Source organism: Vibrio sp. 811, assembly GCF_033339195.1.
The window spans coordinates 1-57,671 of the sequence record NZ_JAWOUB010000021.1 but is presented as its reverse complement, the minus strand read 5'-3'; the positions used below and the strand labels follow the sequence as shown (position 1 = coordinate 57,671).

The window sequence follows — 57,671 nt, the reverse complement described above, 5'->3', positions numbered from 1 at the left end:
ATACACGAATATCCATCGCCTGAGCGGCATCAAAAACTTTAGGTTTTGTACCTTCGACCAAGACAACGCTTCTGCCCTGCTTGGCAAATCCAACAGCGACGGCTGCCCCGACCATACCGCCACCGATCACGGCGATGTCATACTTGTTCATTTTTCACTCTTCATCGTGCTGATTAATTGGCGTTTTTTATTGTACTTTCCATGGCTACTTTTACAAAATTGTTTAACAAAAAACCTTGTTCAGCATAGGGCGAAAAACTAGATTTCATCAGGCTTTGCAGAGAATTAGCTAGATCACTAGTCAGGTGCTTTTTAAAGCAGTACAATACGCCGCTTACCGCCGTGATGGCGGCTATAATTTGAGCAATAGCTCTCCGATTTAAGTACAACTGAACGAGCGAAAGTGAGATGAGTAAGAAACTGCTAATTAAAACCTGGGGCTGCCAGATGAACGAATACGATTCATCAAAAATGGCCGACCTGCTTAATGCTGCAAACGGCTACGAGCTGACGGAAGAGCCAGAGGAAGCAGACGTACTTCTACTTAACACCTGTTCGATCCGTGAAAAAGCGCAAGAGAAAGTTTTCCACCAGCTAGGCCGCTGGAAAACACTAAAAGATAAAAAACCTGGCGTAGTTATCGGTGTAGGTGGTTGTGTAGCAACGCAAGAAGGTGACCATATTCGTGAACGTGCACCATACGTTGACGTTATTTTTGGCCCACAAACTTTGCACCGCCTACCTGAGATGATCAAACAATCTCAGTCCGATGATGCACCAGTTATGGACATTTCGTTCCCAGAGATCGAAAAATTCGACCGCCTACCTGAACCTCGCGCTGAAGGTGCGACAGCATTCGTTTCTATTATGGAAGGCTGCTCTAAGTACTGTACTTACTGTGTCGTACCGTACACTCGTGGTGAAGAAGTAAGCCGTCCAATGGATGACGTACTGTTCGAAATCGCCCAACTTGCTGAACAAGGCGTACGTGAAGTAAACCTTCTGGGTCAAAACGTAAACGCGTACCGTGGTCCTATGCACGATGGTGAGATCTGTTCATTTGCAGAACTGCTTCGTTTGGTTGCGTCTATCGATGGTATCGACCGTATTCGTTTCACGACGAGCCACCCGTTAGAATTCACAGACGACATCATCGCAGTATACGAAGATACGCCAGAACTTGTGAGCTTCCTGCACTTACCTGTGCAAAGTGGTAGTGACCGTATCCTAACGATGATGAAACGCCCTCACACCGCTATCGAATACAAATCGATCATCCGTAAACTGCGTAAAGCTCGTCCTGATATTCAAATCAGTTCAGACTTTATTGTTGGTTTCCCTGGTGAGACAGACAAAGACTTCCAAGACACCATGAAGCTAATCAAAGATGTAGACTTTGACATGAGCTTCAGCTTTATTTTCTCTCCACGTCCAGGTACGCCAGCAGCGGATTACCCTTGTGATGTGTCAGAACAAGTGAAGAAAGAGCGCCTTTACGAACTACAGCAAACTATCAATGCTCAAGCGATGCGTTACTCTCGCTTAATGCTTGGCACAGAACAACGTGTTCTAGTTGAAGGTCCTTCGAAGAAAAACCTAATGGAACTACGCGCTCGTACAGAAAACAACCGTGTAGTAAACTTTGAAGGTAGTGCAGACCTAATTGGTCAGTTCGTTGATGTGAAGATCGTAGACGTATTTGCAAACTCACTGCGTGGTGAGCTAGTACGTACTGAAAAAGACATGGATCTTCGTAGTGTGATTTCCCCAACGCAGATGATGGCGAAAACACGTCGCGAAGATGAGCTGGGTGTAGCTACTTTTACGCCGTAAGCTCGTATAAATAGCCATAGAGAGCCTGGTCGTTATCAGGCTCTCACTAAGTGGCAAAAAATGAGAGGCAACATTGAGCAATAAAATCGTAACTCTAGAAATTAACCTAGAACCTTCAGACAACCGCCGACTAGCTAGCCTGTGCGGTCCATTCGATGACAACATCAAGCATTTAGAACGTCGTCTAGGCGTTGAAATTAACCACCGTAGTGACCACTTTACGATTGTCGGTAAACCTCATACCGCATCAGCTGCGCTGGATATCCTGAAAACTCTATATGTTGATACCGCACCTGTACGAGGTGAGATCCCAGATATTGAGCCTGAGCAAATCCATCTAGCGATCAAAGAGTCTGGTGTTCTTGAGCAGAATACTGAGTCTAATATCGAGCATGGTAAAGAAGTCTTCGTCAAAACCAAGAAAGGTGTGATCAAACCACGTACGCCAAACCAAGCGCAGTACTTGGTTAACATGGTCACGCATGATATTTCTTTTGGTATTGGCCCGGCTGGTACAGGTAAAACCTACCTTGCTGTAGCAGCAGCTGTTGACGCACTAGAGCGCCAAGAGATCCGCCGTATTCTACTTACTCGTCCAGCGGTTGAAGCTGGTGAGAAGTTGGGCTTCCTACCTGGTGATTTAAGCCAGAAAGTCGACCCATACCTACGTCCGCTATACGACGCCCTATTTGAAATGCTGGGCTTTGAGCGCGTAGAGAAGCTGATTGAACGTAACGTGATTGAGGTTGCCCCTCTTGCTTACATGCGTGGTCGTACTCTAAACGACGCCTTTATCATTCTTGATGAGAGTCAGAACACCACAGTTGAACAGATGAAGATGTTCCTAACGCGTATTGGTTTTAACTCTCGCGCGGTTATCACTGGTGATGTCACGCAGATTGACTTACCTCGTGGTGCGAAATCGGGTCTTCGTCATGCTATTGAAGTACTAAGCGAAGTTGATGACATCAGCTTTAACTTCTTCTTAGCCGACGACGTTGTACGTCACCCTGTGGTTGCTCGTATCGTTAACGCGTACGAGAAGTGGGAAGCGCAAGACCAGAAAGAGCGTAAAGAGTTCGAGAAACGCCGTCGTGAAGAACGCGATGCGAAGTTACTAGAAGCAGCAAAAGCCGAACTGAATGCACAAGTTGCTTCAACTAAGGAATAATCATGGCGATTGAACTTGATCTGCAACTGGCAGTCGAAAATGAAGAAGGTCTGCCTTCGCAGCAAGATTTCCAATTGTGGCTAGATAAGACAATTCCTCTCTTCCAGCCACAAGCCGAAGTCACCATTCGTATTGTTGATGAACAAGAAAGTCATACGCTCAACCATGAGTATCGCGGCAAAGATAAACCAACTAATGTGTTGTCGTTTCCATTTGAAGCACCTCCTGGTATGGAAATAGATTTACTTGGTGATTTGATTATTTGCCGCCAAGTTGTTGAAAAAGAAGCGGTTGAACAGAGCAAGCCTCTGCTAGCACATTGGGCGCATATGGTTGTACATGGCAGCTTGCATCTGCTAGGTTATGATCATATAGAGGATGACGAAGCCGAAGAGATGGAGTCCCTCGAAACCGAAATCATGCAAGGTATGGGTTATGAAGATCCTTACATTGCTGAAAAAGAGTAGCTATTGGCCACTCGACAGGGAAAGGCGAACCACCTAAAAGACTCTCGTGTTCGCCTCTCTATGTGTGCTATCACACTTCTGATAGCGTTACTTAATTGAGAAACAATGAACGAAGATAATTCTCCCTCTTCTAACGAAGATAAGAAAGAAAAGGCAGAAGGTCCGAGTAGAAAGTCCTTCTTTGAACGTCTAGGTCAACTATTTCAGGGCGAACCAAAAGATCGCCAAGAGCTTGTGGATGTTATCCGCGACTCTGAAGTTAACGACCTGATTGACCATGACACTCGCGATATGCTTGAAGGTGTTATGGAAATCTCCGAAATGCGTGTGCGTGACATTATGATCCCGCGTTCGCAAATGGTTACCGTTGAGCGTACTCACGACCTTGATACCTTGGTTGCTTTGATTACCGATGCTCAACACTCTCGCTACCCTGTGATCAGCGAAGATAAAGACCATGTGGAAGGCATACTTCTAGCGAAGGACTTACTTAAATACTTAGGCTCAGGCAGTAATCCATTTGATATCGAAGAAGTCATTCGACCAGCGGTTGTGGTACCGGAAAGTAAACGCGTTGATCGACTGCTGAAAGAATTCCGTGAAGAACGTTATCATATGGCCATTGTTGTCGATGAATTCGGTGGTGTTTCTGGTCTTGTGACCATTGAAGATATCCTTGAGGAAATCGTCGGGGATATTGAAGATGAATTCGATGAAAGTGAAGAGACGGACATTCGTAAGCTGAGCAAGCATACGTTTGCTGTCAGAGCGCTGACAACCATCGAAGAGTTTAATGAGACATTCGGAACCAACTTCAGCGATGAGGAAGTTGATACCGTTGGTGGTATGGTCATGACTGCCTTTGGTCACTTACCTTCTCGTGGTGAACTGGTTGAAATTGAAGGCTACAACTTCAAAGTCACCGCTGCCGATAACCGTCGTGTCATTCAACTCCAAGTGACGATCCCAGACGAAGAAACCCTGGTTGAAGCCACTCAAGAGTAACGCGATACCCATTGGGAATCTCAGAAATTACAATGATGAATGAACTCTTTCATCGCCTTAAGCGGCCCTTAGTGGCCGCTTTTGTTGGCGCCTCTACTACACTCGCTTTCGCTCCTTACAAGCTGTGGCCTATTGCCATTCTTAGCCCAGCAATTCTACTGATTCTTCTTGCTAACCAAACTCCGAAACGCGCACTATGGATTGGTTATGCTTGGGGGTTAGGTCAATTTGCAACTGGCGTTAGCTGGGTTTACGTCAGTATCTCCGGTTTTGGCGGTATGCCGCTCATTGCCAATTTATTTTTAATGGGCTTGCTTGTTGCCTACTTGGCTGTTTATTCAGGCTTATTTGCTTGGCTCAACAACAAGCTGTTTCCTCAATTTACGCTCACAAAAGCACTTCTCGCTGCACCTGCTTTATGGCTGATCAGTGATTGGTTACGTGGTTGGGTGATGACTGGCTTCCCTTGGTTATGGCTAGGCTATAGCCAGATAGATGCTCCACTCGCAAGCTTTGCACCAATTGGCGGCGTAGAACTGCTTACTCTATTTATCCTTATCAGCGCAGGGGCGTTAGCCTACGCATGGATTCATAAGCAGTGGCTGATGGTGATTATCCCTGCGGTACTACTCAGTACTGGCTTTGGGATTCGCAACTACGATTGGGTAACACCCCGACCAGAAGACACGACTAAGCTCGCGCTGATTCAAGGTAACGTAGACCAGAACCTAAAGTGGCTACCAAGTCAACGCTGGCCAACCATCATGAAATACGCTGACTTAACTCGTGAAAACTGGGACGCTGACATTATCGTTTGGCCAGAAGCAGCAATTCCCGCTTTTGAAATTGAAGTGCCTTCATTTTTGAGCAATATCGACAGCGCTGCAAAAATGAATAACAGCGCAATCATCACCGGTGTCGTCAATCAAGCTGAAGATCGACAGTTCTACAACAGTATTCTGCCCCTCGGCATCACACCATACGGTGACTACAGCTTCGATTTAAGCGAACGTTACCATAAGCATCACCTACTACCGTTTGGTGAGTTTGTACCATTTGAAGATATTTTGCGCCCATTAGCGCCATTCTTTAACCTACCGATGTCATCGTTTAGCCGTGGGGCTTTTGTGCAGCCAAACATCGTTGCGAATGGCATGCACATGGCACCAGCGCTTTGCTATGAGATCATCTTTAATGAGCAAGTGCGTCAAAATGTGACTGACGAAACAGACTTCATTCTAACGCTTTCAAACGATGCATGGTTTGGTCACTCTATCGGCCCTCTTCAGCATATGGAGATCGCCCGTATGCGTGCCTTAGAGTTGGGCAAACCGCTCATCCGCTCGACTAACAATGGATTAACAGCGGTAACCGATCACAAGGGTAAAATCGTTGAGCAAGTTCCGCAGTTTGAAACTGCAGTACTGCGCGCAGAGCTCACCCCAACCGATGGGAAAACGCCATATCGAATCGTTGGTACTTGGCCATTGTATATTTGGGTAGGGTTAAGTTTAGCGCTGGCTTTCGGTTTAAGAAGAAAACAGAGCTGATAACAGCTTGAAAGTAGAAAAGACAAAAAAGAGGCAACTAAGCCTCTTTTTTATTCATTGCATTATACAGTCGTTACTCGCCATTTATGGCTTTAATGACTGACGAGTAAAGCCTTTGTGACCACACTTAATACACGGAATGATTACTGTTGGGTGGTTATACGTTGTCTTGTGACCACACTCATCACAGACTAAAGTTCCTAAGCCTATCACCTCTCCTGCTTCATATAGCCCTTGATGCTCTAAGTCATCGAACAACTCAACCCACTCAACTTTAGTTCGGTCTGTAATCTCTAACAGCCCTTGCCATATCGAATCCGCAATCGTTAAGTAAAACGGACCGCTTTTGCTATCCTCGTAACTCTCTGAAAACTCTTTTAAGTCGGCTTTAAGGTACGCTTTGATTAAAGCCAATTCATCTTTGGTCAAGTCATTAGCAGCATCCACCACTTTGCCCGACGTCTCAATCGCTTTGTTAACTTCTTCCGGACTGTGCTTCAAGGTTTCAATCACATCCTCGAGCATTTCCTCATAACCTGTTTTACGTTTAGGCATAACTGACCTCCATCTTTCTCCTACCTGCGTCACTTAAGGGCGCATGGGTACAGATTGGCTATTGTTGTGATCCCTAGCTTTAGGTATTCTATGACGATCTATTTAAGTCTGTTCTAACCGAACTCACAAATTCCAAGATAACGGATACCATCGATGCAAGAACAATACAACCCACAAGATATTGAACAAAAAGTTCAAAAGCACTGGGATGACAACAAAACCTTTGTTGTAAGTGAAGACCCAAATAAAGAAAAATTCTACTGTCTGTCCATGTTCCCATACCCAAGTGGTCGACTGCACATGGGTCACGTGCGCAACTACACTATCGGTGATGTAGTATCTCGTTTCCAACGCCTACAAGGCAAAAACGTGATGCAACCAATCGGTTGGGACGCATTCGGTCTACCTGCAGAAAACGCAGCAGTAAAAAACAAAACTGCGCCAGCACCTTGGACTTACGAAAACATCGAATACATGAAGAACCAACTTAAGCTTCTAGGCTTTGGTTACGATTGGAACCGTGAATTCGCAACATGTACACCGGAGTACTACCGCTGGGAACAAGAGTTCTTCACTAAACTTTACGAGAAAGGTTTAGTTTACAAAAAGACTTCTTCTGTTAACTGGTGTCCTAACGACCAAACTGTTCTTGCAAACGAGCAGGTTGAAGACGGTTGTTGCTGGCGTTGTGATACGCCTGTAGAGCAAAAAGAAATCCCTCAATGGTTCATCAAAATCACTGAGTACGCTCAAGAGCTACTAGACGACTTAGACAAGCTTGAAGGTTGGCCTGAAATGGTGAAGACCATGCAGCGCAACTGGATTGGTCGTTCTGAAGGTGTTGAACTGAAGTTTGAAGTTAAGGGTCAACAAGACCTAGAAGTTTACACAACACGTCCAGATACGCTAATGGGTGTGACTTACGTGGGTATCGCAGCCGGCCACCCTCTTGCAGCTCTTGCAGCAGAGAACAATCCAGAGCTTGCAGCGTTTATCGACGAATGTAAGAACAACAAGGTTGCAGAAGCTGAGCTAGCGACAATGGAGAAGAAAGGTATGGCAACTGGCCTTACTGCTATTCATCCATTGAACGGCTGCGAAGTACCAGTATACGTAGCAAACTTCGTACTGATGGACTACGGTACAGGCGCGGTAATGGCTGTACCTGCACACGACCAACGTGACTACGAGTTCGCAACGAAGTACGGTCTAGACATCGTGCCTGTTATCAAGCCTGCTGATGGCAGCGAGCTAGACATCTCTGAAGCGGCATACACAGAGAAAGGTGTACTGTTCGATTCAGGTGAATTCGACGGCCTAGAATTCCAAGCGGCGTTCGATGCAATTGCAGCAAAGCTAGAAGCAGAGGGCAAAGGCACTAAGACTGTAAACTTCCGTCTACGCGACTGGGGTGTATCTCGTCAACGTTACTGGGGCGCACCAATCCCAATGGTAACGACTGAAGACGGTGAAGTTCACCCAGTACCTGCTGACCAACTACCAGTGATTCTTCCAGAAGACGTGGTAATGGACGGCGTAACGAGCCCAATCAAAGCAGACAAAGAGTGGGCGAAGACAACCTTTAACGGCGAACCAGCTCTACGTGAGACAGATACGTTCGATACGTTCATGGAATCTTCTTGGTACTACGCGCGTTACTGTTCACCACAAGCGGACGACATCCTAGACCCAGAAAAAGCAAACTACTGGCTACCAGTAGATCAGTACATCGGTGGTATCGAGCACGCTTGTATGCACCTACTGTACTCACGCTTCTTCCACAAACTACTGCGCGATGCGGGTTACGTAACTTCTGACGAACCGTTCAAGCAACTACTGTGTCAAGGCATGGTACTAGCTGATGCGTTCTACTTCGAGAACGAGAAAGGCGGCAAAGAGTGGGTAGCTCCAACAGACGTAGCCGTTGAACGTGATGGTAAAGGCCGCATAACTTCTGCTAAAGACACTGAAGGTCGTGATGTAACGCACTCAGGCATGATCAAGATGTCTAAGTCTAAGAACAACGGTATCGACCCTCAAGAAATGGTAGACAAGTACGGCGCAGACACAGTACGTCTATTCATGATGTTCGCGTCTCCAGCGGACATGACACTTGAATGGCAAGAGTCTGGCGTAGAAGGTGCGAACCGCTTCCTAAAACGTGTTTGGAAACTAGTGAAAGAGCACACAGCGAAAGGCGCAGCAAAAGCAGTAGATACCTCAGCGCTTTCTGGTGATCAAAAAGCACTTCGCCGCGACGTTCACAAAACTATCGCGAAAGTGACGGACGATATCGCTCGTCGTCAAACATTCAACACCGCGATCGCAGCGATCATGGAGCTGATGAACAAACTAGCGAAAGCGCCTCAAGAATCTGCGCAAGATCGTGCAATCCTTGACGAAGCACTGAAAGCTATTGTTGTCATGCTTTACCCTATCACTCCGCATATCTCATACGAGCTATGGGCAGCACTAGGTGAAACAGACATTGATAACGCGGCATGGCCGACGTTTGACGAAAAAGCGCTAGTTGAAGACGAAAAAACTATCGTTGTTCAAGTTAACGGTAAGCTACGTGCGAAGCTAACAGTCCCAGCGGATATCTCTAAAGACGATATCGAACAGCTTGGTCTAAACGACGAAAACGTGGTTAAGTTCACTGATGGCCTGACTATTCGTAAAGTTATTTACGTTCCAGGTAAACTGCTGAACATTGTTGCAAACTAATCGCAGCTGTCAATTTGTCTCTGTTTAGCGAACTTATTTGTTAACCAAGAGTCATTAAACAGGGTAGTTTTCTACCCTGTTTATTTACCTCAAACCATTCACATGAGTGGTTTAAGGTAAATAACCCCTTCAATTTAGGATGAATACAATCAATGCGCTTTTTCTCTTTGATTAAACTACCAGTGGTATTGGTATTAGCGGGGCTTCTTTCTGCCTGTGGTTTTCACCTTCGCGGCGAGTATTCCGTACCGGAAGAGCTGCACACTATGTCTTTCTCCAGCTACGATGAATACAGTGAATTAACTCGCTATGTTCGCTCTCAACTCGAACTGAACAAAGTTGAACTTGTTCAACCATCATCGACGGTACCCAACCTTCATTTGACGGAAGCGACTATCGATGAGCGTACACTGTCTCTGTATCAAAATAGCCGTGCAGCAGAAAAAGAGCTGACATACGTAGTAAAATACCGTGTGACGATTCCTGGCTATGGTTCTAAAAACTTTACGACAACAGTAAACCGCAACTACCTAGACAACCCATTGACCGCACTTGCAAAATCTGTTGAGCGTGACGTAATTGAAGACGAGATGCGCTTGCAAGCTGCAAAACAGATGATGCGCCAGTTGGGCCGTATTCGTGCCGAATATGAAGCAGGACAAATCTCTGAGCCAGCGAACAAAAACTCTTAGTCACTATGCGAATTTATGCCGATAAGCTAACGGATCATTTAACTAAACAAGTTAAACAGGTTTACTTAATCTTTGGTAATGAGCCGTTACTGATTCAAGAAAGCCGCCAAGCCATCCAAAAGGCAGCGTTTCAACAAGGTTTTGAGGAAAAACACCGTTTTGCTGTGGATGCTAGCATCGACTGGAACCAAGTTTACGACTGTTTCCAAGCGATGAGTCTGTTTTCAAACCGTCAATTGATTGAGCTTGAAATTCCTGAAAGTGGCGTGACAACCGCCGTCAGCAAAGAGCTGCAAACACTGTGTGATATGCTTCATGATGACATAATGCTCGTCATTGTTGGTAGCAAACTGACCAAAGCCCAAGAAAATGCGAAATGGTTTAAAGCATTAAGCTCAAAAGGCGATTGGGTAAGCTGCTTGTCGCCAGACCTTCAACGCCTACCTATGTTCATTCAGACACGTTGCCGCACGTTGGGACTAAAACCCGATCAACAATCACTGCAAATGTTGGCTCAATGGCATGAAGGTAACCTATTTGCATTGACACAAAGCTTAGAGAAATTGGCCCTACTCTATCCGGATGGTGAGCTGACCATCATACGTTTAGAGGAAGCCCTAAGTCGCCATAATCACTTCACTACCTTTAACTGGATCGACGCCTTACTGGCAGGTAAAGCAAACCGTGCACAACGTATTCTTCGCCAACTTGAGGCGGAAGGGGTTGAGACCGTGATCTTGATTCGAAGTATACAAAAAGAGTTGAGCCAACTTTTAAATATGCATCAAGACTTAACTCAAATGGGAATGAACCAGGTATTTGAGAAATATCGAGTTTGGCAAAACAAGCGTCCACTCTATAACGCAGCACTGACCCGCTTATCAGCGAGTCGTATTTGTGCATTGCTCTCCTTGTTGGCTCAAGCCGAGATAAAAGCCAAAACTCAGTATGACGAGTCTGTATGGCCAACTATTCATCAGTTGAGCTTAGAAACCTGCTCTCCTGATATTAAGCTGGCAATTTAAAAATCAAAGCGTGATATAGTGCGCGACCTGTTTTGCAAGCAAGAATGTAAAACACTGTAGAGATAAGAGACAAACCGAGGAAAACCGAGTGCTTCGCGAAGAACTGAAAGACTTTTTAGCTGATAAAGCCGACGACATGAAAGCGGAAGACATTATCGTCCTAAATGTGGAAGATAAATCAAGCGTGACAGATTACATGATCATCTGTACTGGTACATCCAAACGCCACGTTTCATCCATCGCTGACCATGTTGCAACAGAAGTGAAAAAAGCCGGTCTTGAGCCACTAGGAATGGAAGGTGAAAACGAAGGTGAATGGGTAGTCCTAGATATGGGCGACGCCATGCTTCACGTGATGCAAGAAGAGCACCGCGAACTCTACCAGCTAGAAAAACTCTGGGGTTAATCTTTTGAAAATTCAACTAATTGCTGTTGGCACAAAAATGCCAAAATGGGTTGAGGAAGGCTTTCAAGAATATCGTCGCCGTTTCCCACATGATATGCCGTTGGAGTTGATTGAAATCTCTGCTGGTAAGCGTGGTAAGAATGCCGATATCGCTCGCATCCTGCAAAAAGAAGGGGAAGCGATGCTCGCTGCGGTACCAAAAGGCAACCGTATCGTCACGTTAGATATCCCAGGTAAAAAATGGGACACTCCTCAACTCGCTGAGCAGTTAGAAGCTTGGAAATTAGATGGCCGTGATGTATCAATATTAATCGGCGGTCCTGAAGGACTCGCTCCTGCATGCAAAGCTGCAGCAGACCAAAGCTGGTCATTGTCTGCCTTAACGCTACCCCACCCTCTAGTGCGTATCGTAATGGCAGAAAGCTTGTACCGAGCGTGGAGCATCACCGCTAACCACCCTTATCATCGCGAATAATCGTTGTTTAACTTTAGAGCCAAGCGTTAATGATTCGTAAACGCCGCAGTCAAATCCGAGATTATCAAGCCGAAGCGCGTCTGTTTGCCAGCCGCGCTATTGTTGCTTTTATCGGCATTGTTGTCTTGATGGGAGCTCTGGTTGCCAACATGTACAACATTCAGGTGAACCAGTTTCAAGACTATCAAACCCGCTCGAACGATAACCGTATCAAAGTAGTGCCTATCGCGCCTAACCGAGGTCTAATTTATGACCGAAATGGCGTTTTACTGGCAGAGAACCGTCCCGTCTTTAACTTAGAACTGACCCCAGAAAAAATTAAAGACATTGATGCAACCATCCAAGAATTACAAACTATTCTGGAAATTACACCAGACCAGATTGAACGTTTCCACCACGAGCGTAAACGGACTCGTCGATTTAAATCGGTCCCACTGCTTACCCAACTGAACGAAAAACAAGTAGCGGTATTCTCCGTCAATCAGTACCGCTTTCCGGGTGTGGAAATAAGTGCGACCTTAAAGCGCTACTACCCTTTCAGCGAAGTCTTAACCCACGTGATTGGTTACGTTTCTCGAATCAATGATCGCGACATGCAGCGCCTGATCCGAGAAGAAAAAGACGCAAACTATCAAGCCACTCGCGACATTGGTAAGCTGGGTATTGAAAAATACTACGAAGACCTCTTACACGGTACAGCCGGATATCAAGAAGTCGAGGTAAACAGCCGCGGCCGAGTAATTCGTACCTTAAAGTACGTTCCACCTGTACCCGGAAAAGACATCGTTTTAAACCTTGATATCAACTTGCAGTTGTACGTACACCAATTATTGGACGGCCGCCGAGGCAGTGCTGTAGTAATCGATCCTAGAGACAACGGCGTACTGGCTATGGTTTCAAGCCCTAGCTACGATCCTAACTCGTTCGTGCACGGAATCTCAGGTAAAGACTATCGCGCCCTTTTGAACGATAAAAACCGTCCTTTGGTCAACCGCACTACACTTGGCATTTACCCTCCTGCCTCTACCATCAAACCATTTATGGCGGTAGCCGCGTTGCAAGAAGGTGTCGTCACACCTAACACTACACGAAATGATCCTGGTTATTGGCGCATACCAAACTCTAACACACGTCCGTTCCGGGACTGGTTGCGTTGGGGACACGGACGCGTCGATATCATTAAGTCGATCGAAGAGTCTGTTGATACCTTCTACTATCAAATCGCTTATGACATGGGTATTGACCGTATTTCGAATTGGATGATGATGTTCGGTTTTGGTGATTACACTGGCATTGATATCTACGAAGAAAGTAAGGCGAACATGCCGACTCGTGACTGGAAAATGTCTCGCCATAAAACCCCATGGTATAAAGGTGATACGATCCCTGTGGGTATCGGCCAAGGATATTGGACAGCAACACCAATGCAAATCGCCAAAGCAACCTCCGTATTAGTAAACGAGGGAGAAGTGATCGCACCTCACTTGCTCAAAGCGACGATAGAAAATGGTAACGACTTCGAAAAGCAGCAAACAACAGAATACGTGACTTACCCACCAATCAAGAATGTGCCTAAAAAGTACTGGGATATGGCGAAAGAAGGCATGCGTCGGGTAAACCATGGCACGCGCGGAACAGCTCGTCGCTCATTCTACAAAATGAATTATGAAACAGCGGGTAAATCAGGTACTGCACAGGTCTTCGGTCTGGGTGAAAACGAAGAGTACAACGCCGATGAGATCGCCGAGCACTTACGTGACCATGCGTTATTTACTGGCTTTGCACCATTTGATGATCCTAAAGTGGTCGTCACTGTAGTACTAGAAAATGCCGGTGGTGGTTCTAGTAACGGTGCCCCAGTAGTAAGGAAAATTTTTGACCGAGTCGTTCTTGGTCCAGAAGAAATTGAGCCTGAAAACAATGCGAAGAAAGAGGTAAAACAGTAATGAAGATGGATCCCTCTACAGGTAAAAATCGCGCCCTGTTTGAACGCTTCCATATCGACTTACCACTCCTACTTGGCATACTGGCCCTGATGGGGTTTGGCCTGGTGATCATGTACAGCGCCAGTGGCCAAAGTTTACTGATGATGGATCGCCAAGCCATGCGAATGGTGCTTTCACTCGTTGTGATGCTCGTCCTTGCGCAGCTTTCTCCACGAACTTACGAAAGCTTGGCACCTTTGATGTTCGTTGGTGGCGTTATACTGCTTTTCGGCGTGCTGTTTTTCGGTGAAGCATCGAAAGGCGCGCAGCGTTGGCTTAACCTCGGTTTTGTGCGCTTTCAACCGTCAGAGCTATTGAAGCTCGCGGTGCCATTAATGGTGGCTCGCTATGTCGGTAGACAGCCCCTTCCACCAACGCTAAAAACACTCATTGTTGCACTGATTATGGTCTGCTTACCAACCATTCTCATTGCAAAGCAGCCTGACTTAGGTACCTCGATCCTGATCGCCGCTTCCGGTATTTTTGTTATCTTCCTCGCCGGCATTAGCTGGAAAATAATTGCTGGTGCTGCGATTGCATTAGGTGGTTTCATTCCAATTCTGTGGTTTTTCTTGATGCGAGAGTATCAAAAAGTGCGAGTTCGTACTCTATTTAACCCGGAATCTGATCCGCTAGGAGCGGGCTACCACATTATTCAGAGTAAAATTGCGATTGGCTCCGGCGGTATTTCCGGCAAAGGTTGGTTGCAAGGTACGCAGTCACAACTAGAATTTCTTCCTGAACGACACACTGACTTTATCTTTGCAGTAATTGCTGAAGAATGGGGTATGATTGGCTTCCTTTGCCTTTTAGCCATCTATCTATTTATTATTGGACGAGGTTTATATCTCGCCAGCCAAGCGCAAACCGCATTTGGACGAATGATGGCAGGCAGTATTGTACTCAGCTTCTTCGTGTATATTTTTGTAAATATTGGCATGGTAAGTGGCATCCTACCTGTAGTAGGTGTACCGTTGCCACTCATCAGTTATGGCGGCACATCAATGGTAACCTTGATGGCTGGTTTTGGTATTCTGATGTCGATTCATACGCACCGAAAAGCATTCTCTAAGGCGACCTAGACATGCAAAAACGCGCTTTATATTCCTTGGTTTTCTCTGCTCTTATTTTGGCAGGCTGTTCATCAACTAGCCAAAAAGAACAAGAAGGCCGTTACGAACTCGAATCCGATGTTGCACCGGATACACCGCTTTCAGTCGAACACATCGAGGATGCGCATCCTAAATATGAACCGTACAGCCTAGGTGGGAACAAAGATTACCACTTGCGTGGCAAAGACTACAAAATAGTTCGCAATGCGAAAGGCTTTAAAGAAAAAGGCCGCGCATCTTGGTATGGGAAAAAATTCCAAGGTCATTTGACTTCTAATGGCGAAATCTATGACATGTACTCAATGACGGCAGCGCATAAAACGCTACCGTTACCAAGTTACGTAAAAGTTACCAATACTGACAACGGCAAAACCACCATAGTACGAGTTAATGACCGAGGTCCTTTTCACGATGGCCGTATCATTGATTTAAGCTATGCCGCCGCGCACAAGTTAGATGTCATAAAAACAGGCACCGCGAACGTGGAAATTGAAGTGATCAGTATCAATCAGCCCACGGACAAAAAGTCATTAGAAGCACACCCTAGGTACGTTATTCAAGTGGCATCATCAAAAAATGAAGAACGCGCGCGAACTTTAGGTACCGAGCTTGGTCAAAAATTGGATACAGAAACTTTCCTAGAGAGTGCGAAAGAGTCTTATCGCTTGTTGTTAGGGCCATTTACTGACTATTCCCTGACGCAAGCCACATTAGATAAAGTAAAGTTGCTCGGCTATTCGTCTGCATTTATTAAAAAACACAACACTGCCAAATGACCTCGTGTCATGAATTTCTCTTTGATCCCCCTCTTACATAACTAGGGATTCTGATAAGATGTCTGCAGTTAACCCAAAAATTTGAATTACCATGAATAAAAATAAGTTTGTGAAATCTATTCTCGTTTCTTCGGTTGCCCTTTCTGCAACTTTCGCTCAATCTGCTCTTGCATCACCTATCGTTGTTCCAGATGCCCCTCAAATCGCGGCGAAGGGCTACGTGCTGATGGATTACCATTCAGGTAAAGTACTGGCAGAGAAAGAGATGAACACAAAATTGTCTCCAGCTAGTCTGACTAAGATGATGACCAGCTATGTAATCGGCCAAGAGCTAGCGCGTGGTAATATCTCAGAAGATGATGATGTCACCATCAGTAAAAATGCGTGGGCGAAAAACTTCCCTGATTCATCAAAGATGTTCATTGAAGTAGGCACAACAGTTAAAGTACGTGACCTGAACCGAGGTATCATCGTCCAGTCAGGTAACGATGCCTGTGTTGCGATGGCAGAACATATTGCAGGTTCAGAAGATGCATTTGTTGACCTAATGAACGCTTGGGCCAACACATTGGGTATGACTAACTCGCACTTTGCCAACGTTCATGGCTTAGATAACGCAGAATTGTACTCAACACCATACGACATGGCACTGCTAGGTAAAGCACTTATCCGTGACGTACCAAATGAGTACCGAGTGTATTCAGAGAAGAAATTTACTTACAACGGCATCACCCAATACAACCGTAACGGTCTACTTTGGGATAAGAGCATGAACGTTGACGGCATCAAAACGGGTCACACAAGTAATGCGGGTTACAGCCTAGTAAGTTCAGCAACTGAAGGTCAAATGCGCTTGGTTGCGGTCGTTATGGGTACTAAAGATGCCAATGCTCGTAAGTCAGAAAGCAAAAAGCTGCTAAGCTACGGCTTCCGTTTCTTCGAAACAGTAGCACCGCACAAAGCCGGTGAAACGTTCGTAGAAGAAAAAGTGTGGATGGGTAACAAAGACACCGTAGCACTGGGTCTTGACCAAGATACTTACGTAACACTACCGCGTGGTGAAGCGAAAAACCTAAAAGCAAGCTTCGTCCTTGAAAAAGAGCTAGAAGCCCCAATTAATAAAGGTGATGTAGTTGGTAAGCTATACTATCAGATCGATGGTGAAGATATTGCCGAATACCCACTAATGGCACTAGAAACCGTAGAGCAAGGTAGTCTATTTAGCCGCATGTGGGATTACATCGTATTGTTATTCAAGAGCTTCTTCTAAAAAGAACATTAGAGTAGCAAACTTATTCGCAAAGCCGCCTGAATGGGCGGCTTTTTAAGTTTGAGCTCCTCGTCTTGAGTTCCCCCTAATTTGACTGTACTATTTCGCACCGCAACGAATATCTACTGGAGTTATCGATATGCTAACCATCAACTCTGATGCAAAATTAAAAGACCTGCTTGAGTTCCCTTGTTCATTTACTTACAAGGTAATGGGTCATGCAAAGCCTGAACTTCCAGAGCTTGTTCTTGAAGTTATTCAGCGCCATGCTCCAGGTGACTACAGCCCGACCGTTAAACCAAGTGCTAAGGGCAACTACCACTCTGTGTCAATCAACATTACTGCAACCTCTATCGAGCAGGTTGAGACTCTGTACAAAGAGTTAGGTGAAATTGACATCGTACGCATGGTTCTATAATTTTTTGATATATTAAATTTTTTTTGAAAGCAGCCTTGGCTGCTTTCTTTTTATTTATCAAAGAGATAACGAGGCTTTACATCGCTTTCAGTTAAAAATCTGTTACGCAGCGGTAGAGCATCAGGGTTATCCGGTTTATAATCCAAAAACTTTATATATTAGCAACAGGAATTCCCATGCAACACCAACTTGTTGTAAAACGACTTGGCCGCCAAGACTATGAGCCTGTATGGAAGGCGATGCATGAGTTCACCGACCAACGCACAGAAGAAACCCGTGATGAAGTCTGGTTGGTAGAACATAACCCAGTATTTACGCAAGGACAGGCAGGTAAAGCTGAGCACTTGATTAACACTGGCGATATTCCTGTTGTACAAAGTGATCGCGGAGGCCAGGTTACGTATCATGGCCCTGGTCAGTTGGTCGCCTACTTCTTGATCAACCTACGCCGTAAAAAATTAGGTGTACGAGATCTCGTTACCACAATCGAGAACCTCGTGATCAACACGCTAAAAGCATACAATATTGACTCAGCCGCACGACCTGACGCACCAGGTGTCTACGTTGCCGGTAAGAAAATATGCTCTCTCGGTTTACGCATTCGTAAAGGATGCTCGTTTCATGGTTTAGCCTTGAACGTAAATATGGATTTAACACCGTTTCTGCGTATTAACCCTTGTGGTTATGAAGGTATGGAAATGGTTCAGGTCAGCCAATTTGGCGGCCCAGACAATGTAGAAGCCGTAGAAAAACAATTAATAGAAGAACTCGTTACTTTGCTCGATTATGAGCAAGTAGAATTCAGCACAGAAGCACCTTCTCAAGGTAATAAAGCATGAGCAAACCAATCCAGATGGAAAAAGGCGTTAAATATCGTGACGCCGATAAAATGGCATTGATTCCCGTAAAGAACATGCCTACAGAGCAGAAAGAAGTGCTACGTAAGCCTGATTGGATGAAGATCAAGCTACCAGCCGACAGCCAACGAATTCAAGACATCAAAGCGGCGATGCGTAAGAATAAACTTCACTCCGTATGTGAAGAAGCATCTTGCCCGAACCTAGCGGAATGTTTTAACCACGGTACAGCAACCTTCATGATCTTAGGTGCTATTTGTACTCGTCGTTGTCCTTTCTGTGACGTTGCTCATGGCCGCCCATTACCACCGGAAGCAGAAGAGCCTCAAAAACTGGCGAAAACCATTGCCGATATGAAGCTGAAATACGTAGTAATCACTTCTGTTGACCGTGACGATCTGCGTGACGGCGGTGCACAGCACTTTGCCGATTGTAACCGCGAGATCCGTGCGTTAAACCCGCATATTAAGATTGAAACACTGGTTCCTGACTTCCGTGGTCGCATGGATGTAGCGCTTGATCTAATGAAAGACAATCCGCCAGATGTCTTCAACCACAACTTAGAAACCGCGCCACGTCTTTACCGTAAAGCTCGCCCAGGTGCGAACTATAAATGGTCACTTGAGCTTCTTAAGAAGTTCAAAGAGCAGCATCCCGATGTACCGACCAAGTCTGGTTTGATGATGGGTCTTGGTGAAACCAAAGAAGAAATCATCGAAGTACTGAAAGATCTACGCGCACACGGCGTAACGATGCTGACTCTAGGCCAGTACCTAGCGCCAAGCCGTCACCACTTGCCAGTAGAACGTTACGTTCCACCATCAGAGTTTGACGAGCTAAAAGAAGTTGCACTAGAACTTGGCTTCACGCATGCAGCGTGTGGTCCATTTGTTCGCTCTTCTTACCATGCCGATATGCAGGCTCAAGGTATCGAGATTAAATAAGCTCTCGCTTGTTTTGAAGAGAAAAGGTTGGCTCAGTGCCAACCTTTTTTGTATCTGACAAATGATGATAAAAAGCCATTCTACCACTGTCATTCTGAACAGCGAGGAACGAGCGTGATTCAGAATCAGTTTTCAGAGTACTGATGATTTTTAGAGAAACTCTGAGTAAAAGAGTGCGCCTCAACAAGATTCCTGATCTCGCCTAGGCTCATCGGAATGACGTGGTTTGGATATATTGAAAAGGGACAGTGTTGGTAGCCATCCCCTTATCACACACTCTCGCTATATCTCATTCCAAACGCCAGACAAACAAAAAGGCCCTCAAATGAGAACCTTTAGTATATCAATGTTCAAAATAGATGAGTCGAGTTCTAGAAGAACACACGGAGTTTGCGCGAGCAAATGAGTATGTTCGACACCGAAATCGACTCACTCTATGAAAAGCAGTTAGGCGTAAACTGGTAGACGCTTACAAATTTCTAGCACTTTCTGTTTTGTCGCTTCGATAACTTCTTCGTTGCCGATGTTATCTAGAACGTCACACATCCAGTTTGCTAGCTCTTTTGCATCTTCTTCAGTGAAGCCACGGCGAGTGATCGCTGGCGTACCTACACGGATACCAGACGTTACGAATGGGCTGCGTGGGTCATTTGGTACTGAGTTCTTGTTTACAGTGATGTTTGCTGCACCTAGTGCCGCGTCTGCGTCTTTACCAGTGATATCTTTGTCGATTAGGTCAACAAGGAACAAGTGGTTTTCTGTACCATTAGATACGATTTTGTAGCCACGCTCTTGGAACTGACCAACCATTGCTTTTGCGTTTTTCACTACGCGAGCTTGATAAGCTTTGAACTCTGGCTCCATCGCTTCTTTGAACGCTACTGCTTTACCAGCGATAACGTGCATTAGAGGGCCACCTTGACCACCAGGGAACACTGCTGAGTTCAGTTTCTTGTACATATCTTCGCCAGCATTTGACAAGATAAGACCACCGCGAGGACCTGCTAGTGTTTTGTGCGTCGTTGTTGTTACCACGTGAGCATGCGGTACTGGTGTTGGGTATTCACCGGCAGCGATAAGACCAGCTACGTGCGCCATATCAACAAATAAGTAAGCACCTGCTTTGTCAGCGATTTCACGCATGCGTTTCCAATCAACGATTTGCGAGTAAGCAGAGAAACCACCGATGATCATCTTAGGTTTGTGTTCAAGTGCTAGCTGTTCCATCTCGTCGTAGTTGATTTGACCAGCTTCATCGATACCGTAAGGGATAACGTTGTAGTGCTTACCCGAGAAGTTTACTGGTGAACCGTGAGTTAGGTGACCACCGTGTGCTAGGCTCATGCCTAAAACTGTATCGCCAGGGTTAAGAAGCGCCATGTAAACTGCGCTGTTTGCTTGAGAACCTGAGTGAGGCTGTACGTTAGCGTACTCACAACCAAATAGTTGGCATGCACGCTCAATTGCTAGTGCTTCAGCTTTATCTACGTACTCACAACCGCCGTAGTAACGCTTACCTGGGTAGCCTTCAGCGTATTTGTTCGTTAGCTGAGAACCTTGCGCTTCCATTACACGTGGGCTTGTGTAGTTTTCAGAAGCGATAAGTTCAATGTGTTCTTCCTGGCGAAGAGTTTCTTCCTGGATAGCTGCGAACAGTTCCGCATCGTAATCTGCGATGTTCATATCACGCTTAAGCATCTGTATCTCCTGACTCAGATTAGTACTGAAAGTTGCAAAAAAACTGTTGAATGACCCGACGCAAACGTTTTCGTCACCCTAATGGCGCGCATTCTACATAATTTGATTTAGGTCATAAAGAGAAATTTACAATTTTTCTCATGCAGTTTTTTCATGATGACAAGCAATGTTTATCATGCCAGCATTGCAATCGCATAACGACAATCTATTGCCTGTCAAATTTGTGCTTTACACCCTGTAAAACAGCAATTACATAGGTTTACCGTAAATTTTACCCTCTAGCTACCGAAAAGATCATCTTTTTACTACTATGCACGCCTTATTTATCACTAATGACTGCAATATTGATGGAAAAACACTCATTAAAAGAAGACTGGATAGCGATTCTCACGGGTACCTTTTTAGTAGCTCAAGGCGTTTTCTTTCTCCAATCCGCGAACCTTCTAACGGGAGGCACGACTGGATTGGCTCTGCTTATTAGCCAATTTACACCTTTTACCTTTGGTGTGCTGTACTTTTTAGCAAACAGTCCTTTTTACTTACTAGCATGGAAACGCTTCGGCCGTCATTTCGCCATTAATAGTGCCATTTCTGGCGCGTTGGTTTCTATCTTTGCCGATCATCTTTATTTGCTAATCTCGCTCGAATCGGTAAATGAAGTTTATTGCGCCGTCGCAGGCGGGCTTTTAATGGGGCTCGGTATGCTGATCCTATTCCGACATCGCTCCAGCTTGGGTGGCTTTAACGTGCTGTGTTTGTTTATCCAAGACAAATTTGGCATTTCAGTTGGCAAAAGCCAAATGGCAATCGATGCATGTATCCTGTTTGCTTCATTCTTCTTTGTCACACCAGAAGTGATTGGCCTTTCAATTTTGGGGGCGTTTGCACTCAATCTCGTGTTAGCGATGAACCACAAACCGCACCGCTATTCCGTGACCTACGGTTCATAAATTTTTGATAATGATTGAAGCGCGATTTATAAGATTTCGCGCTCCAATCGCTATATAATACTTCGCGATTTCCAAATAGATCGGTACGGTATGCGCGACTTTCTGCAACAAGCTAAACAGACTCACAGTTGTATTGCGATTGGAGAGCTGATCTATAACCCGAAGACACAGACCCTTCATCAAGATGCTATCGCGATTGATCTCGAACCTCGTAGCATTGAGTTATTAGAGCTGCTGCTAACAAGCGTGGGACATCCGCTCTCTGCTGATACCATTATCGAAACCATTTGGCAGAGCAAGTTCATCTCTAAGAATGTGCTCACGAACCGCATTAGCACCTTACGTGCCCTGCTACAGCAGTACTTACCCGAATACGATGCCACTAAGCTTTTAGTCACTTACCCCCGAAAAGGCTACTTTCTTAACCCTGCCAATATTCGTTTAGTGCCACCAGCGAAAAACCATCGGCGCGTTATCTCAACCCAGGTTGCGAGGAATAAGAACTTCAAGCTGATTTTCGCTTACAGCTTATGTGCCATACTTGCGGTATGTAGCATGACGCTCGCAAGCTTGTTATGGCAACGCCAAGAAATCTCAACACAACAAACGCGTCATCAACTACTGATTCCCAAAGTCGAGCTACTACTCAACCGTGTCGATTCAATCGGCTCTCAGGCGCGAAAATACCGCATACTGGTCAAAGCCATCTTGCTGCAACAACAGGTCGAATATCCATACACCGACATCGCCAACCAAGATGCTCCCAGTTACTTTCTTGATCCTATCGGTCATACGCCATATTTCCCTGGCGCACGAAACATGCAGACCAGCGACTACGAGCTCAATATCGAGTTAAAAGACGGCACAAAACAGGGCATCTTGAAAGCGCAGATGAACCTTATTTATCCTGCGACGGGCAAGTTGGCGTTTCGCAATGAGTACACACTGCGTTTATCTGACTTACAATCGGATATTTTCCAAATGCATTCGGATGTCGCGCAATACTTCAATCTGCCTGCACCTTCGGCAAGTACGTGGCAGCTTTCGGATATTCACAAAAAAATGTTATTCGAGAATGCCTTTTCTAGCCAACCTCTCCGACAATCTGATGAGTTTGCGGCTATCACAACGGCAAGACATCTAGCCTTATACGAGCACGAACATCAAAAGCTGGAAGCGTATTTAACTCAAGTACAATCGTCGTTTGATGTTTTGCCAGATGAGCTGAGCCTCTGGTTAGGTCTATTGCATTTCAAATTAGGTAACTTAGACAGGGCAAAAGCTCTGTTAACGACACCAGATGGCGACTCACGTATCCAAAACGCACTGATTTATACCTTTGTGTCTCACATTGCTTATAAGCAGAACAAACTTGAACAGTTCCGTCTCAACTACATGGAATCACTGGTGGCGCTGCTGCGCGTTTTACCTTCCGAAACCTTGTTTGAGCGTCTTTCTCAATCTGAATCAAAAGAGACTTGCCTCCAACCGTGGAAAACGTTGCATGTTAGTGTGACCGATCAAGAAATCATAAGCCGATGGAAAGCGCTCATTAACGAGTATTGCACTAACGTAGCCAACGAAATAACCCCAAATAAAACAAAGACCTAAATATAAAATTAAGCTTTCATTAACCCCTGTTATCTTTTGTTTTTTGCCCTTTTTCTCTCACTGAACTTAGCATGCTCGCATTCAAGCAACGGCCCAACATGAAGCGCCCTTATCAATCAGGAATGTAAACCATGCTAAACAAAATGACGCTTATCGCAGCAGCAACTCTGGCTCTTTACGGCTGTGGCGGAGGTTCGTCTTCTGGCAGTGCGAATCCAAACAAAGTGCCTCAAGAAAGTTTCGACGTCTCGATTCACAACTCAATCTTCGCTCCCACGCCAAGCACACAGCTAAACTACGCATTTAGCTTGGATGGCCAACCAGAAGGCGACATGAAACTGAGCTTCCAAGCGATGGATCGCGAGCAAATATTGGCAGCATTGGCACAAATCCCAAACAGCGAGGCAATGGTCCAGTTGGTTAATGACTTGGTGAACTACGGCGCCGAACAGTTCTACTATTCAGACGAGCAGTACAACGACGACGAAGAGAGCAATACGCTTTACTTTGTAGGATCAGATGGTGCACTCCATGAAATCACTGACGCTTATTTCATTGGTCATCAGTTTATTGCCATGCTTATGCACAGCAGTCCGATTTTCCGCCTAAACGGTGACGACGTAAAAGAGAAAAGCCCGAATATTGACATCGGTGAAGAAACTATGTCTCTGCAAACCACTCTTACAGGCTACGCAGTTCACAACCTTCTAGACCGTTTTGAAGATCATGAGTGGGTACAAAACCTTCCTATGACAGCATCTTGCCAAGTGGTTTGGCAACAGCAAATCCGAGAGACTGGTGTGCGTAAAGCGTTCTCGATCTCAGGCAAGAAAATTGAAGCGGCATACCTGATGGAAGAGAACATCTACAACCTAAACTGTGATGATATGGACTCAATGGAGTTCGCCACTTCGGCAGAACGTTGGTTTAATCCGAGCTTAGGTCTGATTGAACAAATTGAACTGCTGAAAGTACAACAAGTACAAATCACCGAAGAGAAAGTGCAGCTAACAGCGATTGAAACAAAATAAGCTCGCATTTTTTAGAGATATCTCAATAAAAGAAGGCTTTGGGGAGCACACCAAAGCCTTCATCTCGAACATCAATCTTAGGGGTGATGACACCCGAGTTTATTCTTCTATCAATAAAATACGAGTTTCGTAAGGTCGTAACACTTGATGGTTTGATGCGACTGCGCTCGCTGAGTTTTGATAGTTAGATAGCAAGTTTTTCGCCTTACTCATATCAAAACGTTCTGGCAGAACGCATTCCACCTCTTCAGCATAGTAGTTATTGATACACAGCAGCGTTTGCTTATCGTTCTGACGAGCGTAAGCGAAAATACGTTTGTGCTCTGGCAGCAGGTCCTCGTAACGACCATCGGTGATCACTGGAACCTGTTTACGCAGTTCAATCAGACGCTTGTAAAAGTAGAACACCGAGTTTAAATCGGCAACCGCAGCTTCAGCATTGATTTCAGTGTAATTCTTCGCCACTTCAAGCCAAGGCGTGCCCTCAGTAAAGCCCGCGTGTTTTGCACTGTTCCATTGCATTGGTGTACGTGAGTTATCACGCGACTTCTGTGCCAAGATCGCCATCATATCGTCATGAGATACACCATCACGGTTGACCATGATGTCGTACATGTTAGTACTTTCAACATCACGATATTGGCTGATTTCGGTATAACCCGGGTTGGTCATGCCGATCTCTTCCCCCTGGTAAACATAAGGTGTGCCTTGCATCATGTGCACTGATGCCGCAAGCATCTTGGCAGATTCAACACGGTATTGCTCTTCGTTACCTAATCGGCTGACAACGCGTGGCTGGTCGTGGTTACACCAGAACAACGCCCCCCACCCTTTGCCATTTAAGCCCGTTTGCCAATGATTGAAGATCTGTTTTAACTGAATGAAATCAAACGGCGCTTTGGTCCATTTTTCACCATTTGGATAATCGACTTTCAGATGATGGAAGTTGAACACCATGGATAGCTCTTTGCCGTCTAGCGAAGAATATTGCTGGCAGTGCTCTAGCGTAGTGGAAGACATTTCACCCACCGTCACGCTGCCGTATTTTTGAAACACAGATTCGCTAATCTCTTGAAGGTATTCGTGCACACGTGGACCGTCAGTGTAAAAACGACGACCATCACCAATATCGTCACTTGGAAAATCTTGCTGCTTGGAAATCAGGTTGATAACGTCGAGACGGAAACCATCGACTCCCTTCTCTGCCCAGAAGCTGATGACTTCTTTCACTTCTTCACGCACTACTGGGTTTTCCCAGTTTAAGTCCGCTTGCTCTATAGCAAAAAGGTGCAAATAGTACTGACCTGTTTTTTCATCCAGCGCCCAAGCGTTGCCACCAAACTTTGATTGCCAGTTGTTTGGTTCAGCACCATCTACCGGATCTTTCCAGATGTAGTAATCACGGTATGGGCTGTTTTTATCACCCAGTGCGGATTGGAACCACTTGTGTTCTGTCGACGTGTGGTTCACTACAATGTCCATGATGATACGAATGCCCAACTGATGCGCTTCTGCTAGCAAAGTATCGAAATCTTGCATAGTGCCGAACTGTGGATTGATCGAGTAGTAATCGGAGATGTCATAACCGTTGTCGATCATTGGCGATTGGTAAACCGGCGTCAGCCAAATCGCATCCACACCAAGATGCTTAAGATAATCCAGCTTAGAAATGATCCCTTTGATGTCGCCCGAGCCTTTACTGCCACTGTCACAAAAGCTTTTTGGGTAAATTTGATAGATGGTTGCGGTTTTCCACCAGCTCTCATCATGCTTGGTCATAGCCATTTCTAACACTCACTTACCAGTAATCGGAAACTTAAAATTTGAAAAGAAAAATAGGCGGAGGCAGCCAAGTCACTGCCTCAAATAGAATTACGCGTTTGCAGGCTCAAGCTCACCTTTGGCTTGTGCACGCTTATAAAGAATTAACGTTAATGCAGCAGGTACCAGCATTGCGACTAACATAGCCAAAGCAAAAATGCCCCAGAACTGCGGTTGGATAGACAAGATGCCCGGCAAACCGCCCACACCGATACCGTTCGCCATTACGCCCGCACTACCACAAATAGCAGCAGCACACGCACTACCGATCATCGCGCTCAGCATTGGGAACTTGTATTTCAAGTTGATGCCGTACATCGCCGGCTCGGTCACACCAAGGTAAGCAGAGATAGCCGCAGGTACTGAGATATCACGCTCGCCATGTTTTTTACTGATGATAATGATGCCGACGACCGCAGACGCTTGAGCAATGTTTGAAAGTGCAATCAGAGGCCAAATTGGCGTGCCGCCTAGCTCTTGCATTAATTGAAGGTCAACCGCGTTGGTGGTGTGGTGAATACCAGTAATGACCAATGGCGCGTATAGGAAGCCGAAGATGGTTGAGCCAATCATTGCGAAGTCACCCGTCATGGCTGCTTTTGCTGCGAATGCCACGCCGTCACCCAACATACGACCGAATGGACCAATGATAGAGTGCGCAAGAATCACAGACACAATGATAGAGACAAACGGCACAACCACTAGGTAAAGGTAAGACGGAATGATGCGTTTTAAGTTGGTTTCAATAAACGCCAGTGCCATACCAGCGAGCATTGCCGGAATCACTTGCGCTTGGTAGCCCACTTTCTCGATGGCAAATAAGCCAAAGTCCCATACTTCAGGCACTTGCTTACCAATTAGGTAGGCGTTCATTAACTGTGGCGAAACCAGCGTGACACCAAGCGTGATACCCAAAATCGGAGTACCGCCGAGTTTTTTCACTGTCGACCAACACACGCCAACTGGTAGGAAGAAGAAGATTGCTTCACCAATTAGCCATAGGAAAGAGTGTACCGTTGCCCAAAACTGGCTGATTTCCGTTAGCGTTTGACCATCAAACATCTTGATGTCGCCAATCACGTTACGGAAGCCAAGAATCAGACCACCGGTAATGATCGCAGGTAGCAGTGGTACAAAGATTTCTGCAAGGTGGGAAATACCACGCTCAACGATATTCATGTTTTGACGAGCAGCGTTCTTCGCTTCGTCTTTGCTGGCTTCACTTTTACCCGTCAGTCCGATCAGTACCTTGTAAACTTCATCCACTTCAGTACCGATAACCACTTGGAACTGGCCTGCGTTGGTAAAACAGCCCTTCACCATCGGTAATGCTTCTAACTGTTTCGTATCTGCTTTGTCCGTATCATTTAGAACAAAACGCAAGCGAGTTAAACAGTGACTTACACTGGCAATATTGTCCGGCCCCCCGACCAGCTCAATAAGACGCTCCACGTCTTTACGCGCAATCTTACTCATAACTTTGTCCACCCTGTATTGGATACATTCGATTCATCATTTTGTTTTTATAAGTGGGAACATTCCCATTTCTTAATTTTAATATTGCCATCCGAAGGCAAAAAACAAAATGGGAACAGTCCCATTAATTGAGAGTGATCACAGTATAATTTTAGAGCAGATCGTTTTAGTGTGGGTCAATAAACGATAGGCTGTTGAGTAAAGTGAACCACTTCCTCATCGCCATTTAATTGATTGATCAGCATGTTAGCGGACTTCTCACCTGCAAGGGTATAACCTGGGTCGACACTAAATACTTTAGGGAAAAGGAAAGAGAGCAATTCATTACCACCAACACCTGTCACAACCACATCTTCACGGCCTAACTCTTGAAGACGCTTAATCACGCCCAACGCGATAGTGTCACTGGCGCACACGATGGCCTGAGTGTCAGATTGAAGGACTTTGTCTACCAACTGATAAGCACTTTCATGGCTCAACTTACCCGTCTGGAAACAAGGTGTAATTTGTTTGCGTTGACACCAAGCTTTATAAGCATTTAGACGAGCTAAGCCAGTGGTTTTGTCTTCAGGGTCAACACCAATATAAGCAATGCGAGATAAAGATTGCTGCTCAAGATGAGACAAAGCCATGTCTATCACACCTTGGTTATCGTAGTTGATCGAGGAAACCATTTGCGTGTCCATCGCGATCACGACGATACGATTCCCCCACTCCGCCAATGCTCGCTCATCACATCCAGTAAAGCCAAACACGATCACCCCATCGACGTTGCGACGTTTAAGCACATCCAAATGCTCATTGGTTTTATCGCGATCGAATTGGCTCTCCATGATCACCGCATCATAACCAGCGGAATACAAAGCATTGAGCATTGTACCAACGGCGCGATTTTCTGATGGTGAATCTAAACGGGAGATGATAACCCCAATAACTTTTTGGCTGCCGCCACGCATTGATTGCGCAGATTTGGACGGCACATAACCAGATTCACGAATGATTTGCTCAACCTTCTCTCGCGTTTGGGGTTTCACTTTTGGATCGTTAGTAAGCACACGGCTTACTGTCGATTTGCCCACGCCTGCCAATTTTGCGATATCAAGAATGGTGAGTTTTTTGCTCATAAGTGTTCAGATTAAAAGAAGGAATCAAACAAAAGGGAAGCAGTGGCTTCCCTTATCTCAGTCAGTAATGAAGATTACTTGTTTAAGTACGCTGGCACATCTGCAATGCTATCTAATACTACCGTTGCAATGGCTTCGCCCTGTTCCGTTACTGGCTTACCAGTGCGAACCAAAATCTTAGTGCCAACGCCTGCCGCTTCTGCTGCCATCATGTCTTCAGCTTTATCGCCGATCATCACAGATTTCTCCATGTCGATCTTCAAGAAGTCACGCGCAGAAATGAACATGCCTGGTTTTGGCTTACGGCACTCACAATCTTGCTTGTACTCGCCAATGCCATGTTCTGGATGATGTGGACAGTAATAGATACCATCGAACTCAACACCATTATCAGCAAAGTTCCAATCCATCCATTGAGTCAGAGACAAGAAACGGTCTTCACTGAATTTACCGCGTGCGATGCCCGATTGATTCGTCACTAACACTAGAAGGTAGCCTTTATCTTTTAGCGCTTTCGTCGCTTCAAATACACCATCAATGTACTCAAAATCATGTTCGTCATGAACGTAGCCGTGGTCAACGTTTATCACGCCATCACGATCGATAAAAACAGCAGGTTTTGCCAAAACGTATTTCTCTATTAACTCGGTTTAATCAGATTATTACATACCTTATAAACTTCAACACTATCTAATTCATTCTAGGCCTCGACAAAACGGTTGATTTGTTGGGCAAGAATCGGTAAATCTGAGGGTGCCCCGCCGTCTACCTCCTGCTTGTTATCTATACATCTTCGTTTCAAAACAGAACATCCATACATTTAGACGTCTAGACGTAAAAATATCTATTGACTTCATTCTGCTTAACCCATAGCATCAACTGAAAATTGAGATAAAGCTCAACATTAAGTTCTGTCAAAGGCCGTTTTTGACAGCGAAGTTCCCCGTATCTTTGGGCAGGTTGAAACATGATAGAAATAAAAAACGTCAATAAAGTGTTCTACCAAGGCAGTAAGGAAATCCTTGCCCTGAAAGACATTAACCTACACATCGACAAAGGCACTATCTTTGGTGTTATCGGTTCATCAGGTGCTGGTAAAAGTACGCTGATCCGCTGTGTCAACATGTTAGAAGCGCCGACCTCTGGTTCCATCATCGTTGATGGTGTGGATCTAACCAAACTCAGCAAAAAACAACTAGTCGAAACACGCCGTAACATTGGCATGATCTTCCAGCATTTTAACCTGCTTTCGTCTCGTACTGTGTTTGATAATGTAGCACTGCCACTAGAACTGGCAGGTAAAGACAAATCGCAAATCACAGCAAAAGTAACTGAGTTGCTAAAGCTTGTAGGCTTAGCCGACAAACACGAGAGCTACCCATCTAACTTAAGTGGCGGACAAAAACAGCGTGTGGCAATTGCTCGTGCATTGGCATCCGATCCTAGCGTGCTGCTTTGTGATGAGGCCACTAGTGCGCTAGACCCGGCAACGACTCAATCTATCCTTGAGTTATTGAAAGAGATCAACCGCAAACTCAACATCACGATTTTACTTATCACTCACGAAATGGAAGTCGTAAAAAGTATCTGTCACGAAGTAGCAATCATCGGTGGTGGTGAGCTGGTGGAAAAAGGCACCGTTGGCGATATTTTTGCGCACCCTAAGACAGAGCTAGCGCACCAATTCATTCGCTCAACGCTGGATCTTTCCATTCCTGAAGATTACCAAGCTCGTCTGCAAGCAGAGCGTGTTGATGGCAGCTACCCGTTGGTTCGCTTAGAGTTTACTGGCGCAACCGTCGATGCACCGTTAATGTCGCAAATTTCTCGTAAATACAATATTGATGTGAGTATTTTGAGTTCCGACCTTGATTACGCTGGTGGCGTGAAATTCGGCATGATGGTCGCAGAGCTATTTGGTAACGAAGAAGATGACAACGCAGCTCTTGAATACCTGCGTAAGCACAACGTAAAAGTAGAGGTACTTGGTTATGTCCTTTAATACGATTTCTGAATGGCTGAGTTTAAACAGCAAACTACTTTTAGGTGCAACGTGGGAAACGCTTTACATGGTTGCGGTTGCCGGATTAGTCGGCTTTGCTGTGGGTATTCCATTAGGCGTAATCCTCCATATTACTAAGAAAGGCGGCCTACTTGAAAACACCAAACTAAATAGCGGCTTAGGCGCTATCGTTAACATTGGTCGCTCAGTGCCATTCCTCGTACTGATGGTTGCGATTATTCCAGTGACAAAAATGCTAGTTGGAACCTTTATCGGCACAACCGCAGCAATCGTCCCACTGACTATTGGCGCCATTCCTTTTGTCGCTCGTCTTATTGAAGGTGCTTTATTAGAAGTACCGACAGGCTTGGTGGAAGCAGCGCAGTCAATGGGGGCGACACCAACACAGATCATCACAAAAGTTCTACTACCTGAAGCAATGCCGACTATTGTTAACTCAGTAACGATTACCTTGGTCACTCTCGTTAGCTACTCAGCTATGGCGGGTACGGTAGGCGGCGGCGGCCTAGGCGACGTAGCCATTCGTTACGGTTTCCACCGCTACGATGTAACTATCATGGCCGTGACTGTCGTGATGTTGATTGTTCTAGTACAGATTATTCAGTCTATCGGCGACGCAGTGGTGCGCCGTGTAGACCACAGATAAGCATCAAAAATACAAATTATAAGGAGATAAAGATGAAATTTAGCCTTAAAGGTCTTTTGACCGTAGCAACGGCCGCCTCTGCTCTTGTTCTAGCGGGTTGCGGCGACAAAGAAGTAGACGTAAACAAAGTAAAAGTTGGCGTTATTGCTGGTGCTGAAGCACAAGTAGCCGAAGTTGCCGCTAAAGTAGCAAAAGAGAAATACAACCTAGACGTTGAGCTAGTAACATTTACCGATTACGTAACACCAAACGCCGCTCTGGATGATGGTTCAGTAGACGCGAATGCGTTCCAGCACAAACCATACCTAGACCAACAAGTGAAAGACCGCGGCTACAAACTGGCTATCGCGGGTAACTCATTCGTTTACCCTATTGCTGGTTACTCAAAGCAAGTAAAATCAATTGATGAAATTCAAGATGGCGCACGCATCGCAGTACCAAACGACCCAACTAACCTAGGTCGCTCACTACTGCTTCTTGAGCAACAAGGTTTGATTACGCTACGTGATGGCGTTGGTCTACTCGCTACAGTACGTGACATCGTAGGCAACCCTAAAAATATCGAAATCATTGAACTAGAAGCCCCACAGCTTCCACGTTCACTGGATGACGTAACGCTATCTATCATCAACACCACTTACGCAAGCTCTATCGACCTATCGCCAGAGCGTGACGGCGTGTTCGTTGAAGATAAAGACTCACCATACGTAAACCTAATTGTCGCTCGCGAAGAAAATGTTAATGCGCAAAACGTACAAAACTTCGTAAAAGCTTACCAAACGGAAGAAGTTTACGAAGCGGCAAAAGAGCTGTTCAAAGGCGGTGTTGTGAAAGGTTGGTAATCCCACTTTTCAAAACATGACTGAAAACAACGTTCTAAACATAAACGTTCTAAACACAAAAGGGCTGATGTGAAAACATCAGCCCTTTCTATTTGTCTATCTACCCATTTAAGTAGCTTCAATTCGCTACTTAAGATGGTCCCAAGAGATATTCGACACGATTCGGCAGTCATCACACTTAAAATGAAATATGTCATGTAGTGGCTCATCGAGTAGCCACTCGCCATCGCATTTTGGACACTTGCGCGCTTTCTCGCTCTCCAGCGACTGACCACCGACACGATACTGGTAATAGTACGTAGGGATCTTCGTGATGTATTCGATACGGCCACGTAAGTCCCAACCTCGGCGAAACAGCACACTATCCACATCGCAAATTTCGTGCAGCGCCGCATGTTCCGCTCGGCAGCCCCCTGCCATTTGGATTTCATCACACGCTTGCCACTCAGTCTGCCACTTAATGACGGCTTTATGGTCTCCATTAAGTGTTGGCTCATTACGATACAAAGGAATTGGCAACAGGGTTTCACCACTTCGCAAAGGCGAACACGTATGAACATAAGTCGTGTACAACACTTGCCAGCTAGGTGTCTCTTCTTCGGCTGCTTGTTCTGAATTCAAATCACGCCCCAGCATACGCATTTTCGGTGCAAGCAAAGACGCATCCGACAAACGGTTCATGCAAACTTTGACGAAATCTGAGTGATAACGTGGATGCAAGCTGTCTTGTTCTGGGCAAACAACACGAACGAAAAATTCACCTTCTCCCATCACTATCGGAAATTCACGACCTAATACTTGGCCGTTGTAACGCAGAGCATCCATCAAGCCATTAATGGCTTTGTCTACCGCGCTGACGGTGGTGTTATCAAAACACTCAAACTGCAACTCAACAACATACATACTTAGACGGCAGCCTCTAACTTATTCAAGAACTCAACCAATGAATCTGCCAATACATCACGTTTAGAGGTGCCCAAACGCTCTAGAATCACATTGCCAGTGAGGTTACAAATAGAAATCACATCCATTTCCTCATCTGTCGCTGCGATAAATACTGTTGGTTTAAGTTTCAAGCGGCGCTGCGTCACCAAATGACCAAGAATATTTTCTTGTAGACGCACGAAATCGTCATCGCTCCAGACTTGCAGCAGCGTCAACGAATTACCTTGCCAAGTTGCCTCCATATCGGCGCAGTATTGAGAACCATAAAAGGCTTTAACATCATCTTGCAGTGACAACTCAATCGCATTTTCCACATTGGTGAAATCGGCCATGTCATCACGTGCGACCGCTTTCCAAAGCACCTTTCCATCACGCTTCTCTTCGACACAAGGAGAAACAAGCTCTGCAAGCTCTTCACTGCTTGGCAACTCATTGTGCTTAGCTTGCCAAGCTTGTTGGTAGCGCAGGCTGAACTCTTGTAGCGCCTGAGTAACGTTTGGGGTCATGAAGGTCTCCTCATTCCTTATTTATCAGATAGCCGTGCTTGCCGGATGGCAATTGACCAGCGGATTCAGTAAAATTCTCGCCATTCTAATCGAAAACGACCACAAAGTATGAGCAAATATTCTGACGCTAAAGAGCTTGCTGGCTTAACACTAGGTAAAACGACCGAGTATGCGAACCAGTATGACCCAAGCTTGCTGCAACCAGTCCCTCGCAGCCTGAACCGAGATGACCTCCAGTTAGGCGATACTCTGCCTTTCATGGGGCACGACATTTGGACGCTGTACGAACTGTCTTGGTTAAATAGTAAAGGTTTACCACAAGTGGCCGTTGGCGAAGTATACATTCCAGCCACCAGCGCAAACTTGATTGAATCGAAGTCTTTCAAACTGTACTTAAACAGCTATAACCAAACCCGCTTTGCAAGCTGGGAAGAAGTGACTGAGCGTTTAACACAAGACCTGTCTGAATGCGCAGGTGAAAAGGTGCTGGTTGAGGTGAATCCAGTGACCCACCATACCAATCAACCTATCGTAACAATGGACGGTGAATGTATTGATGACCAAGACATTAACATCACCAGTTACGATTTTGATGCCGATTTGCTTGAAGGTGCAGCAGGTGAAGTACAAGTTGAAGAGGTGCTACATAGCCACCTATTGAAATCAAACTGTTTGATCACTAACCAACCCGACTGGGGCAGTGTAGAAATTCGCTACCAAGGCGCAAAAATAGATCGTGAGAAGTTGTTACGTTACTTAGTGTCTTTCCGCGAGCACAATGAGTTCCACGAACAGTGTGTAGAGCGTATTTTTACGGATCTAATGAAATACTGCCAACCAAGCAAACTGACCGTATTTGCCCGCTATACGCGCCGTGGAGGCTTGGATATCAACCCTTACCGCTCAACGGAACAAGATAAGCCAGCTCACAACCACCGTATGGCTCGTCAGTAAGCGCATAGGCAACAGAAATAAGTTCGGCAATCTAAAGGGTTGCCGGACGTTTTTATTGTTCAGGCATGTTACTATATCAAATGGCTTCAACCCGCATTTAAACGGCTAATTGAGGCTTTTCGCCGTTATCGCCATATCTAAAAACAGTTCGAGGGAACGAAAGGATGTTTTGGGACAGTTCGCGTCTATTCAAGTTGATTGGCTTTCTTTGCTTGCTGTTTGTACAGCCACTTCATGCTACCATTTTATCGTCCGCGTTACTCAACGAAGCACAACAATTAGCGGAAATAGAGCCATCACAAGCAAAACAAGCGGCAACCAACTATTTGTCACAGCGTGAACTAACAGAACGCAAAGAAAGTGACAGCCCTTCAGCCATGTCTCGCGACGAAACAGATCGTAGCGTTCGCACACCAAGCAGCACCATCGAAGCGCACAAGATTATCGCTCAGGCAGATTACGCCATGGGTAATGTTCGTTCGGCTATCGAGCACCTAAATAAAGCGGAACGCTTAGCGCAAGAATATCAATTGCCGTACATGGACTTAGATCTCCAGCTAATGCGCAACCAAATGATTTGGATGTACGACGAAAACTACTCAAAAGCGGAAGACACGCTTAACCAAATTGAACAACAGCTCGATGAAGCCGATGCCGTATTACAACGCACCGACAGCGTTCGCTACCGACTAGTGATGCAAAGAGCACTCCTCGCTTCACATAGTGGCGATATCATTAAAGCGGAAAACTTGTACTCTGAAGCAAAGACCATGCTTGACGATAGCCGCTCTGAGTTAGCCTTGATCGACTACTACACTGCCGTCGGCGAGTTTTACCTCAATAGCAAGAAGTACAATTTGGCTTTGTCAGAACTGCTATACGGTTATTGGCAATCTATTGAAAGTAACAGTGGTGCAAGATTAGCAAAAGTGAATCGCCTTTTGGCTAGGCTCTTCCAGGAGCGACGAGTGTACGACAAAGCGATCGAATACTTATCTCAAGCCGCAGATTTTTATGACTCTTACCCTAGCTCTCCGATCCTAGCGGACGTCCTAGAGCAAATGGGCGACATCTACTTTTATCAGGGTAAGTTTAACCTTGCATTAGTGCATTACTTCAACGTGCTTGACCATGAAAGTACCAGTAAGAACATCAATAGAATCATTAAAATTCGCTTAAGCTTGGCGGCTACCTACCTACAACTCTATAACTACGCGCTAGCAGAGCAGTACTTAGACCGCTCTAAAGAGCTTTTAGAATACACCAATATTCCTAAGCTTGAAGCAAAGGCTGCCCTGCTTCAGTCAGGTCTGGCTTATCATCAAAATGACAGTAAAGACGTCATTACTAATGCAAAGCTGGCGTTAGCGCTTGCTGAAAAGTCACCTGAAAATAACAACTTCATTAAGCAGCAGTCATACCGTTTACTTGGGTTGGGTTACGAGCAGGCAGGCGAATACAAACTTTCTCTGCAAGCTTATAAAAAATACACCAACCTCGTTCGTCTAGAACAAAAGCAGCTTAACCAAATCAGTGAAGATGCGTTCCGTCAGCAAAAAGAATTTGCCGAACAAACCATCCATTACATCGGTCAATCAGAACGCTTAGAGCAAGTGGAAAGAGAGCATCGTAAATTCCAGAAAATCTCATTTGCATTGTTTATTACTGTATTGGTCATGTTTTTGTTCATTATGCGACGCGGTGTCATTATGCAGCGCCAAGCAAGTGAAATCGAAAAACTGCGTAACGACCTCTTCACCCACTCTCGCTCTCGTTTACGTAACTTGCGTATGCTGAACGTTAAGCTGTCTCGCTCATTGAAAAAGTCGAGCGAAACTTTCGAGCAATGGCAAATGGGTGAATTGATCCATGAACCACTTAATGATCGCCTACGCTTTGTTATGATCGATTTGCCATTCTTGCGAAGCATGTACGTCCATAACGGCTATAAGGCAGGTCTAGAACTAGAACGTGCATTTGGCGACTTCCTTGCGGAAAAAATAGAAAAACCGTCGCGTCTTTACCATTTCTCAGATGCCAACTTACTCTACATTGAACCGAACGCTGACCGTGATGCTTCTGCCGAAGTCATGTTCGAAAAATTCCAGACTTGGGTGGATGAGTTCGCTCAGCAGCACAACGTCAATCGTATTATTCGTATGGGCATCAGCGATTATCCGTTCTTACCCCGAGCCTACACTGCAATTAACGATGAGGAATTACTCGATCTGTTGTTGCTTGCGACTCACATCGCACGAGAAGTCAGCTTGAAGGATAAGCAAAGCCACTGGGTGTTCTTAAAAGCCATCGATAATGCGCCTGCTGCTAGCTTTGCAACAGGTAACATAAGAACTGCCTGTCAACATGCTATTAGCCAAGGCCTGATCAAGATCCATTCGTCCTACAAGAATGAGGACGACATCAAGAAAATATTAAAAAATGGATAATTAAACGCCTGTTGAACGTAATAACTAATGACGCTATAAAGTTTTTTGTTATTATCAGATAATTGTCAGTAGTACATGGACTTAACCGTAGTCACTTCATGGGAATCTTGGAATCCGATATTCAGTCGCAGCTGCATCAGCTGAGTTGTCAACTTGACCAACTCAGACTGACTCATCGTGATACTTCACTCAAATTCAAACGTGAACAACAAGTTCTTAAACGCGTTGTGGCATCATTGTCTTCAGCTTGCCAGGGTTCGAATACTCAGGTATCCAACTACCTATTTGAAATCCAACAAGAGCTGCAACATCAAAAAGATATCAGCACTCTTATCCCGCGTTTAGCGGTATTAGAGAGGATGCTCAAACAGCAGTCGAAGACGATGGATAAACAGAACGGTTACCTTGACGAACAAATCAAGCACAGTGGTGAAACACTGCAACGTGTCACGGGCTTACCTGCGCAGTTAAAACGTGAACTACGGAACCTGATGAGTTTCTCTGAAGTTCACGCCAGCAATAAAGCTGATCAAGCCACTAAGCTACTGAGTATTTACGAACGCGCTCTGAAAATCATCACGTCTAATTCACGTCTACATCTTAGTGAATTTGAAAACAATCCTGACAGATCTCAACTTGAATGCTTGGCCAGCGACCTTCAACATACTATTACAGAGCTGGATTTCGAGGGAGAATCAGGCGATAGATTGCTGGATATTCGCGCTAAGTTGCTCCTTGGCGTGAGTGCCGAGTCTCTCATTGAGCTTACGCTCTCAACGCTGAAACTGGTTGTCGAAGCAACAAAGTTCGAGCGCGAGGCGTCTAGCCAATTCCTTGATCAGCTGAACACTTCTCTCGCAAGTAACCTAAAAACCGTTCATCAGAACGTCGACCAGCATCATACCTACTTTGAACACCGCCAAGAGCTCAACACAGAAATGAACAGCTTGGTTGAATTAAGCCAAAAGTCACTTAATCAAGCTCAAGATATCGCGGTTGTGAAAAAAGAAATCACGCCTCTTCTCGAAAAAATGGCGTCGCTGACAGAGCGACTGAAAATGACGGAAGAGCGAGAGCAAGCGCTGCAAGAGCGGTTAAGTTACAGTAAGAACCAACTCGAAGCGGTATTTGAAACTACGCAAGATTATCGTCGACGCTTAGATGACCAAGCTCAGCGTATGTTGCTCGACCCGCTGACTAAAGTTTATAACCGCACTGCATTTAACGATCGACTAGAGCTAGAGTATCGCCGTTGGATTCGCTCTCAACAAAACCTTCGTGTTGTGCTGTTTGATGTAGACAACTTCAAAGCGGTGAATGATAGCTATGGTTATACGGCTGGCGATAAAGCGCTGAAGATCATCGCTCGTACTATTAATAAACGCGTATCAGAAACGGAAACAGTGGCTCGCTTTGGTGGCGAGGAGTTTATTCTACTTGTCCCGGAACAATCTGAAGAATACACACTGGATCTGATTAAGCATATCCAGCGTGATATTAGCCAATTACCCTTTAAGTTCCGTGAGCAAAATATCATGATTACCTTAGCTGCTGTATCGACGTCTTTCAAAGAGTCCGATACGCCAGAGTATGTGCTCGATCGTCTTGGCAAGATGCTTGCGGACGCTAAAAAACGTGGAACAAACCAGCTTAACTGGAGCTAGAATTCGTACAAAAAGCGAGCAAACAAACCAAATTTGGTGCAATCTACGCTTTATAACCACCCATTTTCAACGAGTTATCAAATTTCTTCCCTTTTAGTCTGCTAAGCTGTAAAAACCCAAGTCACTTCAAGATGATGTATTTATAAAAGGCAAATGTATCATCTTGAGGTTGCTTGGGAGTTGATAACCATAAAACCAAATCGGCCAACTACCTTTCATCAAACCATACGTATAACACCAAAAAGGTAAGTTGGTACTTTCCCTCAAATTAATGCAACACAAGGAGGCGTTATGATTACCCATATAAGCCCCGCTGGTAGCATGGACTTGCTATCTCAACTAGAAGTAGAGCGCTTAAAGAACACAGCCTCGAGTGAACTTTATCAGCTGTACCGTAATTGCACATTAGCGGTGTTGAACTCCGGTAGCCATACCGATAACTCGAAAGAACTGCTCGATAAATACCAATCGTTTGATGTCAACGTCGTGCGTCGTGAGCGTGGTATTAAGCTTGAGCTGACTAATCCGCCAGAGCACGCTTTTGTTGACGGCGAAATAATTAAAGGTATCCAAGAACATCTGTTCTCCGTATTGCGTGATATCGTTTACGTAAACATGCATTTGGCAGACGCCCAACGGCTCAACCTTACTAACCCAATTCACATTACGAACCTCGTGTTCGGCATTCTTCGTAATGCCAGAGCATTAACTCCAGGTATCGCACCGAATCTTGTCGTATGTTGGGGTGGTCACTCTATCAATGGAGTGGAGTATCAGTACACACGTGAAGTGGGTAACGAACTGGGTCTGCGTGAACTTAACATCTGTACAGGTTGCGGCCCTGGTGCAATGGAAGGGCCGATGAAAGGTGCAGCAATTGGGCACGCAAAGCAACGTTATACTCAGCAACGTTATCTTGGTTTAACCGAACCCTCGATTATTGCTGCCGAGCCACCAAACCCAATAGTAAATGAACTGGTCATCATGCCCGACATCGAAAAGCGCTTGGAAGCTTTCGTCCGTATGGCTCATGGTATCGTTATTTTCCCAGGAGGCCCGGGCACAGCGGAAGAGCTACTGTACATTCTTGGCATCATGATGCACCCGGATAACGCCGATCAACCAATGCCTATCGTATTAACAGGACCAAAAGAGAGTGAAGAGTACTTCCGCTCTATTGATGAGTTCATTCGCGACACACTTGGTGAGGAAGGGCAAAAGCACTACGAGATCATCATTGACGACCCGGCAGAAGTCGCTCGTATTATGAAACGCTCCATGGACTCGGTACGCCTTCACCGAAAAGAGAAAGGCGATGCGTACAGCTTTAACTGGTCATTGAAAATTGAGCCAAACTTCCAACTGCCATTCGAGCCTACTCATGAGTCGATGGAACAATTGGATTTAAGCCTAGATCAAGAACCGCAAGTTTTAGCGGCCAACTTGCGTCAAGCCTTCTCTGGCATAGTGGCAGGTAACGTAAAGGCTGAAGGCATTCGAGAAATAGAACGTAGAGGGCCTTTCACCATTCATGGCGACGCAGTCCTCATGAAAAAACTCGATAAGTTGCTAAAAGACTTTGTCGAACAGCACCGAATGAAATTACCTGGCGGTTCAGACTACGAACCGTGTTATCGAATCGCTCACCCGGAAATTGGTGGTCGATAGTCAGGCTAGCATTCGTTACACTAGGGGCATTACGCCCCTTTTTTATTGCTAAGTCATTATGTCTATTCATCTTGTTATCATTGATGCCCTAAACCTGATCCGCCGAGTGCACTCAGCACAACCAGATCCAACCGACATAGCAAGAACCATAACCACAACGCAAAGAACCCTCACTCGCATTCTGTCAGAGGCCAACCCGACACACATCATCGCAGTTTTTGATCACCACGAACAAGACAGAGGTTGGCGCGCTGAAATTCTCCCTGACTATAAGCAAAACCGAAAACCAATGCCTCTGCCACTACTGCAAGGGTTAGATGCGATTCAACAAGCGTGGTGGGAGCAAGGTATTGATTCATTGCTGTCTGAAGGCGATGAAGCAGATGATTTGGTTGCTACACTCGCAACGAAAGTGGCCAGCCATGGTGAAAAAGTCACCATCGTTTCGACTGACAAAGGTTACTGCCAGCTACTTTCCCCTACCCTACAAATCCGTGATTATTTCCAACATCGTTGGTTAGATGAACCATTTATCGAAAAAGAGTTCGGCGTAAAACCAAGTCAACTAGCGGATTACTGGGGATTGACAGGGATAAGCTCTAGCCAGGTTCCGGGCGTACCTGGAATTGGCCCGAAAGCAGCGAAAGAGATTCTCACTCAGTTTGAGAGTATTGAAGCTGCCTACGCTAGTGAAGATCTCGTACCGAAATACCGTAAAAAATTGGATGAGCACATTGAGTCTGCTCGTTTATGTAAACGCGTCGCCGCTTTAAAGTGCGATATAGAACTAGGCTTTAACTTGCAAGATATTCGCTTTTTAGGGCCAAACAAAGCGGAGTAGTGTCCGATGGTAGTTTCACACCATGAAATCCGGCAGATATTAAAAAAGCGTCTGTTCAGAGTATACAGTAAAAAATATGTCTATTTGCGTGTGAGTGAGTGACAGCCCTTTACTGGCAAGGCTTCTTTTGGATCTATAAAGCGTACATACTATGTATAATGGTGTGTACGCTTTTTATCCCTGAAGGCTTAGCAAGGCGATGGTCTCACTACGTGAAGACCATCACCCTGCCAAAAGGGTATTTATGGGAATGATGGTAAAGTAAAATAATAAAGCCACTCCTGACGCTCGCACAGCTCACTACTGGCTAGGCATTTATGATTTTTCTTGACCATCCGCTGAAACACGTTTCTGGACATAAATCATTTAGAGCAAGTAGACTAAATATCATTCACTGCATTAGTTTATCTATCTCAACTAGAACACCACGACATTACCTTGGGTGAATAAGCATGCAAAAGATAAGGATTCGACACATTTCCTTTTACTTCGCTAAGGCTGAAGTCTCACCCTTCAGGCAGCACTAAGTTGCCGTCAACTTACGTTTTTCAGGTAACTCCACAGCGAGTTTGTTCGCTTTCATATACTTAACGTCTTCAACGAACCCTTTGGAAAGTTAACTAATATTGGGTTTATCCTAGCTACCCGGAAAATCATGACAACAGATCAGGTATAGCATTATGAAGATGTTTAGTTACCCGCTATAGCTAAACTCGAAGATAACTCATCTGTATGCTCGTAATTCCATGAATAAAGATGAGTTTTCTGAATAGCATCCGTTGAAAACAATGCACTTATCACCATATGATGTCTAGAATATTGCTATTCTCGAGTGACCAAATCTAGAAGCGGATAACCATGACGGAAAAAGAACAAATAGATGTCCTTATTGTATGCGCATTAAAGGATGAATTTGAGCAAGTCTTACAAATCAAGGACGGCATCGATAGTACTGGTTGGGGAGAGAAAACTTTATCAAGCGGGAGGTTAGCTGCTGATGGTCGTTTTGCAGGTAAAGACAATACAGCAATATCTGTCCGAGTTACTTGGTCTTCATATATGGGGCGGGAAGAAGCGAGCGCTCTAGTTCATAGCATGCTTTCCGAGGCCGACTTTAAGTGCATTGCAATGACGGGTATATGCGCAGGCCGAAGAGGAAAAGTCTCCCTTGGCGATGTTATTTTTGCGGAAAGACTTTGGTCTTACGATGCAGGTAAGCTCATTAAAGAAGGTGATATCGAGGTTTTTCAAGGTGATATGCTTCAATACCGCCCTGACACAGAAATTGTTCAAAGAATGCAAAACCTCTCTGTAGATTTATCCGCTTGGCCGATATCTCGACCTAAGTACCCACTCGAAAATCAAGAGAATTGGGTAATACAGTGCTTAGCAAATCAAATTAAACCATTTGAACATGACGAATTTGATACCAAATGCGCAGATTGGCAATCTGTGTTAGCCCGATTATTAAAGAAAAAATTAGTGACTAAGGAGCTTACTTTAACTGACAGTGGGCTCGAGAAAGCCAATGAGTTGAATCTATGGCACCCGAAAGGGTTACCTGAGCCTGAGCCATTTAGAATTCATGTCGCTCCTATAGCAACTGGGGCTGCTGTTGTTGAGGATTCAGGCTTGTTTTCGAGGCTTTCTCATTCTATGCGCAAAGTTCTTGGTGTTGATATGGAAGCAAGTGCACTAGGTGCTTTAGGTAATATAAATCGAATTCCTGTACTCGTAGTAAAAGCAGTTTCTGATTTTGGTGACACATTTAAAGATGATCAATACAGGCATTTTGCTTCTCAAGCATCCGCTCAGTGCATGTTGAAGTTTCTTCGAGATAATGCAGATATGTTTACTCACCACCAGGAAGTCGAGTTGATGAATGTTTCAACTCATGACCTAATTGGCTTTTTAGCAGAAGAATACCCTGATATTTCAGATGCTAGGGCTCTTTGGAAGAGAGCTGGCGGGCGAAACAGTGAGATTGCGAGCAACTCGAGACCAAAAGATATGTGGTTGAACATTTGGCAAAAATCAGTCAATGGTGCAGCGGTGAAACCAACTGACCTGTTGAATACTGTTGCTCATGACTATCCTGAAAGCGATTTAATTAAAAGCTTTATAACTCACTTATCCGTCAACGAAAAACTGTACTAAGGAGCTAGTATGGATACAATTTTGGATTCATTTTTAGGTTTAGGACTTATTGAGAGCATCGACGGTAATGATGAACGCTATGCTAAAATCGAGCAAGCAGCTCAAAAGCTGGCTGAATACTATCGTGAAGAGCGTGACCAACTTATTCCAGCAATTCTATGTGGCTTAAACCCTAATGTTTCACTAGATGAGTTGCCTATAAACAAAGCAAAAGAGCTTCTTCAGAATGAGTGGAAAGCATTCTTGACCGCATATACTGATGAACCAGTTAATCTATATAGATCAATTATTCTCGAAGCGTGCTCTCTAGTATCAGAAGAAGATAACAATGCTGCAATAATGTGGCTCACCGCTTGTGACGTATTCCCTTTGTTAAGGTGTGGAAAAGAAGAAAATCTACTGCGAACCTTTCTGCAATCATTAGGACGTACTTCTGAGCAGAATGCAATCGTTAGTGCGCCAGATTTGTCATTTAGCAAAGCGAAAACAATTAAGCTAGATGAGCTACCAACTCCCGTTGTTAATAAAAGAGATGTTGATGAAAATGATCTTCGCGAGCGTATAGGTGGAGCTGCTAATAACACTTATATCAATAAAGATGGCCAAAATGTTGCTGGTATCAAACCCAATAGATACGCCGTTAATCAGAACCCGTCCCATTGGGCCGGCGACTTTGCTGAAAGAATGTCTGAAATTATAACTTCGGAACTCGCACTTATTGAAGAACAATCAATTGCTAATAATAAGGCAATGGAGAATGTTAACTCGCTGAAGAAGTCCGTTGAAAAAGCCCTGAATGAGCAAAGGTTAGCCCTCCAAAGGCAACAAAAAGCATTTTTAGATTATCAAAGGCAGGAGCAGACGAGGCTAAATGTTTTATGGTGGGCTGAAGCTCTCTATTCAACATCTCAAAAAGAGAGCTATCGATCTCACTTTCCTGAAATAGCTGCAGTTTTAATGCCGTATGATTTGCTCGAAGAAATACAACTGCCTTCACCAGCTAGTGTTGTATTCACATTAGCTGAGGCGGTAGGCAAATTACCTGAATGCAGTCATGACCGTGACTACAGTTTTTATGAAATTTTGACTGAAATTCGAAACAAACGATCGCGGCTCGATCCTTTTTGGTTAGAAACACTTACTTCTAAATTAGATGAGAAAAACTCAAATATCGGTGGGATGGTTGTTCGAGCTTTAGTTGATGAGAATTGCGATTTGGATTCGTTGATAGAGAAATCTTTTATTCCTCAAGATTGGCGTTGTAGTTTACCCGAACTATCAAGAGCAATCTTTAGGCAGGAACAAGCATACCGATTGGTTACGGAGGTGTAGGTATGATTCGGTGCTCAAATCCGAATTGCTTCGTACATGAAGGTGATACTTGTTGTATGGGGGAGCTCAACCATGAAGATTGTCCTTCATGGAGCAGCAATATAGGAGTTGACAAAATTGGCCCAGAAAAAAAAGAAAACGATATTGCTTTTCGGGTGCCTTGGTCATCTTCTGCTCTAGGAAGCTCAGATTTATCGCGTCTGTATCAACAAGGTCCGTCCATTTTTATTGGATTGCTTGGTGCCCAAAATACAGGAAAAACGACTTTTCTAGCTGCGAATTACTTGCAACTACTGTCAGGTAAAAAGTACAACAATTTTGAGTTTTGTGGCTCTCAAACTCTTGGTGCATGGGAATCAATAGCATCATGGGCTCGAATTAACAATGAGAAGCAATTGCCATCATTTCCTCCTCATACTCCGCGTGGCGTGGACCGAACGCCTGGTATTCTTCATTTCGCCTTACAAGACTCCAATGACAAGATTAAGAACATTTTTCTTACGGATGCTCCTGGTGAGTGGTTTACAAGGTGGGCTATCGATGTCGACGCTATAGATGCGGCAGGAGCAAAATGGACAGCCTCGCAGAGTGATGCCTTCTTGATATTTGCTGATTGTGAAAAGCTTGCTGGAGAAGAACGCAGTGTGGCAAGGAGAGAGCTGAGGACCATTATCGAGCGCTTAGGTGAATCTGTCGGTTCTAGGCCAACAGTGCTTGTTTGGGCAAAAAGTGACAAACAACCTTCAGAGGGAATAAAAAAAGCAATTCAAAGAGCTTTAGAAAACAATATTCACCATGCCAAAGAGATTGAAGTGACAGTGGAAGATCCTGCTTCTTTTACAATAGCATTAGGATCAATCTTAAATGAGGTTTGGGTACCTACATTTTGTGAACCTATCAAGGAACCGATTCTAGGGAACACTTCATTTCTTGCTTTTAGGGGGCACCATGAAAAATTCTGAAATACTGCTTCTTGGCGGCCCCAATAGTGGCAAGACACACTACGCAGGACAGCTCTTTGGACGACTAAAACGACGACCAGGTAAGCTGAAAATTAGAACTGGTGATGGTACGTCAGTTAATTTAAGCGCTTTAGAAGATGTACTAACCCATTTGGAAGACGGCAATGCAGCTGAGCACACTCACGCTGATCAGTACTCCGAAATACTGTTTCCGTTAATTGATAGCAACCAGATAACAATTGATCTTTACTGGCCTGATTACGGTGGCGAGCAATTATCTCAGGTTTTTAAGCAGCGAGAGATCTCTTCGGACTGGCGAAGAAGGTTACAAAGTACGGATGGGTGGTTAGTATTTATTCGCCTTAGTGGAGAGAAAACTTATCCTGATGCAATGTCAAAGTTAACTTCTATACCAACTAATACTCCAGTTGAAACTACAAGGCCAGAAATTTGGGATGCTAATGCATATTGGATAGAACTTCTTCAGATGTTGTGTTACGTGGCAGGCTTAAATCTAAGCTCTAAGGAAAATAAGCCTCCGCTCGCCATCGTATTATCTTGTTTCGATGAAGTACTTGAAGAGGGTCAAGTGCCTGCAGAAGTCTTGAAAAGCAAATTACCTTTGTTTTATTCGTTCATTCAAGCAACTTGGCCTAAAGAGATGACGTCTATATGGGGGGTTTCCGCTTTAGGTAAAACTCTCAAACCAAATAGTAATGATGATAATTTCATTGACGAGGGACCTGAATATCAGGGCTGGGTGATTCCCCCAGAGCAAATTAACAAAGACTCTGACCTAACTGCTCCACTATCTTGGGTACTAGATAATATATGATGATAGGACCACTAAAAGCTATTTATGGTTGCAGGAGCAATAGTCATGATTTGCTATTTTGGGAGGGAGATTTCCCCCTTCCACCTGAATTACTAGGTTTGACTGACAAACCTGGGGGATACGTTACCCCTAAAGAAAAATGGTGGCCAGCAATCAACTGTGGACCTGTTGGTAACTGCTGGGCGTTATGGAGTATTGAGCCTGATTTTGATGCGCCGCGAAGTGGTATGGTTAAAAGTACTGTTTTACTTTGGGAGCTGGATAATATATCTCAAGCACATGATATAAAAGAGTATATTTACCAACTAGTTAGCCATAAAGAGTGTAAGCCACCTTCCTCAAGCTTTTTACAAAATGTCGCCAACGAATTGATTTGTAGCGATAACATTCTAGCTATAGAAGCTGACGAAACCTTACCCTTACTAATCGCTCATTTATGGGAGAACTTGTGGGGAGAAGCTAGAAAAGAGTTTTCAGTTAGAAGTGCATTCACCCCACCTCAAGCATTAGTGCGTGCTAAGCTACCAACACTTTACTGTGTTCCTGCATCAGTTTTGAATCAGTGGTATCTGCCTAACGTAACCTTAATTAATAGTACAGCAACCACTGAAACCTCTCGAGCAACTAACTACCTGATTAATAAAGCTGAAAATGATTTAACACTTCAGCAATTGCTGCTTGACTATGCAGAGTTAACTGGTGATTTGAAAGTATTGCATAAGCTAGGAAGGGTAGCTGATAACATCGATCAGTTTCGATCGAATTCTACTTTGACTAATGCTATTTTGGCGCTTAGGTCTTTAATTGCTTGCTATCCTTCACCAGATAAAGCTAAAACTATAAAAATAGAGCTCTTGAGTTCGATAAAAAAGCTGATGGTAAGTAAAGGCGACTCTTCTGATATTTTGACTATGTGCAACTTATCAAGTGACGCCGTCCCTAAAGGAGCTATGCCAGAAGTGGAACTATCAACTTGGATAGAGCACAACTTGATAACTCTTAGTCATGAAGACCTTAATAAGTATTTTGATAGAGCACTGCCGGATAAATCAATGCAGTGGTGGTCACAGTCGGTAGTCAATGGAATCGGCACATTAGTTAATCAACCCGAAACCGGTAAATATGTATTGTTCTGGCTTTCTATAGTCCACTTTCAAACAACTTTCTTACGGCTATCTTCGGTGAGGCAAGATCTTGAGAGAGTCTTGCTTGAAAGCGCAATCACGAGTGACATGACAGCAGATAGCTTAATGGCGCTAGAACAATTTTCTATTTCTCAGGAATGGGCACAGCTTCATGCTTGGGCTGTTTTTAACCTATATGATGAAGAGCAAGTATACAAAAAGCAACGCAACTCCATGTCCAATTGGACTGAAGGTGTCCCATTCATAGTTCAAAATTTGTCCCACAGGCAAGTGATTAATCTACTCAGGGATAGTGCTTTTTCTCCATTCATTGATTTATTAGCTGAAAGGTCTCTTAAAGAGCCAACTCTTCTCAACTATATAGACGTCGCAGAACAGAATGCGTTTCAAATGTGGCAGAAACAGCTAGACAAAGGGGGGAGGTTTTACCCACCAAACATAGAAACAGAGGCTTTTCTAGCAAAGCTCTGTGATTGTCTTCAATCTAATATTTTACCTAGAGTTTTTGAGCAAATATCTAAGGAAATTTCGGCGTATCTATTATCAAATGCCGATAGAAGTAAGGTTTGGTCTCAGCTTGCCCCCACACGAAGTAATATTCTAGCTAAAGATATGATTCAAAAAATTGTGACTAGTCCTCAGGCCTTACAGCACTTAAGTGACGCAGAACCTTATCTTATCAATGAACTTAAAGCCCACATGACTGGCAATCATATCGAACCTGCTTTTATTCTTTCGTACTTATCACAATCGATTTCTCACCGGGAAGATGATGTATTGAATTGGGTTAAAAAAGCTCATTCGAAGAATTTCCACTCTCGTGCTCATATACTTGGAAATCTAATACTAGAAAAACGTTGGAACAGAGTTGCCAATGGCTTGTTCCAAAGTAGTTATGGCTTGCTGGCAGACACACCGTACTTCAAGCCTACAGTAGAAGCTTGTTCAGAACTATTGAGTTCCAGTAATAAGTTTTGGTTTTCTTTCTATACCGGCACTTCAACCCAACCTCACCAAAAAGAGATCATTAAGAAGTTTTCGGAAGTCTGTGCCGATCTCGCTTATGATAGGCTTGACTATATTTGGCAGAAGGCAGGCGGTAAACCAAGTAGATTAAAAAACTCTGGAACAGAGTTAGATAAATGGTTTCATGCCGCAAACGAGGCAGAAAAAGGGGCTTTAAATCGAGGTTTAATAGACTTGTTAGAAGTATTAATAGAAGAGTACCCCCATAACAGACAATTACGTGAGATCAATCATATAGTTTCAAATAGATACTAATCAGGTAGTGTAAAAATGTCAGCTAGAGAATACAGCACAGATCAAGCAGAGCACTTTAAGAATAAAGCGGATCACAATAAAAAAGAATCACTTTGGTGTTTTAGAATTATCATGCTTGGTACGCTATCCGCCCCCCTTTTAGTCGGCTTAGGTGAGGGTGTCTTGTACGCAAAAGTGTTGCCATCAATCTTGTCGGCTGTAGCTGCATTTTGCACTGCATGGTTACAATTGCGAAAACCTCAGGAATTGTGGTCAGTTTACCGGAATGCACAAAGACAGATTGAAGTACAGGTTACCCACTTTGATTTTAAAGTAGCAGAATACACAGACTTAGGTGAAAACAAAGCGAGTGAGCTGCTAGCTTTAAATGTTAGTAATCTAGTGTTGGAAACCAACAGTCGATGGACACAGCATGTTCCAAATCCATCTAACTTGAAAATAGAGAGCAACTAGCATGGGGAACGGTTTTTAGCTGACATTGTGCATTAAATGAAGTGAAGACTACAACTAACTAGATAAGCCTGAAGGTAATCTGTCAGTTTCGTTTCTACAATATCTGACAGGTTAACTTAAATTACTTCTATCCCTGATACGACTCATAGTTACAATCTAAAAATACGTTTTTTTTGCATAAATTCCAATACCACAACATGAGCAATATTGGGTTAAATTACGAATGGTTGGATACGCTAATTTGTTCGACGAAGCTAATAATGGGGCAGATCTGAGCTAGCCACACATCAGCTAGCTCGAAGATGGACATAAACGAGTTTGAAATTGCTAACTCAACAGTTCTTTTAGGTAGCTATTCCGTTTATGAGAGTGACTAGGTGCCTCGGTGATACGCTTCATATCATCGCTACTACCAACGATATGGATTTCACTTTCAGCTCTCGTGATTGCCGTATAGAGCCATGCTCTATCTACAATTTTTCCGTTTTGCAGAGCGATGATGATGCGCGGAAACTGTGATCCTTGAGCCTTGTGCAAAGTGATCGCATAACCCAACTCCATGCAGTCTAGAACGGATTGTGTTATCTCGACCTTTTCACCTGTATCTAGCGTCACTTCACCGTAACTATCACCAGAAGGTTTGGCGTTGGTTAGCATGCCTAGTGAACCATTCTGAATGCCTTTGTCATAATGGTTCTGCGTAAATAACACCGCATCATTCATGCGAAGTGGCAAAAAGAACTTATCACCATTGATTTCGAACTCAAGGCTAGTGCTATCTGGGTTAACGGCTTGTTGGGTGAGTTTATTGATTTCTGATACGAGTGTCTTGGTTGGAGCTATAACGCGACTGTTTTCAGGACACTGTTGGTAAAGCTCACAACAGACTTTGGCAATGTCTGTTTTACTGGTTTCGTGAAAGTGTATTGCACCTGTGCTTAATTGCTCAGGCGTCATGCCTTGATTAATGAGCTTTGAGTATTCGGGGATACCCATTGAACCTTCCTGTCTCTTGACGATATCTAACATCGTATTAGCCACCGCTTTTGCTTCAACGATGTCTGCCAACACCTTGCCGCAGCCGATTGGTGGAAGTTGGTCGGGGTCGCCAGTGAATATCAATCGTACAGAGGGGTGAATGTGATTCACAAGACGATACATGGTTGGCAAGTCAATCATGCTTGCCTCATCAACCACCAGTAGGTGATTTGTTTTCTCGACACTGGGTTCTATGGGGTCTTCACGCAGCAATTTGGCAATGGTTGAGGTAACAAAACCGATGGACTCATGAAGTCTCATTGCAGCACGACCGCTGAGCGCAACGGCGTGTATTTCAAATCCAAGTTGATGGTAAGCCCTGAGAGCCGTTCTGAGTACCGTTGTCTTGCCTGTTCCTGCACCGCCCGTAATACAGCTTACCGAATTATCCAGACACGTTGTTACGGCTTCGATTTGTTTACTGGTTAGGTCGTAGGGAAGCTCCGCAACCGCAGAGCAATACGCAGCATTGGCGTTTTCATCAAACAAGTCATTTCGCTTAATCAGTGTATTTAGCCGTTTGGCAACGACACTTTCCATCAGAAGTTGCGCAGTTGGATGGTAGGTTCCTGTGTCGGGATTTAAAATGTACTGGGCTTTATCATGACCTGATTGGAACGCTTGAGTGACTAGCACTTTGTCTTTCAGTAACTTGTTGAGATAAGGGCGCACATTAGCATGAGTGGTGTAGGTGTGACCTTTTTCAATCTCTTTTCGAAGCGCCATTTCCAGAGCAGCGCTGAGCCTTCTTGGATCATCCTGCGCAACATCGGTCTTAAAATTCGTTACCTTGATAATACCTTCAATGGCACTGAACGAAAGACCAAAGCCCATCAGAGCATAAGGATTATCCTTAATTACCTCTATGGAGGCTTCACCGTGATACTTGAGCAGCCGTTGCTGCACACTGGCGGGGATATTGTGCTCGCTCATCCAGTTGCAATGTGCCAGATTTTTATATTTGGCGTACCCTTTAAAGAGTGCTTTCACTGAATCGTCACTCAGAATCGATGTCAGACGCTTTCTGGACTCTGGGGTGTCATTTCTTAGTGTAGCATGGAAGTCTTTACCCAAGAGCTGCCAGAGCGCCCTAGCTTTGCCTTCACCAATACCCTTGAAGTCACCTTCTCTGGCGATAAAGCGTATCAGTTGCTCCCCTGTTTCGGGTAAAGTGCATTCAATATGCTTGGGTGATTCATAAGTGTGCTGCTGCATTACATAATCATCCATTTCCATATTTTCTATCTGGCGAGCACCTTTGACTGACCAATGCTGTCCCAGCGCAGGTTGTACAGGGATGCTATCGGGGTCGACTTTGATGGTGACGTAATACTTCCCACTATTGGTTTTGTAAGAGTCCTTCGTCAGCGGTACACCGCTGAATATCACCATCTTGGTCGAGCGATAAGGGATACTGGTGACACGCATTTGGTCTTCATGCAAAGCGCTATTCATCGTGGCATCAACCCCATTTCGGATAAAGTTTCAGATAGCTCACCAAAGCGCTCAAGTCGCTTTTCAAGCTCGCTGACCTTGGCTTTCAATTCAATGTTCTCAGTTTCTAATGACGACACCCGCTTTGAATCGAGAAGCTTTCGATTTGCTGTGTTGTCGTAGGCTTGAGGTTTGCCCTCATTCTTCTTGGCAGCGTCGGTCAACGGTGGCAGTACGCCTTTACCGCGCAGCTCATCTTCTAAAGCTTTGAGTGCGTTTTTGAGGGCAGGATTTTGGTTTAACGCTGATTTTCCACAACCGATACCCTTTGCCACTTCAATACGATTAAGCTGACCTCTGAATACGATTTGTTTAAAATCATCGTCCGTCTGCGTGGCTTTCCAGACCTCAAATGCCTCAAGGTTTTGTTGCGCTTTCTGCTGCCCACTTGCCATTAGTCATCTACCTCACCCAATAGTTTGCGAAGTCCTGTGACAAAGCCTCTAGGGAATATTTCACAGTTGTATTCCTTGTCTTTTACTTGCCCCGCCTGAGTAGTTTGCCAGTCGTTCTTTTCCATACATTCATCAGAAATGGCATACGCTAAGGCTTTCTTCTCTGATTCGGTGAGTACACCTGATAGGGATGGCAGCACTTCCACACTTGGCTCTGCCGTAGTATCAAACTGGCGCACAGGGCGCTTGTCGATGGTTATATTGGCGTGTTGTTTGAGTAAGTTTACCTCTTTGCGGTAACGGTTACGCTCGGCAATGATTTGACCAAACAAGGCGCGTACCGCAGGGTCTGGGATGCGCTCTAACAGTTTATTATCCGCAGGGATGGATTTAGACCGTGATGTGTTGGATAGCGGTTTTTTGGTATTGGTATTGTACTTTGCCGCCCATGCTTCGATGAGTGTTCGGTAGTGCTTGTTACGGGTAGCACGCAAAGCCTCATACGCCAATCCGCCATTTTCGGCAGAAACCCGACCAATTTGCGTAATGGAAAAGTCGCGCTGACCTGATTCCGCATAGGCTTTCAGTGTGTCGTTGAGCTTATCGAGATTTTGCTGGGTGCGAGGTACTTTGCCTTCTTTTAAGTCAGCCAGAATGACATCAATATCGAGTTCCATTAGTCCTCCAATAAGTTCGGTAGTGCGATGCCATCTAGGTTGATGACTTTATTGCTCAGAGCATGAATCCCTTGAGAGAGCAGTTTGTTGTCGGTCAGGTATTCACCTGCTTCGATGTAGTTCGCCACCTTGCGGTAGCCCTCAAGCTTGTCGTCAGGGTCAGCGATTTTTGCCATTTGGCGCAGCATGGCATTGGCGGCGATGAGCTGTTGCTTGTCGTCCATTTCCATGAAAATCGGCTCAAAGCCTTTTTTCATCAACACTCGACTGAGTTGCATCGAACGCTTTTGAATAGCGGGGGTTTTACGCAGCTCGTCTTGTAAATCAGGGTAGAACTCTGCGTCATCACAAAGCAGTGATAGGTGTAGTAACTCTGAGTCGGTTTCAATCAACTTCAAGGCATGACTGACATCTTGCTCAGAGCCAACCGCAATCAGTTTATCTTTAGTGTCATCTTCATTTCTTGCTTCTTCGACACGAATGATTTTATGAATAAGTTCAAAGCACGCAATCCAATCTTTGGCGTATTCATCCGCTTCGACTTGCTGTTTTTCATAGCGGCGCTGCAAGGCTTGCAGTTCATCGTGCTTGATAAATGGCTTGCCTTGCTCTTCGCAAAAGAATTGTTCGTCTTTGAGGGCTTCCAGTTCACCCTCAATTTCCACGGATAGATTCGCGGCTTGATGCGCTTTGTAGCTCAGTTGATTGAATTGGGCATTGAGTGCAGGGAGGTAACGAGCTTCGGTGATAAACCAGCGGCAGCGAGGGCAGTTTTCAGGTCCATGTGGCACGCTAGCATAAATGCGATTTGCAGCGACTTTTGAATCCTTAATCAACTGTCCACCGTTCCAGCACCCGCCAAGGGTACTGACTTCATCCGATTTCACGGTGTTACCGCCTACCAGACACATACCACACGAGCGCTCTTCCCAACCGATTGGATTGCGGTTAGCCAGCGCCGCCTGAATGCTGTCATCGCTGTGATACACCATCTTGCATTGGATTTGCTCCATCGAGGCATCTTTGAGGAAGTTGCGCACTGATTGTTTGGATTTGGCATCCAATTCACCATGCGCTTCATCCATTTTCTCTGCCATCACGGACGGGGTAATTTTGTTGTAGTAGATGGTCATCAGCAGGCGTGTATGCCCTGCCAGTAATTTAGAAATCACAGGCAACGGCAGTTGGGTATCCATCGTGTACGCCGTGATGAGCGAGACGCGCAAACTGTGTAAGGGAAAGAGTGTGGCAACCATATCACCTTTAGCCGCACCTTCAGGGTAATCCACAACCAGTTTCAAGCGCTCACCGTTATCTTGGGCATCACCTCGCTCTGCGAGTTGGTTTTCTAGCGTAATTAGGAGTTGATACCAGAAATGCGCTATATTTGCGTCACCTGCAATTGTTTTGGATTTATCCTCACCTTTTGCTGACGCATCACGAAACAGAAACGCAATTTCCCCCATGCTTTCTAATTGTTTATCCGACTTGCTCTTTCCAATATGCTTTTTAAGCAGTGTGGTGCAATCGGTGGGCTTTGCAATGGGGTTATATTTTTCTTGCCAGTTACGCAGTTTTTCCAGCCAGTACAGCACCTCTTCGTTCTGCCAAGGGATGATGTAACCCCGCTCCAGTTCGTCTTTGTTTTGGTCAGCGGTTTTGTTGGTGTTGATGTATAGACCTGTTGAATACAGCCCTGTCATGGTATCGTGAATTCGGCGGAAGATGCCTTTACCAAATGGGCGCTTTTCGCTACCAAGTGCGAAGTCATGTTGGATGTTCACTACCCATTGACCGTTTTCATAGCGCCATGTATCCGCTTCACCGCTGTCTAGCATACGCACCTGATAGGTACGCAGTGGCAGGTGGAGCTTCATGAAAATCACCATCGCTTTGACGGGCGACCAGATTTGATAAGCGGTGATTTTATTACCTTTGCGAGTGACTTCTTTGCTGCGCCATACACAATCAGGGTCGGTTTTATCAATCATCTCAGGATCGACTTCAAACCAGTCACCACCTTGACTGCCTTGACCTGTTTGCTGCTGCGCCCATGTCCAGTGCTTGAAATGTCGATAGTGATAGGCAGGAAGCAGAGATTTATCGTCCTTGAGGTTTTGCTCAATGACGGTTAATTCGGTTTTATCTGGCAACGGGCAAAGGATTTGGCGCAAGTCCTGAATATAGCGATACGGCAAGGGGTTACGGACGGTTTCAATCGCTCTATGTTGTTGTTTGATTTTGGTGAGTGGGTTTTTAACCAGTGCTACAAGGTTGCCATTGTCATCTTCTTCCGAGAATACTTTCGCAATAACAAAATCAATGAAATTAGTGGGGTGATTGACATATTTTACAATTTTATCAGGGCTACTTACTTTTGTTCGAGTAAGTTTTTCCAACTCTTCGCTAGAGCACTGATGCCCTTTATAACCCTTAAAAAATAACGGTAAATCGACTGCATAAGATGCATATTCACAAAGATAAGATTCAAAAAAACGTGTTAAGGCCGTTAGTTTAGTTTCAATCCCACTATTTTCTGCCGCCATCCACTCTGCTGCTAGCTCTTGCCATTGTTGCCACTCAGCACCAAGCGTGGTCAGCATCCAAGAGAAGGTTAAATCCGATGCGCGACCGTCATGTTTTTTGCCTTTAATCGCCATTATTTCCCTCTCAATTTAGGATGTTTGCCAGTGAAGTACCCCTGTGGGTCGATGTCATCAAAGCCATGCTCAACCAGTGCTTTCCAGTCGAGTGCTTTTACTTTGGATTCAGGGTTCGCCAGTTGCAGTGTGGCTTGGGTCAGTTCGTCAGAGATTTCCTGCTGACCTTTGCCTGTGTAGGGGATTTGTGAGTCTAGGGACTTATGGTGCATACAGCGTCGAATCACCAACGGGTTCAATCCTGAGCGTTCTAATCGTCTGCCGTAATTATGACGATGCCCGTGAGGGTCTTTACCTTCAGCCTTGCTTTGCTCCAAACCAATGCGCTTCAAGCCGTTGGCGTAGTTATCATGGAAAGCGTTGATGGTGTAAGGGTTGCCGAAGGCACTGTGATGAAAAGAAATAAACGCATAAGGGTGGTGACAGTCGATGCTGGCGCGGTACTTTTGATAGTTTTTCCAAAGTGACATAAACACTTTGCCGTAGTCGGTTGGGAACCACTGAACCTGTATGTAGTTATCTTTATGGTCAACCACACGGTTTTTCCAACCAAGATGTGCGGTGCCTTTCATGCGCTGGCGAGGGATACGCGCATACTTTTCTTTTAAGTACGTCTCTCTATTTTGATTTTTAGAACGAACTTCAGAGTCATTTGGCGCTTTGCCATCGACTTCATTGTAAATTCGAACGATTGCACTATCTGGGTTATAGGGATCTTCAAACACATCTGTCACCCAAAGGGTTAAAGCCTCGCTTTCGCGTAGTCCGCCACCGTGCATAAGCAGGAGTATTAATTTGTCCCTGAGAGCCACTCGTGGGTCACTTGCACCACCAATGCCATTAATATAAAAATCTTCCCAATGCTTTTCAGGAAAGGCGATGGCGTCATCTTCGGTTTTGGTGAGTGGTGTGCGCCCCTTAATGGTTCGCGCCTTACGGATGGTTTTATTGACAGTCTTATCTTCAATATGACTAAGGAAGTCATTTTGGTTTTTTCTATACCATGCAGCGTAATTCAATCGCTGCTCATGAGGTGTGGCATCACGCAAGGGATTCATCGGCGCAGTGCCTTGCTTGTCTGCCAACCAATCGGTGAATGCCGTCAGTCGGTGAATGTGCTTATTCACGTTACTGGTTGAACTTGGCACCCAATACAAACCTGATGGGTCAAGTCCATCTTCACCAATCGTTCCTGTATACAACCGCTTAGAAAAGGTCTGGAAGAGCAACTTCGGATCGTCAAACAATCCTCTATTTGCTTCCATATAATCTAGCAACAAGGACACCGCTTGAAGAAATCCATTCATGACGGAGTTACTCACTCCGTCCGCCTCTAGCTTGAGTAGGTAGTCCGTGACCGTACCTAACTCTCCTTGCTCAGTTAGCAAGATAGGCAGTTGGCTTTTGATGCCCGTATTGTCCTCTACAATCGTCGCTCTGACTTTTACTGATGACAAATTATGCTTTCCCTATACACATAATACACACTATTGACTATATACCTATATAGTTGGTTGTGCGATAAAAAGGCAGATTTCTCTGCCTTAATACACAATATACACCCTTTAAGTTACTATATATAAATTTGAAGGCGCTTTTTCTATTCTAATCACTGTGCCGTCCTAAATAAGGTTGACACTTTCTACCCCCAAAATTGGAGAGTGTTATGAAATCAACAACTAAAAGAACTCAGCGCGATTACTCCCTCGCTTTTAAACTCACTGTAG

48 protein-coding genes (1 of these 48 running past the window's edge) are annotated in these 57,671 nt (G+C 44.8%); 34 read left to right on the top strand and 14 right to left on the bottom strand.

Going from position 1 to position 57,671, the window contains the following annotated elements; translation table 11 throughout:
• Positions 1–151, bottom strand: the start of a protein-coding gene (locus R7Q46_RS21365) for a 2-octaprenyl-3-methyl-6-methoxy-1,4-benzoquinol hydroxylase (RefSeq protein ID WP_213872124.1). It extends 1,028 nt beyond the left edge of the window; only the first 151 of its 1,179 coding nucleotides appear in the window; it begins with the start codon at positions 149–151; its stop codon lies beyond the left edge, outside the window.
• Positions 152–408: 257 nt separating this feature from the next.
• On the opposite strand from R7Q46_RS21365, the gene miaB reads away from it, so the two are divergent.
• The 5 genes from miaB to lnt all read left to right on the top strand — a co-directional run bounded on the left by miaB (position 409) and on the right by lnt (position 6,026).
• On the top strand, positions 409–1,833 hold the full coding sequence (gene miaB / locus R7Q46_RS21360; RefSeq protein WP_005373038.1) for a tRNA (N6-isopentenyl adenosine(37)-C2)-methylthiotransferase MiaB: 1,425 nt from the start codon (positions 409–411) through the stop codon (positions 1,831–1,833).
• Between the two features lie 73 nt (positions 1,834–1,906).
• Positions 1,907–3,004: a PhoH family protein gene (locus tag R7Q46_RS21355; RefSeq protein WP_005373033.1), complete on the top strand. Its 1,098-nt coding sequence runs from the start codon at positions 1,907–1,909 to the stop codon at positions 3,002–3,004.
• A 2-nt stretch (positions 3,005–3,006) separates the two neighbouring features.
• Entirely contained in the window at positions 3,007–3,471 is a 465-nt protein-coding gene (gene ybeY, locus R7Q46_RS21350) for an rRNA maturation RNase YbeY (RefSeq protein ID WP_005373030.1), read from the top strand.
• A 105-nt stretch (positions 3,472–3,576) separates the two neighbouring features.
• A complete protein-coding gene (gene corC / locus R7Q46_RS21345) occupies positions 3,577–4,476 on the top strand; it encodes a CNNM family magnesium/cobalt transport protein CorC (protein WP_005384118.1) in 900 nt (299 codons plus the stop codon).
• Between the two features lie 32 nt (positions 4,477–4,508).
• Positions 4,509–6,026: an apolipoprotein N-acyltransferase gene (gene lnt, locus R7Q46_RS21340; RefSeq protein ID WP_213872125.1), complete on the top strand. Its 1,518-nt coding sequence runs from the start codon at positions 4,509–4,511 to the stop codon at positions 6,024–6,026.
• Between the two features lie 84 nt (positions 6,027–6,110).
• On the opposite strand, the gene R7Q46_RS21335 is transcribed toward lnt, so the two are convergent.
• Positions 6,111–6,581, bottom strand: a complete 471-nt coding sequence (locus R7Q46_RS21335; RefSeq protein ID WP_005373024.1) for a zinc ribbon-containing protein — start codon at positions 6,579–6,581, stop codon at positions 6,111–6,113.
• Between the two features lie 153 nt (positions 6,582–6,734).
• Between R7Q46_RS21335 and leuS the strand changes: the two genes are divergently transcribed.
• The 12 genes from leuS to lipA all read left to right on the top strand — a co-directional run bounded on the left by leuS (position 6,735) and on the right by lipA (position 19,268).
• Positions 6,735–9,308, top strand: coding sequence for a leucine--tRNA ligase (leuS, locus tag R7Q46_RS21330; RefSeq protein ID WP_213872126.1), 2,574 nt, complete (start codon positions 6,735–6,737; stop codon positions 9,306–9,308).
• A gap of 152 nt (positions 9,309–9,460) precedes the next feature.
• Positions 9,461–10,000, top strand: coding sequence for an LPS assembly lipoprotein LptE (gene lptE / locus R7Q46_RS21325; protein ID WP_005384122.1), 540 nt, complete (start codon positions 9,461–9,463; stop codon positions 9,998–10,000).
• Positions 10,001–10,005: 5 nt separating this feature from the next.
• Entirely contained in the window at positions 10,006–11,025 is a 1,020-nt protein-coding gene (gene holA / locus R7Q46_RS21320) for a DNA polymerase III subunit delta (protein ID WP_213872127.1), read from the top strand.
• An 88-nt stretch (positions 11,026–11,113) separates the two neighbouring features.
• Positions 11,114–11,431 carry a ribosome silencing factor gene (gene rsfS, locus R7Q46_RS21315; RefSeq protein WP_005373015.1) on the top strand — a complete coding sequence of 106 codons (318 nt, stop codon included), beginning with the start codon at positions 11,114–11,116 and terminating at the stop codon, positions 11,429–11,431.
• A 4-nt stretch (positions 11,432–11,435) separates the two neighbouring features.
• On the top strand, positions 11,436–11,906 hold the full coding sequence (gene rlmH / locus R7Q46_RS21310; protein ID WP_017821762.1) for a 23S rRNA (pseudouridine(1915)-N(3))-methyltransferase RlmH: 471 nt from the start codon (positions 11,436–11,438) through the stop codon (positions 11,904–11,906).
• Between the two features lie 29 nt (positions 11,907–11,935).
• A complete protein-coding gene (gene mrdA, locus R7Q46_RS21305; protein ID WP_213872128.1) occupies positions 11,936–13,852 on the top strand; it encodes a penicillin-binding protein 2 in 1,917 nt (638 codons plus the stop codon).
• The gene (rodA, locus tag R7Q46_RS21300; RefSeq protein ID WP_005373004.1) at positions 13,852–14,973 is read left to right on the top strand and encodes a rod shape-determining protein RodA; all 1,122 of its coding nucleotides are present in this window, start codon (positions 13,852–13,854) and stop codon (positions 14,971–14,973) included. The genes mrdA and rodA overlap by 1 nt, the downstream gene beginning before the upstream one ends.
• A gap of 2 nt (positions 14,974–14,975) precedes the next feature.
• Positions 14,976–15,779, top strand: a complete 804-nt coding sequence (locus R7Q46_RS21295) for a septal ring lytic transglycosylase RlpA family protein (RefSeq protein ID WP_017635670.1) — start codon at positions 14,976–14,978, stop codon at positions 15,777–15,779.
• Between the two features lie 91 nt (positions 15,780–15,870).
• Complete coding sequence (locus R7Q46_RS21290; protein ID WP_005384132.1) at positions 15,871–17,049, top strand: serine hydrolase; 1,179 nt, start codon at positions 15,871–15,873, stop codon at positions 17,047–17,049.
• A 139-nt stretch (positions 17,050–17,188) separates the two neighbouring features.
• Positions 17,189–17,467: a DUF493 family protein YbeD gene (ybeD, locus tag R7Q46_RS21285; protein ID WP_005384135.1), complete on the top strand. Its 279-nt coding sequence runs from the start codon at positions 17,189–17,191 to the stop codon at positions 17,465–17,467.
• Positions 17,468–17,643: 176 nt separating this feature from the next.
• Complete coding sequence (gene lipB / locus R7Q46_RS21280; protein ID WP_005384137.1) at positions 17,644–18,306, top strand: lipoyl(octanoyl) transferase LipB; 663 nt, start codon at positions 17,644–17,646, stop codon at positions 18,304–18,306.
• Entirely contained in the window at positions 18,303–19,268 is a 966-nt protein-coding gene (gene lipA, locus R7Q46_RS21275; RefSeq protein ID WP_005391329.1) for a lipoyl synthase, read from the top strand. The genes lipB and lipA overlap by 4 nt, the downstream gene beginning before the upstream one ends.
• 447 nt (positions 19,269–19,715) lie before the next feature.
• Here lipA and glyA read toward each other — a convergent pair whose 3' ends face one another.
• On the bottom strand, positions 19,716–20,966 hold the full coding sequence (glyA, locus tag R7Q46_RS21270; protein WP_005381985.1) for a serine hydroxymethyltransferase: 1,251 nt from the start codon (positions 20,964–20,966) through the stop codon (positions 19,716–19,718).
• 347 nt (positions 20,967–21,313) lie between these two features.
• Between glyA and R7Q46_RS21265 the strand changes: the two genes are divergently transcribed.
• The 3 genes from R7Q46_RS21265 to R7Q46_RS21255 all read left to right on the top strand — a co-directional run bounded on the left by R7Q46_RS21265 (position 21,314) and on the right by R7Q46_RS21255 (position 24,558).
• Positions 21,314–21,916, top strand: a complete 603-nt coding sequence (locus R7Q46_RS21265) for a YitT family protein (protein ID WP_017635671.1) — start codon at positions 21,314–21,316, stop codon at positions 21,914–21,916.
• Positions 21,917–22,006: 90 nt separating this feature from the next.
• A complete protein-coding gene (locus tag R7Q46_RS21260; RefSeq protein ID WP_213872129.1) occupies positions 22,007–23,527 on the top strand; it encodes a transcriptional regulator in 1,521 nt (506 codons plus the stop codon).
• A gap of 131 nt (positions 23,528–23,658) precedes the next feature.
• Positions 23,659–24,558, top strand: a complete 900-nt coding sequence (locus tag R7Q46_RS21255; protein WP_213872130.1) for a hypothetical protein — start codon at positions 23,659–23,661, stop codon at positions 24,556–24,558.
• 99 nt (positions 24,559–24,657) lie between these two features.
• On the opposite strand, the gene treC is transcribed toward R7Q46_RS21255, so the two are convergent.
• The 4 genes from treC to gmhB form a co-directional block, all read right to left on the bottom strand.
• A complete protein-coding gene (gene treC / locus R7Q46_RS21250; protein ID WP_054575504.1) occupies positions 24,658–26,343 on the bottom strand; it encodes an alpha,alpha-phosphotrehalase in 1,686 nt (561 codons plus the stop codon).
• 87 nt (positions 26,344–26,430) lie between these two features.
• A complete protein-coding gene (gene treB / locus R7Q46_RS21245; RefSeq protein WP_005381959.1) occupies positions 26,431–27,855 on the bottom strand; it encodes a PTS trehalose transporter subunit IIBC in 1,425 nt (474 codons plus the stop codon).
• Positions 27,856–28,031: 176 nt separating this feature from the next.
• A complete protein-coding gene (treR, locus tag R7Q46_RS21240; protein ID WP_033905853.1) occupies positions 28,032–28,979 on the bottom strand; it encodes a trehalose operon repressor TreR in 948 nt (315 codons plus the stop codon).
• Between the two features lie 74 nt (positions 28,980–29,053).
• A complete protein-coding gene (gene gmhB / locus R7Q46_RS21235) occupies positions 29,054–29,605 on the bottom strand; it encodes a D-glycero-beta-D-manno-heptose 1,7-bisphosphate 7-phosphatase (protein WP_005381961.1) in 552 nt (183 codons plus the stop codon).
• Between the two features lie 341 nt (positions 29,606–29,946).
• On the opposite strand from gmhB, the gene metN reads away from it, so the two are divergent.
• The 3 genes from metN to R7Q46_RS21220 are packed head-to-tail and all read left to right on the top strand — an operon-like array spanning position 29,947 to position 32,490.
• Positions 29,947–30,981, top strand: a complete 1,035-nt coding sequence (metN, locus tag R7Q46_RS21230) for a methionine ABC transporter ATP-binding protein MetN (RefSeq protein ID WP_053306522.1) — start codon at positions 29,947–29,949, stop codon at positions 30,979–30,981.
• The gene (locus R7Q46_RS21225) at positions 30,971–31,648 is read left to right on the top strand and encodes a methionine ABC transporter permease (RefSeq protein ID WP_005383604.1); all 678 of its coding nucleotides are present in this window, start codon (positions 30,971–30,973) and stop codon (positions 31,646–31,648) included. Before metN ends, R7Q46_RS21225 begins: the two co-directional genes overlap by 11 nt.
• A gap of 32 nt (positions 31,649–31,680) precedes the next feature.
• A complete protein-coding gene (locus R7Q46_RS21220; protein ID WP_005391357.1) occupies positions 31,681–32,490 on the top strand; it encodes a MetQ/NlpA family lipoprotein in 810 nt (269 codons plus the stop codon).
• Between the two features lie 126 nt (positions 32,491–32,616).
• On the opposite strand, the gene R7Q46_RS21215 is transcribed toward R7Q46_RS21220, so the two are convergent.
• Both R7Q46_RS21215 and syd read right to left on the bottom strand, forming a co-directional pair.
• On the bottom strand, positions 32,617–33,393 hold the full coding sequence (locus R7Q46_RS21215; RefSeq protein WP_005383605.1) for a Zn-ribbon-containing protein: 777 nt from the start codon (positions 33,391–33,393) through the stop codon (positions 32,617–32,619).
• Positions 33,394–33,395: 2 nt separating this feature from the next.
• Positions 33,396–33,941, bottom strand: coding sequence for a SecY-interacting protein (gene syd, locus R7Q46_RS21210; protein ID WP_213872131.1), 546 nt, complete (start codon positions 33,939–33,941; stop codon positions 33,396–33,398).
• Between the two features lie 108 nt (positions 33,942–34,049).
• Between syd and queF the strand changes: the two genes are divergently transcribed.
• The 11 genes from queF (at position 34,050) to R7Q46_RS21155 (ending at position 49,680) form a co-directional block, all read left to right on the top strand.
• A complete protein-coding gene (gene queF, locus R7Q46_RS21205; protein WP_213872132.1) occupies positions 34,050–34,895 on the top strand; it encodes an NADPH-dependent 7-cyano-7-deazaguanine reductase QueF in 846 nt (281 codons plus the stop codon).
• A 164-nt stretch (positions 34,896–35,059) separates the two neighbouring features.
• A complete protein-coding gene (locus R7Q46_RS21200) occupies positions 35,060–37,342 on the top strand; it encodes a tetratricopeptide repeat protein (RefSeq protein ID WP_017635678.1) in 2,283 nt (760 codons plus the stop codon).
• Between the two features lie 98 nt (positions 37,343–37,440).
• A complete protein-coding gene (locus R7Q46_RS21195) occupies positions 37,441–39,006 on the top strand; it encodes a sensor domain-containing diguanylate cyclase (RefSeq protein ID WP_005381978.1) in 1,566 nt (521 codons plus the stop codon).
• Positions 39,007–39,297: 291 nt separating this feature from the next.
• Positions 39,298–40,674, top strand: a complete 1,377-nt coding sequence (gene ppnN, locus R7Q46_RS21190; RefSeq protein ID WP_005383611.1) for a nucleotide 5'-monophosphate nucleosidase PpnN — start codon at positions 39,298–39,300, stop codon at positions 40,672–40,674.
• A 58-nt stretch (positions 40,675–40,732) separates the two neighbouring features.
• Complete coding sequence (xni, locus tag R7Q46_RS21185; protein WP_005381982.1) at positions 40,733–41,515, top strand: flap endonuclease Xni; 783 nt, start codon at positions 40,733–40,735, stop codon at positions 41,513–41,515.
• Positions 41,516–42,373: 858 nt separating this feature from the next.
• On the top strand, positions 42,374–43,672 hold the full coding sequence (locus tag R7Q46_RS21180; RefSeq protein ID WP_318077777.1) for a hypothetical protein: 1,299 nt from the start codon (positions 42,374–42,376) through the stop codon (positions 43,670–43,672).
• Between the two features lie 9 nt (positions 43,673–43,681).
• Positions 43,682–45,004 (top strand): GTPase-associated system all-helical protein GASH, encoded by a 1,323-nt coding sequence (locus R7Q46_RS21175; RefSeq protein ID WP_318077776.1) that lies wholly within the window; start codon positions 43,682–43,684, stop codon positions 45,002–45,004.
• A 56-nt stretch (positions 45,005–45,060) separates the two neighbouring features.
• Positions 45,061–45,966, top strand: a complete 906-nt coding sequence (locus tag R7Q46_RS21170) for a TRAFAC clade GTPase domain-containing protein (protein WP_318077775.1) — start codon at positions 45,061–45,063, stop codon at positions 45,964–45,966.
• Positions 45,953–46,801, top strand: a complete 849-nt coding sequence (locus R7Q46_RS21165) for a hypothetical protein (protein WP_258637000.1) — start codon at positions 45,953–45,955, stop codon at positions 46,799–46,801. The genes R7Q46_RS21170 and R7Q46_RS21165 overlap by 14 nt, the downstream gene beginning before the upstream one ends.
• Positions 46,798–49,227, top strand: coding sequence for an effector-associated domain EAD1-containing protein (locus tag R7Q46_RS21160; protein ID WP_258636997.1), 2,430 nt, complete (start codon positions 46,798–46,800; stop codon positions 49,225–49,227). The genes R7Q46_RS21165 and R7Q46_RS21160 overlap by 4 nt, the downstream gene beginning before the upstream one ends.
• A 15-nt stretch (positions 49,228–49,242) precedes the next feature.
• Positions 49,243–49,680: a DUF4231 domain-containing protein gene (locus tag R7Q46_RS21155; protein WP_258636995.1), complete on the top strand. Its 438-nt coding sequence runs from the start codon at positions 49,243–49,245 to the stop codon at positions 49,678–49,680.
• A gap of 327 nt (positions 49,681–50,007) precedes the next feature.
• Here R7Q46_RS21155 and R7Q46_RS21150 read toward each other — a convergent pair whose 3' ends face one another.
• From R7Q46_RS21150 to gmtY, 5 genes are read right to left on the bottom strand one after another with little or no spacing between them, the layout of a single operon-like run.
• Positions 50,008–52,173 carry an ATP-dependent RecD-like DNA helicase gene (locus R7Q46_RS21150; RefSeq protein WP_258636993.1) on the bottom strand — a complete coding sequence of 722 codons (2,166 nt, stop codon included), beginning with the start codon at positions 52,171–52,173 and terminating at the stop codon, positions 50,008–50,010.
• Positions 52,170–52,607, bottom strand: a complete 438-nt coding sequence (locus R7Q46_RS21145; RefSeq protein ID WP_258636991.1) for a VPA1267 family protein — start codon at positions 52,605–52,607, stop codon at positions 52,170–52,172. Before R7Q46_RS21145 ends, R7Q46_RS21150 begins: the two co-directional genes overlap by 4 nt.
• Positions 52,607–53,284 carry a gamma-mobile-trio protein GmtX gene (gene gmtX / locus R7Q46_RS21140; RefSeq protein ID WP_258636989.1) on the bottom strand — a complete coding sequence of 226 codons (678 nt, stop codon included), beginning with the start codon at positions 53,282–53,284 and terminating at the stop codon, positions 52,607–52,609. Before gmtX ends, R7Q46_RS21145 begins: the two co-directional genes overlap by 1 nt.
• Positions 53,284–55,944 carry an integrase family protein gene (locus R7Q46_RS21135; RefSeq protein WP_258636985.1) on the bottom strand — a complete coding sequence of 887 codons (2,661 nt, stop codon included), beginning with the start codon at positions 55,942–55,944 and terminating at the stop codon, positions 53,284–53,286. Before R7Q46_RS21135 ends, gmtX begins: the two co-directional genes overlap by 1 nt.
• Complete coding sequence (gmtY, locus tag R7Q46_RS21130; RefSeq protein WP_318077774.1) at positions 55,944–57,401, bottom strand: gamma-mobile-trio recombinase GmtY; 1,458 nt, start codon at positions 57,399–57,401, stop codon at positions 55,944–55,946. Before gmtY ends, R7Q46_RS21135 begins: the two co-directional genes overlap by 1 nt.
• Positions 57,402–57,671 lie beyond the last annotated feature (270 nt).

Bases quoted from the DNA above. Each gene is read 5' to 3' on its own strand.
- miaB (WP_005373038.1), top strand. From the start codon at position 409: ATGAGTAAGAAACTGCTAATTAAAACCTGGGGCTGCCAGATGAACGAA.
- ybeY (WP_005373030.1), top strand. From the start codon at position 3,007: ATGGCGATTGAACTTGATCTGCAACTGGCAGTCGAAAATGAAGAAGGT.
- corC (WP_005384118.1), top strand. From the start codon at position 3,577: ATGAACGAAGATAATTCTCCCTCTTCTAACGAAGATAAGAAAGAAAAG.
- lnt (WP_213872125.1), top strand. From the start codon at position 4,509: ATGATGAATGAACTCTTTCATCGCCTTAAGCGGCCCTTAGTGGCCGCT.
- R7Q46_RS21335 (WP_005373024.1), bottom strand. From the start codon at position 6,581: ATGCCTAAACGTAAAACAGGTTATGAGGAAATGCTCGAGGATGTGATT.
- leuS (WP_213872126.1), top strand. From the start codon at position 6,735: ATGCAAGAACAATACAACCCACAAGATATTGAACAAAAAGTTCAAAAG.
- lptE (WP_005384122.1), top strand. From the start codon at position 9,461: ATGCGCTTTTTCTCTTTGATTAAACTACCAGTGGTATTGGTATTAGCG.
- holA (WP_213872127.1), top strand. From the start codon at position 10,006: ATGCGAATTTATGCCGATAAGCTAACGGATCATTTAACTAAACAAGTT.
- mrdA (WP_213872128.1), top strand. From the start codon at position 11,936: ATGATTCGTAAACGCCGCAGTCAAATCCGAGATTATCAAGCCGAAGCG.
- rodA (WP_005373004.1), top strand. From the start codon at position 13,852: ATGAAGATGGATCCCTCTACAGGTAAAAATCGCGCCCTGTTTGAACGC.
- R7Q46_RS21295 (WP_017635670.1), top strand. From the start codon at position 14,976: ATGCAAAAACGCGCTTTATATTCCTTGGTTTTCTCTGCTCTTATTTTG.
- R7Q46_RS21290 (WP_005384132.1), top strand. From the start codon at position 15,871: ATGAATAAAAATAAGTTTGTGAAATCTATTCTCGTTTCTTCGGTTGCC.
- ybeD (WP_005384135.1), top strand. From the start codon at position 17,189: ATGCTAACCATCAACTCTGATGCAAAATTAAAAGACCTGCTTGAGTTC.
- lipB (WP_005384137.1), top strand. From the start codon at position 17,644: ATGCAACACCAACTTGTTGTAAAACGACTTGGCCGCCAAGACTATGAG.
- lipA (WP_005391329.1), top strand. From the start codon at position 18,303: ATGAGCAAACCAATCCAGATGGAAAAAGGCGTTAAATATCGTGACGCC.
- glyA (WP_005381985.1), bottom strand. From the start codon at position 20,966: ATGCTTAAGCGTGATATGAACATCGCAGATTACGATGCGGAACTGTTC.
- R7Q46_RS21265 (WP_017635671.1), top strand. From the start codon at position 21,314: ATGGAAAAACACTCATTAAAAGAAGACTGGATAGCGATTCTCACGGGT.
- R7Q46_RS21260 (WP_213872129.1), top strand. From the start codon at position 22,007: ATGCGCGACTTTCTGCAACAAGCTAAACAGACTCACAGTTGTATTGCG.
- R7Q46_RS21255 (WP_213872130.1), top strand. From the start codon at position 23,659: ATGCTAAACAAAATGACGCTTATCGCAGCAGCAACTCTGGCTCTTTAC.
- treC (WP_054575504.1), bottom strand. From the start codon at position 26,343: ATGGCTATGACCAAGCATGATGAGAGCTGGTGGAAAACCGCAACCATC.
- treB (WP_005381959.1), bottom strand. From the start codon at position 27,855: ATGAGTAAGATTGCGCGTAAAGACGTGGAGCGTCTTATTGAGCTGGTC.
- treR (WP_033905853.1), bottom strand. From the start codon at position 28,979: ATGAGCAAAAAACTCACCATTCTTGATATCGCAAAATTGGCAGGCGTG.
- metN (WP_053306522.1), top strand. From the start codon at position 29,947: ATGATAGAAATAAAAAACGTCAATAAAGTGTTCTACCAAGGCAGTAAG.
- R7Q46_RS21225 (WP_005383604.1), top strand. From the start codon at position 30,971: ATGTCCTTTAATACGATTTCTGAATGGCTGAGTTTAAACAGCAAACTA.
- R7Q46_RS21220 (WP_005391357.1), top strand. From the start codon at position 31,681: ATGAAATTTAGCCTTAAAGGTCTTTTGACCGTAGCAACGGCCGCCTCT.
- R7Q46_RS21215 (WP_005383605.1), bottom strand. From the start codon at position 33,393: ATGTATGTTGTTGAGTTGCAGTTTGAGTGTTTTGATAACACCACCGTC.
- syd (WP_213872131.1), bottom strand. From the start codon at position 33,941: ATGACCCCAAACGTTACTCAGGCGCTACAAGAGTTCAGCCTGCGCTAC.
- queF (WP_213872132.1), top strand. From the start codon at position 34,050: ATGAGCAAATATTCTGACGCTAAAGAGCTTGCTGGCTTAACACTAGGT.
- R7Q46_RS21200 (WP_017635678.1), top strand. From the start codon at position 35,060: ATGTTTTGGGACAGTTCGCGTCTATTCAAGTTGATTGGCTTTCTTTGC.
- R7Q46_RS21195 (WP_005381978.1), top strand. From the start codon at position 37,441: ATGGGAATCTTGGAATCCGATATTCAGTCGCAGCTGCATCAGCTGAGT.
- ppnN (WP_005383611.1), top strand. From the start codon at position 39,298: ATGATTACCCATATAAGCCCCGCTGGTAGCATGGACTTGCTATCTCAA.
- xni (WP_005381982.1), top strand. From the start codon at position 40,733: ATGTCTATTCATCTTGTTATCATTGATGCCCTAAACCTGATCCGCCGA.
- R7Q46_RS21180 (WP_318077777.1), top strand. From the start codon at position 42,374: ATGACGGAAAAAGAACAAATAGATGTCCTTATTGTATGCGCATTAAAG.
- R7Q46_RS21175 (WP_318077776.1), top strand. From the start codon at position 43,682: ATGGATACAATTTTGGATTCATTTTTAGGTTTAGGACTTATTGAGAGC.
- R7Q46_RS21170 (WP_318077775.1), top strand. From the start codon at position 45,061: ATGGGGGAGCTCAACCATGAAGATTGTCCTTCATGGAGCAGCAATATA.
- R7Q46_RS21165 (WP_258637000.1), top strand. From the start codon at position 45,953: ATGAAAAATTCTGAAATACTGCTTCTTGGCGGCCCCAATAGTGGCAAG.
- R7Q46_RS21160 (WP_258636997.1), top strand. From the start codon at position 46,798: ATGATGATAGGACCACTAAAAGCTATTTATGGTTGCAGGAGCAATAGT.
- R7Q46_RS21155 (WP_258636995.1), top strand. From the start codon at position 49,243: ATGTCAGCTAGAGAATACAGCACAGATCAAGCAGAGCACTTTAAGAAT.
- R7Q46_RS21150 (WP_258636993.1), bottom strand. From the start codon at position 52,173: ATGAATAGCGCTTTGCATGAAGACCAAATGCGTGTCACCAGTATCCCT.
- R7Q46_RS21145 (WP_258636991.1), bottom strand. From the start codon at position 52,607: ATGGCAAGTGGGCAGCAGAAAGCGCAACAAAACCTTGAGGCATTTGAG.
- gmtX (WP_258636989.1), bottom strand. From the start codon at position 53,284: ATGGAACTCGATATTGATGTCATTCTGGCTGACTTAAAAGAAGGCAAA.
- R7Q46_RS21135 (WP_258636985.1), bottom strand. From the start codon at position 55,944: ATGGCGATTAAAGGCAAAAAACATGACGGTCGCGCATCGGATTTAACC.